Origin of the sequence: Rhodococcus sp. IEGM 1307, from assembly GCF_030056915.1 — a bacterium.
GTDB lineage: Bacteria > Actinomycetota > Actinomycetes > Mycobacteriales > Mycobacteriaceae > Rhodococcus_F > Rhodococcus_F opacus_D.
The window spans coordinates 113,625-171,295 of the sequence record NZ_JASHKW010000017.1 but is presented as its reverse complement, the minus strand read 5'-3'; the positions used below and the strand labels follow the sequence as shown (position 1 = coordinate 171,295).

Here is a 57,671-nt window from a genome sequence, read left to right as displayed (position 1 = left end):
GGTCATCGGTGTGAGTCCGGCATCGGTGGCGAGCGCCTTGCTGTCGGCGAGCGCCTGCGCGACACCGCTGTCGGACGCGGCGGCGTCCTGCTGCAGCGATTCGACCTGCGCCGCCAGCCGGTCGCGGGTCTCGGCGACCTGTTCGGTCTCGGACTGGGCGTTGCGCACGAGGTCGGACAGTCGGGTGGAATCGCCGGCGCGAATCTCGTTGCCGTGCGACACCTGACGGGTGGTGGCCACCAGCAGACCGGCCACGAGACACACCACCAGCACCGCGATCCGCCAGAAGATCGACCTGGTCACCGGTGTTTCCGTCCCCTCGTCCTCGCCGCGCGAATCGCGGCTACGTTAGCGTGTACACACGCAGGTATTTCCGAATCTACCTGCCCACATTCCTGTTGAGCCGCACGAACGAGGACGTCATGCCGAAGTCGAAGGTCCGAAAGAAGACCGATTACACGATCAACCCTGCGAGCCGCACCCCGGTGAAGGTGAAGGCCGGCCCCTCGAGCACCCTGTACGTCTCGGTGATGCTCGGGTTCATGCTGGTCGGCCTGGTGTGGCTGCTCGTCTACTACCTGGCCGCCGACCAGCTCGAGTGGATGAACAACCTCGGTGCCTACAACTTCCTCATCGGATTCGGCTTCATGGTGGTCGGTCTGATCATGACGATGCGCTGGCGTTGACCATCACAATTACACCCATGTCATTCATCCCCAATGTGGACAACCCCTGTGGATAGCCGCAGGTCGAGTGCTGATGTCCGCTGACGAGGCACCGCTGGAGTGGTCGACGCCCCTCGCCGCGGTGATCGCTCTCGCCGCGGGCGGAGTCGCGTTGGGGGTCGCGGGACTTTCCGTGTCGACCGAGCCGGCGGGCCGTGTCCTCGTGTGCTTCGCCGCCCTCGGGCTGCTGCTGACCGCCGCGTCCGCGCTCCGGCAACGCCCGCGCCTCGCCATCGACAAGGAGGGCGGCGGGATCGTGGTGAACCGGCTGAGCGGCCGCCACGGGTATGCCCGCTCGGAGATCGAACGCGCGCGGCTCGTGCGCTATCCCCGGCTGGGCCGCCGGGTGCCGATGCTCGAGATCGACGTCCGCACCGAGGACGGCACCGAACGCCTCCTGATCTTCGGCCGGTGGGATCTCGGCACCAATCCGGAGGACGTGTTCGATGCCCTCGCGGTGCACCGTCTGGTGGGCCGGGGTCAGTAGCCGAAGCTCGCGCGCAGCTGCAGGGTGCGGATCGCGATGACGGCGAGCGGCACCAGCATCACGACGCCGAGGCAGACCCAGCCGACGATGACGGCCTTCTCCCGGTTGTTCCCGACGCCCAGCAGTTGGGGCCCGTAGAGGATTCCCGCGGTGGCCGCGGCTCCGGCGACCAGGCCGCCGAGATGCCCCCACAGTGAGATGCCGGGGATCGTGATGCTGATGATCACGTTGATGGCGATCACCGAGATCACCGGTGCGGGGCTGCGCCGCAGACGCAGGAGGATGACGGCCTGAGCGCCCATCAGTCCGAAGACGGCACCCGACGCACCCGCGGTGACCGCGCCGAGTTGGAACAGCATCACCGCGGCGGAACCGCCGAGCAGCGACGCGAAGTACACGCAGGCGTAGCGGGCACGCCCGAGGACCAGTTCGGTGTCGCGGCCGATCACCCACAGCGCGAACATGTTGACGGCCAGGTGGATGATGCCGAAGTGGAGGAATCCGCTGCCGAGCACGCGGACGATCTGCCCGTCCACGACAGCGGGTGGGAACAGCGCCCAGTCCGCGAAGAGCTTCGACCCGGCCTGGTTCTGCATGATGCTGCGGGCCTGCGCCGCGGTGATCAGGAAGATGCCGACGTTCGCGGCCATCAGGATGTACGTCACAAGCGGTGTCGGACGCTGTGTGGTCACGGCGCCGGCGACGTTACGGACCGGGCGGACATCACGCCGTCCGGCGGCGACGCAGTCGACACACTGGTAGCCGACGGCCGCTTCGCGCAGGCAGTCGGGGCACGCGGGACGACCGCACCGGTTGCACGACAGCGCAGTGGGGCGATCGGGGTGGCGGACGCACCGCGGCTGGGGCGGAGTGCCCTCGTTCGCGGCACCGCCCCAGCCGGGGTTGGTCATGTGCTGCAGTTCCCTACGCGATGGTGACGCTGTTGATCACGACCGGCTCGAGCGGACGGTCCGCGCGATCGGTGGCGGTGGTCGAGATGGCGTCGACGACCTTCTTCGACTCCTCGTCGACGACCTCACCGAAAATGGTGTGGCGACGGTTGAGGTGCGGCGTCGGGCCGGTGGTGATGAAGAACTGCGAACCGTTGGTTCCCGGGCCGGCGTTCGCCATGGCCAGGATGTACGCGCGGTCGAACTGCAGTTCCGGGTGGAACTCGTCGCCGAACTTGTAGCCCGGGCCACCGGCGCCGGTGCCCGTGGGGTCGCCGCCCTGGATCATGAATCCGTCGATGACGCGGTGGAAGACGGCGCCGTCGTAGAACGGTCCGGAGTCGGTGCCACCGGCGTTGGCGGTGCTGTAGTCCTTCGAACCGTCGGCCAGGCCGACGAAGTTCTCGACGGTCTTGGGCGCGTGGTTGCCGAACAGCGCTATCTTGATGTCGCCGCGGTTGGTGTGCAGCGTTGCGGTTGCGGTCTGATGAGGTGAAGTCACACCACCATGTTGCCATTGTGGGGTTCCGTGTGGTTCCGCCGCGGTGACTCGAGTACTTCGGATCGGTTCGTGCTCCCGGTTCTTGTGACAAAGTGGTTACATGACACGAGCGACGGAGTCCCTCACGAATCTGCTTCCGACCCAACGCGCCGAGACCCTGCAGGAGCAGGTCTCCGAACGAGTCGAGACCGCTCTGGCCCACGTCGAGGATTCGGCTTCCCGCGTCAAGGAATCCGAGGCTGTCGATCAGGCGCGGCGCTACGCACGCTCGGCGGCACTCGCCACGGCTCGCGGCGCCGGCCGGCTCAGTCTGTTCCTCGGCCGTCAGGGCGCCTCGCTGGCCAAGAAGGGTTACGAACGCGCCCGGACGGTGCCGGTGAAGAAGGTCGCCAAGGATGTCGTTCGTCCCTTGACCTCGGCCGTGGCGCCGGTCGAGGAGAAGAAGTCGCGAAAGGGCCGTCGCATCGCGATCGTCGTCCTCGTGGGTGCCGCTGTCGCCGGGGGCGCAGTGTTCGTCAAGAGCCGCCGCCGCGAGCAGCCGCGGGTCGCCTCCGCTCCCCCGAACCTGCGCGACCTCGACAACGCGGACATGCAGCAGCCCACGCCGCCCACGGCGACGAAGCCCCTCACCGCAACTGATCCGTCACTCCCCGGCCAGTAGAGGGCGCGGTCTCCGGCATCTGCGAATCCTTTCGTTTCACGGCTTGTACCAGGGGTATCCCGCAGGCAGATGCGCACCAGCGCGAGGATCCGTTCCGAGGAGCAGACATGACCGCCAGACGTATCGTCCACCGCATCGCCGTCGTCACGTTTCCGATCGCCGCCACGGCGGCTCTGCTGACGGCCGGCCCCGCCGGCGCCGACCCGCCGCACCCGTTCGGCGGACCGGCCCTGACCATCGGATGTCCGAACCAGGGCAGCCTGATGTCGTTGACGGCGCTCACCGGACAGTCCGGGCCGGAGGCGTCACCGCCCATCGCCGACGGCGACATCCGTTTCGAGTCACGCCCCGCCGCGCCACCGATCCCGGCGGCCGCGCAGGTCACCGTGGCCTGGGTCAACACCGACAGCGGACGTTCGGGGATCGTGAACCTCGGCGGCGTCTACCCCTTCCTGTCCGCGACGGTGAACACCGGCGTCGGGAACGTGGTGGCGACGGCGTTCGGATCGATCAACTTCGGCAGCAGCCCGATCTGCCAGGCGAACCCGGCCATCGGCACGTTCATTGCGTGAGTTCGGCCGTGTTGCAGCCGAACCGTCGCCGATAGTCGGCGGGTGCGACGCCGACCACCCGGTTGAAGTGGTGGCGCAGAAGCGCGCCGGACCCGAATCCGCTGCGCCTCGAGATCGCCTCGAGGCCGAGGTCGGTGCCCTCGAGTAGCTGCCGCGCGTAGAGGACCCGCTGCGTCGTCAGCCACTTCACCGGGGTGGTGCCCGTCTCGGCCGCGAACTTGCGGGCGAACGTGCGCGTCGACATGGACGAGCGGGCCGCGAGCTCGTCGATTGTGTGCGGCAACTCGAGGTTTTCGCTCATCCACGCCATTGTCTCGCTCAGGCTGTCCGACGTGCACGCGACCACCGGCTGCTCGATGAACTGGCGCTGTCCCCCGTCGCGCTGCGGCGGCACGACCATCCTGCGGGCGATCGTGTTGGCGACGGTGGAACCGAGCTCCCGGCGCACCACGTGCAGGCACGCATCGATGCCGGCCGCGGTGCCCGCACTGGTGACGAGGTTGCCCTCGTCGACGAACAGGACGTCGGGGTCGACGGTCGCGGTCGGGAACCGGGTGGCCAGTTCTTCGACGTACTCCCAGTGGGTGGTGCACTTGCGCCCGTCCAGGAGCCCCGCCTCGCCGAGCAGGAAGACACCCGAGCACAGGCTGAGGACGATGGCACCGGCATCCGCGGCGCCGCGCACCGCGTCGAGCACCTCCACCGGGAAGCCGGACTGCGCCCCCGGCGGCGGCACCACGACGAGATCGGCGTCGCGCAGGGAGTCCAGTCCGTAGTCGGCGGACAGCGTGAGTCCCGGCGTGATCGACGCGAGCGGTTCGCCGGGACGGATCCCGCAGATCCGGAAGTCGAACGGCGGAACCCCGTGTTCGGTGCGGTCGATTCCGAACACTTCACAGACCACCCCGAACTCGAACATCGAGACACGGTCGAGGAGGAGCGTTGCGACCTTGGAGATCATGACCCCAGTCTAAGTGGCGACATCTTGCCGGACCATGTCGAAACGGCCAATCATTCGCGGACCGACCCGCAGATCGACACGAGCGCGCGCGCCAGCGTGGCCTGGTGCAGTGGGTCGAGACGCTGTTCGGCAGTCACCGCGACCGCGGCGTCCACCAGAGCGGGCACGCAGCCCGGACCGGCGAGCACGGCCTCCTGTTCGCGCAGCTGCAGCAGAATATCCGTGTTCTGGCGGTCGATCACCGGACGGACCTGCGTCAGGTCGGGCCGGACGGTCGGCGCCGCGCCGGGTGCGACGCTCCACCAGCCGAAGAGGGCGCGCTGCACCTCCTTGTTGGCCTCGATCTGGTCGCGGAAGATCTGCTGCACCCGCCCCGCACTCAGACCCTCGTCGGCCGCCTGCGAAGCCACCGCACCCAGGACCTGGGCCTCGCGCGCGGGATCGTCGATCGGCGACGACGTGCCCCACTTGGCGGCCGCCACCGCGTCTGCCGTGGCGAGGCGCAGCGAGACCGCCAGGGCGATCGGTTCCAGGGGACGGGTCTGCGCACCCGCGGGCACGGCACCGCCTACCGCCAACATCGCGAGCATCACCGCGGCGACGACCGCGCGGCGGGCGACTGCGGGCCGGACCGGGGCCATGGTGCGAGTGTAGGGCCGGTCAGTCGTCCAGCCCGGCGACTCCGCGTTTCCAGTACCCGGTGAACAGCGAATCCATCCGGTCCCGGCTCCACGCGCGTAGAGGCTTGATGTCATTCGCCTCGCCTGCCGCGAACAGGAAGCAGCGGCAGTCGGGCAGCGCGAGCGACTGCACCGTCGACGCCAGAGCGGACTCACCGCCGTGGCGCACGAGCCACGTCACGTCCACGTTCTCGCGCACGGCCAGCGGGTAGCCGTGCTCGACGTCGTCGTCGGTCTCGATCACAACGTGCGCCGAGACGTCGGCCGGGGACTCGTCGAGCCACCGCGCGACCGCCGGCAGCGCGGTGGAATCGACCGCGAACACGTAGTGGTCGAAGTTGTGGGCGAAGGCCTTGGCGCCGGGCGGTCCGGCGATGGTCACCTCGTCGCCGACCGCGACCGTCGTCGCCCAGGAGGACGCGAGCCCGCCGTCGTGCAGCACGAAGTCCAGGTCGAGTTCGCGGGCCTCGGCGTCGTAGCGGCGGATGGTGTATTTCCGCGTGGTCGGGAGCGGTCGCGGCCAGTCGAGCATCATCGCGTCGTTCACCACGGGCACGCGGCGGGTGCCGTCCGGATCGGGGAACACGATCTTGACGTGATCGTCGGCCTGATAGGTGTGGAACCCGTCGAGTCCGGGGCCGCCGATAGTCAGACGCACCATGCGGGGTGTGACGTACTCGCGTGCCCGGACCGTGACCGTGCGGACTCCGATCGGGTAACCGATTCGTGCGGTTCCCTCACCGTTCCGGTGGTGGGATGCGACGCGGCTGCGCGGCTCGAGGCGTTCACGGGCTCCGGGATCGAGTGCGGTCATGAAGTAAGGGTAACCTCACCCCACTCTGGTCCGCACAGCAGTGTGCCCCGGACTCTTCCGAATCCGGGGCACACCGTTTCTGTATTCGTACTTGTGGAGCCTAGGAGATTCGAACTCCTGACATCTGCCTTGCAAAGGCAGCGCTCTACCAACTGAGCTAAGGCCCCGTTACCTCGTGCCACACCTCGTTGCCGCGGAGCAACTTGGACAGTCCGATCGCCACCAGCACTCCGGCTCCCACAAACAGGAGGACCTTCATGCGAATGACCTTTCACCGGCACCAGGAGTGGGCCTAGGAGGACTTGAACCTCCGACCTCTTCGTTATCAGCGAAGCGCTCTAACCGCCTGAGCTATAGGCCCCTGAAGTCTGGAAACTCATCTCGCGCAGTTCCCTGAACCGAGTCGGAAGATTACCCCACCGGACCGGCAACTACCAAAACCGGTCCGGCGAGACGCTCTTTTCCCAGCTCAGCCCCCGTCGTTTTCCGCGTTCAGTCCCGGTCGGCGAGCGTCACTTCGACGCCCCCGACGAGGTCGGAACACAGGTTGTAGATGAAGGCGCCGATCGTCGCCAGCGCGGTGAACAGCACCATGTTCGCGAGACCGATGACGGCGGCGTATCCGAAGACCTGACCGGCCGTCACGAGCCCGTCAGAGCTCGACTCCGCGACGATATCGGTGAACGCGTTGTTCAGCCGGTCCCACACGCCCATCCCGTCCAGGACGATGTACAGCAGACCGACGGCCACCATCCACACGAAGAACAGCGACACCGAGATGACGGACGAGATCTTCAGCGTCGACCACGGATCGATCTTGCGGACCTGCACCGTCGCCCGAAGCGCCTCGCCCTCCTCGACCCGCTGCGGGGCCACGGCGATCTTCGGCTGCTGACCCGTGGCCGCCGCCCCCGGTAAGGGGTGCTTGGCCTCGGACAGGTCCGGCATGTCCTTGGGGAGCACGTCCCGGTTGATGTGCCGGGTGGGTCCGTCGATCGCGGACGCCTTCGCCTTCGCGGCCTCCCGCTGCGTCACGGCACCGGCCGCGGCTGCGCCGGATACCGCACCGACCGCTGCGGTGGCCGCGGTCGAGGACGGTGTGCGATCGGAACCCTGCTTGGGCGCGGGCTGGCCCTTCGCCGGCGCCGACGGGTTCTGTGCGGGCGCCTTCTGGGTGGGCACGGCCTGGGTGGGCGCACCCGCGTTCTGCGCGCCCTGGGGTCGCTGACCCTGCGCCTGGGGCTGCTGCGTCTTCTGCGTCGGAGCGGTCTGCGGCTTCTGGACGTCCTGGCCGCCGGGAGCCTTCGCTGCCGCGGCACCCGCCGCAGCCGCTGTGCCCGCGCCGTTGGACGCGTTCGGCTGACCCTCTGGGCGCGGAGCCTGCTTGGCACCGGCCCCGCCCTGCACGGGCCGCTTCAGGTTGGTCTGCGGCTCCCGCTGCATTCCGCGCTGCCACGGCGGAGCCTGATTTCCCCGAATGGACTGCGCACCCTCGGTGGGAGCACCACCCGCGGGAGCCCGGTTGCCGGGTGCCTGCTGCGGCGGGCCCTGATGCCCGGGAGCCTGCTGATTCGGAGCGTGACCCTGCTGCGGCGGCACGGACCGTCCCTGCGGGGTCTGCGTCCGCGGACCCTGATGCTGGGGCGTCGACGGAGACCGGGCCGGATCGGCCGGAGCCTGCCGATCCGGTCTCGCGTCGGGAGCGCCGCCCGGCCGGGCAGCCGGCCCCGCCTGAGCGGGACCACGACCGGCGGACGCCTGCGGCCCCTGCGGCGCGGAACCCTGCTGCGGGTTCGGTCGCGCCGACCCGTTCTCGGGAGTGCGGGAGGCCTGCTGCTCGGTTTTCGCCTGATTGGCGGAACCCGGGTTCTGCCGGTCACTGCCTGGCTGGTTGGGAGTGCTCACTAGGACTCCTTAGCTCCTTTGCCGCTGCTCTCGGCGTTGTCGTCGGGTTCGTCGGGTTCGTCGGCATTGCGCGCGATCGCGAGCAGGGTGTCGCCTTCCCCGAGGTTCATCAAACGAACGCCCTTGGTCTGCCGACCGGCCTTGCGGACCTGCTTGGCGGCGGTGCGGATGACGCCACCGCCCGACGTGATCGCGTAGAGCTCGTCGTCGTCGTTCACGATGAGCGCTCCGACCAGGGTGCCACGTTTCTTGTCGTATTGAATCGTGAGTACACCCTTTCCGCCGCGACCCTGGACCGGGTAATCCTCCATACCGGTGCGCTTCGAGTAGCCACCCGACGTCGCCACCAGCAGATAGGTGCCTTCGCGCACGACATTCAGCGACAGCAGTTCGTCGTCGCCGTTGAATCGCATGCCCTGGACACCGGACGTGGCGCGGCCCATCGGACGCAGCGCCTCGTCGGTGGCGGAGAAGCGGATCGACTGTCCCTGCGCGGAGACGAGCAGCAGGTCGTCGTCGGAGGAGCAGAGCACCGCGCCGACCAGTTCGTCCTCGCCGCGCAGGTTGATGGCGACGATGCCGCCGCTGCGGTTCGAGTCGAAGTCGGTGAGCTTGGACTTCTTCACCAGACCGTTGCGGGTGGCGAGAACCAGGTAGGGGGCGTCCTCGTACGTCTTGATCTGGATGACGCTCTGGATGCGCTCGTCGGGCTGGAACGCGAGCAGGTTGGCCACGTGCTGTCCGCGGGCCGTGCGGCTCGCCTCCGGCAGCTCGTACGCCTTGGCCCGGTACACGCGGCCCTTCGTGGTGAAGAACAGCAGCCAGTCGTGTGTGGAGCTGACGAAGAAGTGCGAGACGATGTCGTCCTGCTTCAGCCCGGCGCCCTGCACGCCCTTGCCGCCGCGCTTCTGCGAGCGGTACAGGTCGGTCTTGGTGCGCTTGGCGTAGCCGGTCTCGGTGATCGTGACGACGACGTCCTCGCGGGCGATCAGATCCTCGTCGGCCACGTCGCCGTCGGCGGCGATGATGCGGGTGCGGCGGTCGTCGCCGTGCTTGTCGACGATCTCCTTGAGCTCGTCGCGGACGATCCGGCGCTGACGCTCGGGCTTCTCGAGGATGTCCTTGAGGTCGGCGATCTCCAGCTCGATCTCGGCGAGTTCGTCGATGATCTTCTGACGCTCGAGGGCGGCGAGGCGACGCAGCTGCATCGCGAGGATCGCGTCGGCCTGAATCTCGTCGACGGTGAGGAGCTCGATCAGCCCGGCCCGCGCGATGTCGACGGTCTGCGACGCCCGGATCAGCGCGATGACCTCGTCGAGGGCGTCGAGGGCCTTCACCAGTCCGCGCAGGATGTGAGCGCGTTCCTCGGCCTTGCGGAGCAGGTATTCGGTGCGCCTGCGGATGACCTCGACCTGGTGGGCGACGTACAGCCGGATCATCTGGTCGAGGCGCAGGGTGCGCGGCACGCCGTCGACGATGGACAGCATGTTGCAGCCGAAGCTGGTCTGCAGCTGGGTGTGCTTGTACAGGTTGTTGAGCACGACCTTCGCGACCGCGTCACGCTTGACGGTCACGACGATGCGCATACCCGCGCGGTCCGAGGACTCGTCGTGGATGTCGGAGATGCCGGCGATCTTCGCGTCGCGCACCTGCTCGGCGATCGACGTGATCAGGTTGTCCGGGTTCACCTGGTACGGCAGCTCGGTGATGACGATCGTGGTGCGCCCCTTGGCGTCCTCCTCGATCTCCACCACACCGCGCATGCGGACCGAACCGCGTCCGGTGGTGTAGGCGTCGTGGATGCCCTGGCCGCCGACGATCAGGCCGTGCGTCGGGAAGTCGGGTCCCTTGACGCGTTCCATGACCGCGGTGAGGGTGGACTCCTCGTCGGCTTCCCAGTTCTCGAGCGCCCAGTAGATGGCCTCGGCGACCTCCCGCAGGTTGTGCGGCGGGATGTTGGTGGCCATACCGACGGCGATGCCGCCGGAACCATTGATCAACAGGTTGGGGATACGGCTGGGGAGAACTGACGGTTCCTGTGTACGACCGTCGTAGTTCGGGGTGAAATCGACCGTCTCGTGGTCGATCTCACGCAGCATTTCCATGGCCAGCGGAGTGAGCCGGCACTCGGTGTATCGCATCGCGGCGGCGCCGTCGTTGCCGCGGGAACCGAAGTTGCCCTGGCCGTCGACGAGCGGGTATCGCAGCGACCACGGCTGCGCCATGCGGACGAGCGTGTCGTAGATCGAGGCGTCACCGTGGGGGTGGTAGTTACCCATCGTCTCGGCGACCGGTCGCGCAGACTTCACATAACCGCGATCGGGCCGGTAACCGTTGTCGTACATCGCGTACAGAACGCGGCGGTGCACCGGCTTCAGGCCGTCGCGCACGTCGGGCAGCGCCCGGCCCACGATCACGCTCATCGCGTAATCGATGTAGCTGCTCTGCATCTCCTGCTGAATGTCGACGGGCTCGATGCGGTCGTGCCCCGGTCCCTCCGGCGGCAACGTTGTGTCAGTCATGAGCTCCTTCTTCTACTCGGCTTGACGTCTCCTCGCGGACTCGCGGTCCTGCACGACGTCGCGCAACCACCCGAGTCTATAGGTGCAGGTCAGCTGTGAGGGTGAAGGACTCGGGTGCGCTCATGAATCGGTGCCGCAGGAGTCGTCCGTTCTACTGGAGTTCGAGCTCCCTGCCCTGGGTTTCGGCGGCGAGGGATTCGGCGGCGAGCATGTCGGCCTCGAGTTCGAGCTCGGCGGCGACGCGGTCGGGCGCCATCAGCAGGGCGGTGATCGGGATCGTGACGACGAGCATGCCCAGCACAAAGACGGGGAACAGGATCGAGAACACTTCGAGCCCGTCCGGGCGCGCCACGGACGGGTCGACGGTGACGCTCAGCCCGAACACCCCGGTGTAGTGCATGGCCACCAGTCCGGCCGCCACGATCACCGACGCCACGAGTCGCAGCGTGCGGGACTCGAGGGCCGAGATCGACCACATGATTCCGGCGCCGACGACCAGGCCGATCACGGTCGACGCCGCCGTCAGCACGATGTCGGAGTCCACCGAACCCTGGATCTCGAGGGAGGCGACGATCGCGAGGTCCATTCCAGTGAAGCCGACGCCGAGGAGTACCGCACCGCCGGCGAGGCGGCCGATCTCCACCGATGCGCTCGGCAGCCGGTGTTTCGTGGGCGGCGGGCTGATGATCAGCAACGCCACCGCGGCGGCCGCGACGGGCACCACGAACGAGACCGCGATCCACAGGACGTCGTAGCGCACCACACTGCCGTAGACCTCGAACCCGACCATCGCGATGTAGTGCGGCAGCCAGGCGCCGATGCCGCCGATGGACAGCGCACCCCACGCCAGCCAGAGGTACCGCTGCCTCGGATTCGGCGCGGTCACCGCCTTGCGGGCGCTGGCGATACCGACGAAGACGCCGATGAACGCCGTGACCGCGGCGAGGGCGACGATCCACGTGCCCATGGAGAAGTGCTGCAAGTCGTCCGACATGTTTCGAATCCTCAGTACGCGGCCGTGTGGAGCTTGGTCAGTGCGTATTCGGTGATCGCGACCAGTGCGCGTTTCGCCGATTCCCGGTCACGTGCGTCGATCGGGATGATCGGCACCTCCTCGGAGATCGCGAGGGCCGCACGGATGTCCTCGATGGGGTAGCGCGGGGCGTCGTCGAATTCGTTGATCGCGACGAGGAACGGCAGCTGCCGGGCCTCGAAGAAGTCGACGGCCGCGAAACTCTCGTCCAGCCGGCGGGTGTCGATCAGGACGATCGCACCGATGGCACCGCGGATCAGGTCGTCCCACATGAACCAGAACCGGTGCTGACCGGGGGTTCCGAACAGGTACAGCACCAGGTCGTCGGCCAGGCTGATGCGACCGAAGTCCATGGCGACGGTGGTCGTGCCCTTCTGCGGTGTCGCAGCCAGGTTGTCGACGCCGTCGCTGGCGTTGGTCACGAGCGCCTCGGTGCGCAGCGGGACGATCTCGGAGACCGCCCCGACCAGCGTGGTCTTGCCGACGCCGAACCCGCCGGCGATCACGATCTTGGTCGAGGTCACCCGATTGCGGGGATCAGATTTCGCGAAGTCCACTGAGGACCCTTTCGATGAGTTCACGACGTTCGGAGTCGGTCGAGTCTTCCTTCAGGGTGGCCAGGATCTGCAGATGACCGGCCTCGACCAGGTCGGCGACCAGGACGCGTGCCACCCCGAGGGGGACGCCCACCCGGGCGGCGATCTCGGCTACCGAAGGCGACTGCTGACACAACGCGACGATCGCCGCGTTGACGTCGTCGAGTTCCCACTGCCGGTCCACCGACTGCGGCAGTGCCTGAATCAACGCTTCGAGGGCGAGCTCGACCGCAGGCCGGGTCCGGCCCGACGTCAGCGAGTACGGGCGCACGATGTTCGGGCCCGGCTGCTCCGAGTGGTGGTCGTTCATGGGCATGGGCTGGTCAGAGACCCTGCGGAGTGCGGGCCGTGGCCTGCACCGATGCGCCGACGCGGTCGACCAGGATCGCCATCTCGTAGCCGACCTGCCCGATGTCGCACTCGGCGTCCGTGAGGGTCGCGAGGTGCGAGCCGTCGCCGACGCTCATGAGCAGTAGGTACCCGTGCTGCATCTCGACCACCGACTGCAGCACTCCGCCGCCTTCGAACAACCGGGACACACCGGCCGACAGGCTGGCCAGCCCCGAGGTGACCGCGGCCAGCTGCTCGGCCCGGTCGATGGGGAGATGGGCGCTGGCTGCCATCAGGAGACCGTCCGCGGACACGAGCACGGCGTGGGAGACACCGGGCACGTCACTGGCGAAGTTCGACACCAACCAGTCGAGCGGTCGCGTGACGTCGGATCCATGAGCGGTGTTCATCGGTCTCCTTCAATGCTGTTACGTTCCGCGAGCCTCGTGGCCCTGCCGTTTCGGACGCCCTGCTGGTGACGACTGAGATTCGCGCGAATTGTCTCAGGGTCACGCACCCGGCGCAGTGTCCCCGTATTGTGCGCGCCTTCGACCGTGCCGGGCACCAGCCGGTCGCCGGGACGCCGCTTCGGCAGTCCGATCTCCGGGTCGACCTCGACGGGAGTCTCGCTGATCCGTTCCGCGGCCGACCATCCGGCGTCGCCGGCGGAATGCCAGACGCCGGGTGCGCCTTCGGCGCCGGTCGGATCGGTCAGCCAGTCGGACACCATGTCGGAGAAGATCGGGGTGCCGCCGCCGGGGCGCGGTGTGGCCTCGGACGGTGGCGGATCGATCCGCGACTGGAAGAACGACGCGGTCTTCGCCGAGTTGGTGCGGTAGCGGTGTCGCACCGGTGCCTGGTCGTCGCCGTTCGACGACGGGGGCGCCGGCTGCTCCGCGGTCCGCGCCTCGATGCGGTTCTCGCTGCGGGGTGCGTGCGGTGCGTGCTGCGGCTGCGATTGCGCCGGTGCCGTCTCCGGGGTCGTCGCCTGCGGCCGCCGCACGGGCAGCTTCGGCATCGCCCCGGATCCACGGACGTTGACGGTATCCTGAGACTGCGCGGCCGGTGCCCCGGCCGACGATCCCGCGCCGGCCGCGATGCCACTGGCACCGGGCTGACGTCGGGGCAGGCTCGTGCCCGACACCGTCGTCACCGCACCCGCAGGTGCCGGGCTCGGCGCGGGCGGAGGAGTGGACGGGGTGCGGGTCGGCAGTCCGTTGCGGGTTGCCGGCTGCTGTCCGTTGTCCTTGCGCGGTGCCGGGGCCGCGGGTGCCGGAATGGCGGTCCGGACCGGTGCCGCGGGGATCTTCCGTTGCGGTCCCGTGTCCTGCCGGGCGGCCTGCGACACGATCAGCGCATTCGGGATGTGAATGCTCACGGTCACGCCCGGGTTGCGGGCGGTGTCGAACGTCGACCGCAGGCGCACGGTCAGGCCGTGACGCTTCGCGAGCCGGCTCACGACGAACAGACCCATGTGGCGGGCGGTCTCGGGACCGACCTCACCACCCGATGCCAGCCGCTCGTTGACGGCGCGCATGTCGTCGGCCGGGATACCGATACCGCGGTCCGCGATCTCGAGCAGCACCCCGCCGTCCACGGCGCGAGCGAAACTGAACGTCACGACCGTGTCGGGCGGCGAAGCGCGCAGCGAGTTGTCGACGAGTTCGGCGAGCAGGTGCACGACGTCCGTGACGACGGTGCCGCTGAGCGCGCCCTCGGGGGTCGCACCCATCTGCACACGCTGGTAGTCCTCGACCTCGGAGATCGCGGCACGCAGCACGTCGCCGAGCGGGATCGGCGCCGCCTGCGAACGACGCACGCGGGTGCCGGCCAGAATCAGCAGGTTCTCACCGTTCCGACGCATACGCGCGGCCAGGTGGTCGAGCCGGAACAGGCTCTCGAGTCGCTTCGGATCCTTCTCCTCGAACTCGAGATTCTCGATCAGGCCGAGCTGCTGGTCGACGAGCGACTTGCTTCGGCGCGCGAGCGTTTCGAACATGTCGTTGATCTGCAGGCGCAGTTGTGCCTGCTCCCCGGCGAGCTTGAGTGCCTGCCCGTGGATGTCGTCCACGGCGCGGGCGAGCTGGCCGATCTCCTCGGAGGAGTGCACGGCCACCGGCTCGAACGACAGTGCCCGCGGATCGTCACTGGCCTTGATCTGCTCGATCGCCTCCGGAAGGTCGCGGCGGGCGGCCTTCAGCGCGCCGTACCGCAGGCGGCGGATCGGACCGATCAGCGACCGCGACACGAGGAGCGCGAGGACGAGCGCGGCGAGCAGGGTTCCGAGGACGATCGCCGTGTCACGCAGCGCGGCGGACCGGGTCTCGGCCGCGCGGACCTGCACGGTGGACGCGATGTCCTTCGCCGCTTCGCTGGTCAGCTCCTGGTAGACGTCACGGCTCGCGATGAGCGAGGAGCGCAGCTGCAGGATGGGCAGCATCCCGCCGCGCGCCGCGTCCGCCAAACCCTGGTCGATGAGGGCGTTGCGGTCGTTGATGTTGTTTCGCAGCGTCTCGAGACGGGCATCACCCTTGGGGTAGTACCGGTCGAGGACGTCGAGGAGGCTCGATTCGGCGCCGGCGGCCGCGACGACGGCCGAGGTGGGGATGTCGCCCGTGCGGGCCTTCTCCCGTCCGTCGGGACCGGCGTAGACGTCCTTCACGATCACGAGGCCCATGGCCTGTTCGAACAGACGACGCTGCGCCTGCCACGCGTTGGTCAGCTGGTAGCCCTTGTCGACGACTTCGCTGTCTTCGATGGGACGCACGATGTCGTCCACTTCGCGGATGAAGTCCGCGGCGAACGCGCGCTGGCGTTCCGCGAGGAGGTCGGTGGCGACGCCCGGGGAATCCATCAGATTCAGGAGGGCGCGGCCGTCCGAGACGGTCTGGTTGATGGAACTCGCGACGGCGGGATCCAGTTCGGGGTTCCGAGCCTGTTCGGACACATCGTTCATCAGGGCTTCCGCGTCCTCGCGGTCCTGCTTGGTGAGGGTGCCCGAGGCGTAACCACTGGTCACGGTACCCATCGAGGCCTCGAGGGCCACGATGTCCGGGACGACGACGATCTGGTCGGCCGCCTCGGTGAAGTGGACGGCGTTACTCAGCTCGCCCTGCACACGGAGCCCGCCGAGCACCATGGCGACGGTGACGGGAACTGCGAGAACCGCGGTGACCTTCCACCGCAGGCCCCAGCCCTCGATATCCCAGAACTTTGCCCGGGGCGGCGAATCGTCGCTCATCCCACGCTTCCTTTCCAACCACTCATAGCTTGTCGCTCTGTGCTCGTGACCGCGTCTGCGGCGGGACAGTCGTACCGGTCCGGACGACACGCGTCGACAGAGGAAAGTGATCGATCAGTTGCGCTGTGCGCAGCGCTGCCCGACGCACCGATTTCCGAATGTAACGAGTTCATCACATCCCCATGGGGAACGTTCTTACCACAGAAATTCCCCGATCCTTACTTCCAAGTAACATGCGCACCACCGATCCCAGACGTTGCCGTCGCGGGGGGATCAGCGGACCAGGCTACACAGAATCGCGGTTCACAGTCGAGGACGGATTTCCGCGTCACCCGGTCACGCAACCGGCCCAGACGGGTGCAGCCACCGGGGTCTTCCGACCACCGGTGGCTGCATGACATCCGTAATCTCTTGTGCCGGATACCTAGACGTCGAGGAAGCGGACGTCCTTGGCGTTACGGGTGATGAAGCTTCGCCGGGCCTCGACGTCCTCACCCATGAGAACGCTGAACAGCTCGTCGGCTGCGGCTGCGTCGTCGAGCGTCACCAGACGCAGGACGCGCACCGTCGGATCCATCGTGGTCTCCCACAGTTCCTTGGCGTTCATCTCGCCGAGACCTTTGTAACGCTGGATGCCGTCGTCCTTGTTGATCTTCTTGCCGGACTCGAGGCCGGCCTTGACCAGGACGTCGCGCTCGCGGTCGGAGTACGCGAACTCCGGCTCGCTGCGCTGCCACTTCAACTTGTACAGCGGGGGCTGCGCCAGGTAGACGTGGCCGTGCTCGACGAGGGGCCGCATGAAGCGGAACAGCAGCGTGAGCAGCAGCGTTGCAATGTGCTGGCCGTCGACGTCGGCGTCGGCCATCAGCACGATCTTGTGGTACCGCAGCTTCGCGATGTCGAATTCGTCGTGGATGCCCGTGCCGAACGCGGTGATGATCGACTGGACTTCCGTGTTCTTCAGCACACGGTCGATGCGTGCCTTCTCGACGTTGATGATCTTTCCGCGCAGCGGCAGGATCGCCTGGTACATCGAGTCGCGGCCCGACTTGGCCGAGCCGCCTGCGGAGTCGCCCTCCACGATGTAGATCTCGGACTTGCTCGGATCGTTGGACCGGCAGTCGGCGAGCTTGCCCGGCAGGCCGCCGAGGTCGGTGGCGCTCTTGCGGCGCACCAGTTCGCGGGCCTTGCGGGCGGCGACGCGGGCCTGCGCCGACGACACCGCCTTGTTCACGATGGTCTTCGCGTCGGCCGGGTTCGCTTCGAACCAGTGCGACAGGTGCTCGTTGCTCGCCTTCTGGACGAATGACCGGACCTCGGTGTTACCGAGCTTCGTCTTCGTCTGACCCTCGAACTGCGGTTCACCAACCTTCACGGAGATGATCGCCGCGAGACCCTCACGAATGTCGTCACCCGTGAGCTTCGGGTCCTTCTCCTTGAGGAGCTTCTTGTCGAGCGCGTACTTGTTGACCGTCGCCGTCAGAGCGGAACGGAAGCCCTCTTCGTGGGTGCCGCCCTCGTGCGTGTTGATGGTGTTCGCGAACGTGTGGACCGACTCCGAGTAGCCGGAGTTCCACTGCATCGCGATCTCGAGTTCGTGGCCGGTGCCCTTCGCGGTGAATCCGACGACGGAGTTGTGGATCGGCTGCTTCGTGCGGTTGATGTGCCGCACGTAGTCCTCGAGGCCGCCCGGGTAGTGGTAGACGCGGGTCTTCACCTTGTGCACGGCAGGCGCTTGCGCCTCGGCGGACTCGTCCTCGGCGGTCTTCGGCGCGTCGGCGACCTGGCTGACGACCTCTTCGGTGACCTCGGCGTCGCTGACGCGCTCGTCGGTGAGGGTGATCGTCAGGCCCTTGTTGAGGAAGGCCATCTCCTGGAGGCGGCGCGCGACCGTCTCGAAGCTGTAGACCGTGGTCTCGAAGATGTTCGGGTCGGCCCAGAACGTGACCGTGGTGCCCGTCTCCTTGGTGGCTTCGCCCTTGACGAGTTCGCCCGGCTTCGAGTCGGTGTACGTCTGGTTCCACTGGAAGCCGTCACGCTTGATGTCGACGTCGAGCCGGGTGGACAGCGCGTTGACGACGGAGATACCGACACCGTGCAGACCGCCGGACACGGCGTAGGAGTCGGAGTCGAACTTGCCGCCGGCGTGGAGCTGGGTGAGGACGACCTCGACGGTGGGGACACCGGAGGCGTGCATCCCGACGGGGATGCCTCGACCGTCGTCGACGACCTGGACGCCACCGTCTTCGAGCAGGGTGATCTCGACCTTGGTGGCATGGCCGGCCATGGCCTCGTCGACGGAGTTGTCGACGACTTCCCAGATCAAGTGGTGGAGACCGCGTTCACCGGTGGAACCGATGTACATACCCGGTCGCTTACGAACAGCTTCGAGTCCCTCGAGGACGGTGATGGAAGAAGCGCCGTAGTCCTTGCTGGAGGTGCTTTTGTCTGACTTCTGGGCAGCCACGGGTGGGTAGCTCTCCTTCTCCGTCCAATGCCCGACGCAGGCGCCCACCGCCCTGGTCGGGCACGCGGGAGACGAGAATCGGGAATCTTGCCGCTAGTTACCTCGGCCATCTTACTGGTACGTCAGCGCCAGGAGCGGGCTATGACACCCCTGAGCGCCCCGTAGACGAATTTTCAGGGCGTCTCGGGAGTGAAAACCTAGGCAGAAGCGCTCTCGGACGGGCCGTCGGGGAGATCCACCCACCGCCGGTCCTCGACGTCCAGCACGAACTCCGCGGCGAGTTGCGCGATGTCCTCGGCGTGCGAGATCGGCGACCAGTGCCCGGCGTCGACCTCTCGACGCCGCAGGTCGGGCGCCCATTTCTCGGTGTCCTCGTAGCCGACGGGCCGCACCGCCTTGTCGTTCTTGTTCAGGATCAGCTGGACGGGGACGTCGGTGTACCGCTCGCGCGGCCTCAACAGACTCGTCCGGATGTTGGCGCGGTACAGCTTGAGACCGTTCACCATGTCGTCCGCCAGCGTCGGCGCCGGACGCACCAGCGCGGGGTCGAGGCGGTCGAAGAACCTCAGGAACGCCGGCCAGTGCCGGGAGAACCACAGCCGCAGCGGCAGCGTCGCCAGGCCCGGGATCTGGAACAGCACGGTGTAGCCGGACGCGACGGCCTGCGCGAGCGGCCCGCCGAAGCTGCGGTCCGCGATGCGACGGCGCATCCACTTGCCGAGGTGATCGAGGTTGGGCCCGGAGACCGAGGTGAACGAGGCGATCCGTGCGCGGGCTCCCGGTTCGCAGACCGCCTCCCACGCCTCCACCGATCCCCAGTCGTGGGCCAGCACGTGCACGGGCCGGCCCGGGCTGACGGCGTCGATCACCGCGAACAGGTCGCCGGCCAGGGCGGACAGTCGGTAGTCCTCGACCCGGGTGGGCACGGTGCTCCGGCCTGCGCCGCGGCTGTCGTAGCTGACCACCCGGAACCGTTCCGTCAGGAACGGCACCACCCGGTGCCACAGGTCGTGGGTGTCGGGCCAGCCGTGCACCAGCACGATCGTCTCGCCGTCGGGGTTGCCCTCCTCGAACACGGCGAGTTCGACGGAACCGTTGGTGATCCGCCGGGCGGTACCGGATGTGGATGGAGTCATGGTGGGGTCCTCTGGTCGTGCGGGTTCGGGTACGGGTACGGGTACGACGGTGGGAACTACAGATCGAGGACGAGACGGCCGCTGTCGGCGCGGGACACGCAGATCAGCATCTCGTTCTCCTGCTCGGCGTCGGTGAGCCGCGTCTCGCGGTGATCCGGGGTTCCGGACAGCACCTTCACCCGGCAGGTGCCGCAGAATCCCTGCTGGCACGAGTACCCCACTCCGGGCATCGTCTTCTTGATCACCGTCAGTGCGGATTCGTCGGCGGGGACGGTGAGCACCTCACCGGTGCTGAGAAGCTGCACTTCGAATTCGGTGCCGTCGAGCACCGGCGGTGCCCCGAAGCGTTCGAAATGCAATGCGGTGGCGGGGCTTCCGGGGAACGCGCGGCGTACCGACTCCAGCATCGGTGTCGGTCCGCAGCAGTAGACGGCGCCGCCCGGCGCGGCACGCTCCAGCAACTCCCCGGCGGTCGGCAGACCGAACTCGTCGTCGGGTCGGATGAAAACCCGTGACCGATCGAATGTTTCGATCTCGTCGAGGAAAGGCATCGACTCCCGCGACCGGCCGGAGTACACGAACTGCCAGTCCATTCCGAGGTCGCGCGCCGCCCGGACCATCGCCAGGATCGGCGTGATACCGATTCCGCCGGCGACGAAGAGCGCACTCCCCTCGCCGACGAAGGGAAACCCGTTGCGGGGCCCGCGCACCGTCACCGGGGTGCCCGGTTCGAGCGCGTGCATCTCGAGGGATCCCCCACCGCCCTCGGGGATCCGGCGGACGGCAACACTGTAGCCCGTGCGGTCGGACGGGTCCCCGCACAGCGAGTACTGACGTCGCAGCCCGGACGGCAGGTGGAAGTCGAGGTGCGAACCCGGCTGCCACGCAGGCAGTTCCGCACCGTCCTCGGCTTCGAACCGCAACTGGACGACGTTCTCGTCCCGTGCGACGACGTCGCGTTGGGAGACAACCAGTTTCATCGCCACGTCCGGGTTGTGACCGGCGACGCCCGGGTTGTATTCGTATGCGGTGAGAACGCGGAGGTACTTGGCGGCCACGGCCTCGGTGATCCGCATGGCGCGGTCGGGGCGCGGTCGCCCCTTGATGTCCGGGGGAGCGTCGTAGCGGGGCAGGCCCTGCCCGGTGAGCACCTCCCGCACCTGCGACAGCTTCATCGTTCGGCCGCCTGAGCCGCGGGCGAGGAGGCCAGGTACTTCACGGCCTGCGCCGTCGAACCCTCGTTGCTCGGGTGGTACGAACGCGTGAAGTACGTCGACATCCGCTTGCCGAGTTCCCGGGCCGTCGGGAGGGTGCCGCGCTTGCCTGCCGCGAAGAAATCGGTCAGGTGCGGCTTACGCCGGTGCGCCGACCACTGGGCGAGCTCCGGATCGTTGCGCATGAGGAAACGGGTGCCGCGCACCCACAGCCACACGATCACCGGGGTGACGATCACCTGGGTGCGGATCCGCCGGGACTCACGCTTGTCGAAGTACCGCATGACGTCGTATGCGACGGAGCGGTGCTCCACCTCCTCGGCGCCGTGCCAGCGCAGCAGATCGAGCATCGTCGGATGCATGCCGGAGCGGTCGAGTCCCTCGGCGTTGAGCACCCAGTCGCCGAGGAACGCGGTGATGTGCTCGATCGCGGCGATGACCGCCAGCCGCTCGATCAGGTAGTTCTTCTCGCGCAGACCGGTGAGCGGTCGCGGGCCGAGGATCTTGGAGAACGTCCATTCCATCTGCTCGGTGAAGGGTGTCGGGTCGAGACCCTTCTCCTTCAGGTGCACCAGGACGCCGGTGTGGGCGTTGGCGTGCATCGCCTCCTGGCCGATGAACCCGACGACGTCGTCGCGGAGCTGCTCGTCCTCGATCAGCGGCAGTGCCTCTTTGAACGTCTCGACGAACCACTCCTCGCCCGCGGGCAGGAGGAGGTGCAGGACGTTGAGGACGTGCGTGCTGAACGGGTCGCCCGGGATCCAGTGCATGGGGAGGTTCGACCAGTCGAACTCCACGTTCCTGGCCTGCAACAGGATGTGGTCCGGTTCGGGGATCGCGTTCCGGGGTGCAGTCGGGGCGGACATCTCGTTACTCCTTCGTGCCGGCGGCTGCGCCACGACGGAGGCCTGTGGCACAGTTCACTCGAAAACCTGGAGTAACTGTAACACCGGGTAATAGACAAAACCAGGAACCGAACGTCCGCTCCGGCCTATCCGTACGTGTCCCGGGGCCCACGCCCCCGGATGTGCCGTTCCCCTTTTCGCCAGCTCGGAGCGGTCGGACCGGTGATCCGCAACGACTTCACGACGCCGTCGCCGACGGCCGCGGCGATCTTCGCGAGAATCTGCGACTGCATCATCCGAAGCTGCGTCGCCCAGGCCGTCGACTCCGCGGAGACGCTCAGGATCCCGTCCCGCAGCCCCGTCGGTTCGGCGTGCGCGGCGATGTCCTCACCGACCACCTGCACCCACCGACCGAGGACCGTCCCCTCGGACACCTTGGGCGACCAGCCGCGCTGTTTCGCGATCGCGTTGGTCAGTGCACCGAACGGCTGCGGATCGCGGTCGTCCGGTCCCGGACCCGACCATCCGCGTCGACGCCGGGCGCGCAGGGCCCGGACACCGGTTCCGGATCGGCGGCCCTGACCGACGGATTTTCCGCTCGCCTTCGCCGCGGCACGCGCCTCTTCGAGGGCGCGGCGGGCGAGGTCGATTCCCTTCACCTCCGGTTCGGGGGCCGCAGCCGGTGCGGTGGGTTCGAGATCATCCGTCACTGCGGTCCTCCGGCTCTTCCACGATGTGCGATATCCGTCCTCGGTCGGTGTCGCGGGCCTCCACACCGAATCGGACGGCGTCGAGTTCCTCCGGAACATCTTCCGGCACGGCGGCTGTGATCAGCACCTGTTCCGCGTCCAACGCGACCTTGGCGAGTGCGCGCCGTCGACGACGGTCGAGTTCGGCGAACACGTCGTCGAGCATGAGGACGGGATCGCTGCCGTCCGAGCGCAGCAGGGCGAATCCCGCCAGCCGCAACGAGAGCGCGAACGACCACGACTCACCGTGACTCGCGAATCCCTTCGCCGGGGTGTCGCCGAGGTGCAGTTCGAGATCGTCACGATGCGGTCCGACGAGACACACACCGCGCTCGATTTCCTTGGAGCGCATCACGGACAGCTCCTGAAGGAATCGCTCCTCGAGAAACGCGATGTCACCCGCCTCGGGCACTCGAGCCGGTTCGGTGAACTCCGGTGGCAGCGAGGAGCCCAGACTCGAGCGGTAGCGGATGCTCGCGGGCCTCGATTCCGGCGCCAGCGATTGGTACGACTCGGCCAGGTGGGGAGCGAGATCGTGGACGAGGTGGAGCCGCCCGGCGAGCAGCTCTGCGCCGTGTGCGGCGAGATGACCGTCCCAGACCTCCAGCGTGGCAAGGGCACTCGCGCCGTCTTCGCTCGGCCGGCCGCTGCCGCGGGACACCCGTCGCAACGCGCCGCCCGCGGTCTTGAGCAGCGCCGACCGCTGCCGCAGCACCCGGTCGTAATCGGCGCGCACCGCCGCCATCCGCGGAATACGGGCCGTGAGGAGTTCGTCGAGGTAGCGTCGCCGATCCCCCGGGTCACCGCGGACCAGCAACAGATCCTCCGGCGCGAACAGCACCGTCTGCAGAATCCCGAGAATCTCTCGCGGCCGCCGGGTGGGTGACTGGTTGATTCGTGCCCGGTTGGACCTGCCCTCGTTCAACTCGAGATCGACGGTCAGTTCCCGGCCGGCGTTGACGACGGTCGCCCCGGCGAACGCCTGACCGGTACCCGTCCGGATCAGCGGGGCGTCCGAGCTGACCCGATGAGACGACAGGGTCGACAGGTAGCCGAGCGCCTCGAGCACGTTCGTCTTGCCGTGACCGTTGGGTCCGACGAAGACGGTGCAGCCCGGACGCAGGGTGAGACCGAGAGCGTCCCAGGAACGGAAGTCTCTGAGCGAGAGTGCGCGAACGAACACCTACGTTCCAGAACCGGCTTCTGCCTCGCCTGCCGCGTTCTTCACGGCGTGACCACCGAACTGGTTGCGCAGCGCCGAGACGGCCTTCATCGCGGGGGAATCGTCCTGACGGGACGCGAACCGCGCGAACAACGCGGCCGAGATCACCGGTGCGGGCACGGCATGGTCGATCGCCTCGAGTACGGTCCAACGACCCTCACCGGAATCTTCTGTGTAACCGGAGATCTCGGCGAAATCGGGATCCTCACCCAATGCCTTGACGAGCAGCTCCAGCAGCCACGACCGGACCACTGTGCCCTTGGTCCACGCGCGCAGCACACCGTGGACGTCCGTGACGAGGTCTTCCGCCTCGAGCAGCTCGTAGCCCTCGGCGTACGCCTGCATCAGCCCGTATTCGATGCCGTTGTGGATCATCTTCGCGTAGTGGCCTGCACCGACCGGGCCGGCGTGGACGAAGCCGTCCGCGCGCTCACCCTCGGGGCGCAGAGCGTCGAAGATGGGCAGCGCCCGCTCGACGTCCGCCTCCGATCCGCCGACCATCAGGCCGTAGCCGTTCTCGAGTCCCCAGACCCCGCCGGACACACCGCAGTCGAGGTAGCCGATGCCGCGGGAACCCAGCAGCTCACCGTGGACTTTGTCGTCGGTGTATCTCGAGTTGCCGCCGTCGATCACCAGGTCGCCGGTCTCGAGCACCGACGACAGCTCGGTCACCGTGTCCTGGGTGATCTTTCCCGCCGGAACCATCACCCACACGACTCGGGGAGACTCGAGTCGTGTCGCGAGTTCCGCGAGCGACGCCACATCCGTGACCTCGGGGCGGGGGTCGTAACCGACCACCTCGTGCCCGTGCGCGCGCAACCGCTCGCGCATGTTGAATCCCATCTTTCCGAGCCCGACCAACCCGATCTGCATCGTGATCTCCGTCCACTCGTGAGATTTCGTTCGGCAGTGCTGGTTTCGCTTCCGCGAAACCGTCAGCCCGGGAGACGCACCGGCATCAGCAGGTACGTGTACGCGCTCTCCGGCGCCGCGAAGTTGCCGGAATCGTCGGGCTCGATCTCGTCCTCGGTGGCCGGGCGCAGCACGGCGGGGCGGCTGGGGGTCGTGAAACCGAACAGCACCTGCTCGCTGTGCAGCGAGGACAGTCCGTCGATCAGGTAGCCGGGGTTGAAGGCGATCGTGAGCGGCTCACCCTGGAAGACCGCGTTCAAGCCTTCCTCTGCGCGACCCGCATCGTCGCCACCCGCGGAGAGGAGAAGTCCCTCGGTGGAGAACTGCAGTCGGACCTGCGCGCCGCGCTCGGCGACGAGGGCAACACGCTTGATCGCCTCGACGAGCGGAGCGATTTCGACGGTGGCCAGTGCCGTGTGCTCGGACGGCAGCAGCTGCCGGAACTTCGGGAACTCGGCGTCCAGCAACCGGGTGGTGGTGCGGCGGCCGTCGTTGACGATGCCGAGGAGCCCGTCGTTGCCGACCGCGGAACCCGAACCGAGCGCCAGCTCGACCGGCGAAGTGGCATCTCCTGCAAGCGTTTTCGCCGATTCGGAGAGCGTCTTTGCGGGGATGAGGACGGCCGCGGTGGTGTCGGGGTTCGCCGGCGACCACTCGAGTTCACGGACTGCGAGACGGAACCGGTCGGTGGCGGCGAGCACGATCGCGTTGCGTTCGATCTCGACGCGGATGCCGGTCAGCATCGGCAGGGTGTCGTCCTTGCCCGCCGCGACAGCCACCTGACTGATCGCTTCGGAGAACACGTCGGCGGGAATCGAGCCGGTCTGCTGCGGAAGCTGCGGAAGCTGCGGATAGTCCTCGACCGGCATGGTGGGCAGGGAGAACTTGGCGCTTCCGCACGTGATCAGCACGCGGGTGCCTTCGAGGGTCACGTCGACCGGCTTGTTGGGAAGCGACTTCGTGATGTCGGCGAGAAGCTTGCCGGAGACGAGGACCTGACCGGCGCTTCCGACCTCGGCTGCGACCCTGACCTGGGCCGATACCTCGTAGTCGAATCCGGAAACCGTCAACCCTTGCTCGGTCGCGTCCAGGAGAACACCGCCGAGAACGGGGACAGGAGGCCGCGACGGCAGACTGCGAGCGACCCATGCCACTGAATCAGCGAATTCTTCCCGGGAGACACGAAACTTCAGGCTTCCAAGCTCCATCGCCGGGTTGTTCCTCTCGGTAGGCACGGTTGTTCGCCACGGTCGGGCCGTGACCACAGCACTGCAGTCTTTCACAGAGCGGCGATGCATAACCGTATGCCCTCGAGGACGAAGTTGAAAGCGGAACCGTCGCGTCCTCGAGTCGCCGACCGAGGCCTGTGAACCGACGCTGTCCCCAACCCTGTTTTCAAAGAGGTTTTTATAAGAATTAATGAGAAGTACTATTAGGTCCTGTGGAATCTGTGGACGAAGGCGTGTAGCCGCTGGTCCGTCCGCGTCGTCGTGTGGGGAATTCTCGAGGACAAACTCGAGGACCAATCCGGCACCCATGTGGACTACTCGAGGTTGTTCAAAGTTCTGCACGTTCTGTCCACAGAGATTCCACCTCATCCCCACACTTATCCACAGGTGTGCATGCTTTATCCCAGGTCCCGGCGTCGGCGTGTTGCGTCGGCGTGTCGCGTCGGCGGGGGTTCGCGCAAGCCTCGAGTAGACCCTCGAGCGGTACCTCGAGGACCCGCTCGAGCCAACCCTCGAGGACCGGCTCGAGGAGCCCCTCGAGTTACCCGCGAGACTGCGGTTCCCCCGAAACGACCTGTGCCCCCGGTAGGCGAGCTACCAGGGGCACAGGGGAGGCAGGTGTCGGTGACTACCTCTTGGAGCGCTGCTTGATCCGGGCGGTCAGCTCCTGGACCTGGTCGTAGACCTTCCGCCGCTCCGTCATCTCCTTGCGAATCTTCTTGTCCGCGTACATGACGGTGGTGTGGTCGCGGCCGAAAGTCTGCCCGATCTTCGGCAGGGACAGATCGGTGAGCTCGCGGCACAGGTACATGGAGATCTGGCGGGCGGACGCCAGCGGACGTGCCTTACCGGGGCCACAGAGGTCGTCGATGGACATGTTGAAGTACTCCGCGGTGACCGCCATGATCGTCGCCGCATTGATCTCGAGACTCGACGAGTCCGGCATCAGGTCGCGCAGCACCACCTCGGCGAGCGTGAGGTCCAGGGGTTGCCTGTTCAGGGACGCAAACGCCGTCACACGAATGAGGGCACCCTCGAGTTCCCGGATGTTGCGTTCGATCCGGGAGGCGATCAACTCGAGGACGTCGTCGGGCACCTCGAGCCGGTCCATCCGGGCCTTCTTGCTGAGGATCGCGATGCGGGTCTCGAGTTCGGGTGGCTGAACGTCGGTGATCAGGCCCCATTCGAACCTGGTACGCAGTCGTTCCTCGAGTGTCGCCAGCTGCTTCGGCGGCCGGTCGGACGAGACGACGATCTGCTTGTTCGCGTTGTGCAGGGTGTTGAAGGTGTGGAAGAACTCCTCCTGGATACCTTCCTTGCCCTCGATGAACTGGATGTCGTCGACCAGCAGCACGTCGGTCTCGCGGTAGCGGCGCTTGAACGCCACCTTGCGGTCGTCGCGGAGGCTGTTGATGAAGTCGTTGGTGAATTCCTCGGTGGAGACGTACTTCACCCGCATCCCCGGGAACAGCCGCTGGGCGTAGTGGCCGGCGGCGTGCAGGAGGTGCGTCTTGCCGAGGCCGGACGCTCCCCACACGAACAACGGGTTGTACGCGCGTGCCGGCGCCTCGGCGATGGCGACCGCCGCGGCGTGGGCGAATCGGTTGGACGAGCCGATCACGAACGTGTCGAATGTGTACTTCGCGTTGAGGCTGTTCCCCCCGGTCGCCGACGGTGCCGGGCCGGACGGGGGCTTCGTGAAGTACGACGGCCAGGATTCGTGGACGCTGGCGAGGGCCTCGCGGTCGTCGTCGACTTCCTCGAAGTCCGTCGTGTCGGAGTAGGGCTGATCCTCTCCGGAACCGAACCGGCGCCTGCGGAACGACCCGGAACTGGTGACGGAGGGCTCGAGGTGGCGAGGCGTGTGGAGAGGTTCCGGTTCGGGCCGGTGGTCCCGGCTCGGCGGATCGGATTCGGGCTCGTCGTCGACCGGGGCCGCGATACGCACACCGAGGCCTTCGACCTGCTCACCGAGATGCCGGCCGAGGGCGTGGAGGATCGGTTCACGGAGATCCCGTTCGATCGCCTCCTGCGCGAAGGGCGACGGAACGGACAGGAGCGCGAAGCCCTGTGCGAGCGTCAGCGGTTTGACGAGCGCCAACCACGCCTTCTGTCCCCTCGTCAGCGGCGGCAGATCGCCGCCGGGCGAATCGGATGTGAGGTCTGCGACGACGTCGATCCAGATCCGTGCGAGCGCATTCGGATCGTCGTTCACGTGGTTCCTCCCCAGTGTGTTCGCGGACTCGGCGCCAGCGGTGCCGAGTCGAGTGTCGGTGCCGTCGTCGAGGTGGAATCGGTAACTTCCCCGACCTGAGGATGGACCCCGTACGGACCTACGAATATGCCATCTGAACTGTGTTTCCACACAATTATCCACAGATGTGGACAAAGTGCAGACGCCCCCTGTCGAGACGCCGTTGCATGGAGAGGAGTCCAGATCCAGCGCGCTGACCTGCGCTTATGCATGCGAAACCTGGATGGGCGGGTTCACGGACCCGGGAAGTGAAGGGTGTCAACAACCCTCGTGGCGATCCGAAGCGGCACACCATCTGTGCCCTGTGGATGAATTGTGGTGAATATGCAGATGAGAACGGTGAAGTCGAGAGCCGGGCACTCGATCAGGGTTCATCGGCGAGACCATGCATAGACGCTAGCAACAGTGTCGGCAACCTCACAGCGGTTTGGCACATTGGAAGTTGGGGTGCAAGCATTTGTCGATCCTCGGCGTGTCGGTCAACCGATTCGCGGGGGAATCGCAGGTGAGCGAGTTTGACCTGACCGTGAGTGGTAAGTACTCTCGAACAGTCACCCTGTGGTGAGGTGGCGGTTTCGTGCTGGCTCGAGTCCAGTTTCGAGGTCGTTCCATCCCCACCCTGTGGATGAACACCTGAGTTTTCGCCAATGTTAGATCCATGACGCCGGGAGGCGTCGATGAACTTCGAGGAGTGTTGACCGTGGCCAAGGGCAAGCGGACGTTCCAGCCGAACAACCGACGCCGCGCGCGCGTTCACGGCTTCCGTCTTCGTATGCGGACCCGTGCGGGTCGTGCAATCGTTTCGGCGCGTCGCCGTAAGGGCCGCGAATCTCTCACCGCCTGATCCCGACACTGGGTTCGGGAGCTCGGGGTGTTGCCTGAGCCGCACCGATTGCGTCGTCATTCAGATTTTTCGTTGACTGTGCGACGTGGTCGTCGGATGGGAAGACGCGACCTGGTTGTGCACGCATTCGACCGTGCGCAGGCAGATGAGCTGGTGAGTAGCGGCGGTCCGCGATTCGGACTGGTTGTGAGTAAGGCTGTCGGGCCGGCGGTGATTCGACATCGAGTCGCACGCCGGCTTCGTCATATCTGCATCGACCTCGTGGACGTGGTTCCACGGGGAACCGATGTGGTGATTCGGGCTCTTCCGGGAGCTGCGACTGCAAGTAGCCGGGACCTGGAGAAGCAACTTCGTGCAGGTCTCCTTCGATTGGACCTTCTTGCGCCCGTGAGTACCTCCGCATGAAAAGCGCACTCCACGAGTCGCGCGCCGACACGGCCGAGGCCACCTCCTCGGCCTCTTCCGCGTGGAAGTCGGTCCGTGCGTTACCGGCGCGCACTCTCATTTTCTTCATCGAGCTCTACCGGACGTATGTGTCGCCCCTGAGGATGCCGACCTGCCGGTTCATGCCGACCTGTAGCGAGTATGCGGTGGAATCCCTGCGTACCCACGGGGCGATCAAAGGCCTTTTTTTGACGGTGGTTCGGTTGGCGAAGTGTGCCCCCTGGCACCCTGGTGGGTGGGACCCGGTCCCTGCCCGTCGCGACCGTCATGCGGGTGGCCGTCGTTGCTGTCCGGCGAACGTGGACGAACAGAGGAGTACATAGAGCCGTGCTCGACTTCATTTACTATCCGGTGTCCGGGATCCTGTGGGTCTGGCACAAGATATTCGGTGCCATTCCCTTCCTCGGGCCGGACAGCGGTGTCACCTGGGCACTCTCCGTGGTGTTCCTCGTGTTCACGCTGCGTGCCGTGCTGTACAAGCCGTTCGTGAAGCAGGTTCGCACGACGCGCCAGATGCAGGAACTTCAGCCGCAGATCAAGGCTCTGCAGAAGAAGTACTCCGGCGACCGCCAGCGTCAGGCCGTCGAGATGCAGAAGCTCCAGAAGGAGCACGGGTTCAACCCCATCATGGGCTGCCTCCCGGTTCTCGCGCAGGCTCCGGTCTTCATCGGCCTGTTTCACGTGCTTCGCTCGTTCAACCGCACCGGCACCGGATTCGGGCAGCTCGGCATGTCGGTCGAGGCGAACGCGAACACGCCGAACTACTTCTTCAGCGTCGAGGACGTGCAGTCCTTCCTGAGTGCTCGACTGTTCGGCGCTCCCATCTCGGCCTGGATCACCATGCCGAAGGAACAGCTCGACGCGTTTGCTGCCTACGGCCCGATCCCCACCGTGCTGAACATCGCCGTTGTCGCGGTTCCGCTGATGGTCATCGCCAGCATCGCGACCCACTTCAACTCGCGCGCTTCTGTGGCTCGGCAGAGCCCCGAGGCCGCCGCCAACCCGCAGTCCGCGATCATGAACAAGCTCGCGCTGTGGGTCTTCCCGCTCGGTGTGCTCGTCGGTGGTCCGTTCCTCCCCATCGCGATCCTCCTGTACTGGGTGAGTAACAACATCTGGACGTACGCGCAGCAGCACATCGTCTTCCGTCGCATCGACCAAGAAGAGGAAGAGAAGAAGCAGGCTGCCATCGCACGCCGGGCGGACAACGCTCCGAAGCCCGGTGCACGTCCCGATCTCACCAAGAAAAAGAAGAAGTCCGCGACCGCAACGGACGGTTCTTCCTCAGCGGACGAGCCGGAGATCGTCGAGGGCGTCGTCGAAGACAGCGCCTCCGATCAGGTGAGTGGTGACGGTTCGGCTGCGGGTACGTCGAAGCCGAAGCCCGGTGCCCGCCCCCAGTCCAACCGCGGAAAGTCCCCCAAGCGCAAGCGGCGCTGATTCAGAAAAGAGAACGAGCATGGCTAGTGAGCCTGACATCGCAGTGGACGGAGATGAGACAGACGTGACTGCAACGACGCAGAACCCGGACACCGAGGTGGATTCCGATTCTGACGACTACCTGATCGAGGAAGGGGAAATCGCCGGCGACTACCTGGAGCAGCTGCTCGACGTACTCGACTTCGACGGCGATATCGACCTGGACGTCGAGGGTGACCGTGCTGTTGTCAGCATCGACGGTGGAGACGATCTCACCAAGTTGGTCGGGCGCAAGGGTGAGGTGCTGGACGCACTCCAGGAACTGACTCGCCTCGCCGTGCAGCAGGCGACGGGCGAACGTAGTCGCCTGATGCTCGACATCGCCGGATGGCGTGCCGGCCGCCGCGCCGAACTGACCGAGCTGGGTTCCTCGGCTGCCCGCCGCGTACTCGAGAGCGGTGAACGCGAGGAGCTCGCTCCGATGACGCCGTTCGAGCGCAAGATCGTTCACGACGCGGTCGCGAAGGTCGATGGCGTGTCGAGCGAGAGCGAAGGCGCCGAGCCTTCACGTCGCGTGGTCGTCATCAAGGACTGATCCACAGAGCATCACCAAGGCGGGGCTCCCGGATCCATCTCCGGGAGCCCCGCCTTTTCACTGTCCGTATGTCGCGATCCGTCACTTTGGCTTAGTTTCGTTTCACGTGAAACACGCACCCCTCCCCTCCCCCACCGAGAGGTCGGGTGTTCGCGGCGAGATTTCGTGCGCCACCGTCGCGTGACTGCGCTGTCTCAGGACTTCGTGGACAGTGCGGGCGGGTAACTTCGCCACCGGTCCGCCGACCGTCGCCCCCGATCGTGCCGTCTACCTTCGCCTTGTTCACCTTCCGGATGAGGGTTTCCAGGATGGACCAGGCCACCCGCAGCTCGGTCTCGATCGCGGCGTGCGCGCGAGCGCTTCGACGAGATGACTCTTCCCCGTCTCGGACGTCCCGGAGGCGGCCGAGTCCACCCGGCGATGCGCCCCATCGATCAGCGGCGGGAAGCGGAAATCGCTGACGATATCCCCCGCAAGTAGGTGGGGTCGCCGGCATCGTCTGGAACTCTTTCAACAACCTCGGCGGCCCAGGCCGAGTGGACGCGAGCCCGGGTCTATGGACGGGGGTCAAGATTGGGATGCCGTACCTCGCTCAGTTTTGAGGGGGCCGCCCGCACGTGAATCCGTCGGGGCGCTGTGGGCGAAGCGATCGGCTTACTCTCCTGCCGCCGACGACTGCTGGGATCGTGGAGAAGGGTGCGGGGTCCATCGAAGCTCTTCTCCGCTCATCCGGCGATGGTGAGCGGAACGATCCGCAAGTGTCCGCGATGTCTCGAGACATACCACTCACGCGTCAGTGGTTCGGTGCGATGAGTTTCGATGCTTCTCGAAGTCCACATCATTGAAGCGACCGAAGCGGTGCCGTCGACTGGATGGAGTGAATGATGAGCGAGGACGAACGACAGATCCGGGATCTGATCGACCGTTGGGCTGAGGCTGTGCACAGTGGCGACATGGCCGGGGTTCTCGCGGACCACTCCGACGACATCGTGATGTTCGACGTGCCACCGCCATACGAGGGCGCTCGTGGAATCGATGCGTATCGCGAGACATGGCCGCCGTTCTTCGAATGGCAGTCGCAGGGTGCCAGGTTCGAGATGCTGTCATTGGATGTGACGGCCGGCGAGGATGTTGCGTTCGCCCATGCGCTCCTCCGCTGTGGAATGGAAGCGGAGCTCGCCGACAATCCGGAGAACCGGCTCCGCCTCACAGTGGGGTTGCGAAAGGAAGACGGTCGTTGGCTCGTCGCTCACGAGCACCACTCCTTCCCGGACACCACGGTCTGACCCATCGCGTATGTGGAGTCCACGGGCCGTCCATTTCGGACGTTTTCGAAGGAATTTAGGTTGTAGTTTCACCCACCCAACCACACCCGGGAGTTTCGTCACTGTGATGATTGAAAACTGGGGCTTCGTCGGAGTGAAGCTGCCGAGAGCTAGCGTCGAGTAGGCGTGGATGGCTTCGCCTTAGTTGGGAGGTCGGCCATTCGCTGGACCCTTGCGTCTGCCGAGTTGGGACGGCGGCCGGGTAATGCACGGACGGGGTCGGTTCTGTTCCACGTGAAACACAGGACAGTTGTTCCACGTGAAACCGCCCGCGCCGAATGCGATCAGACGGACCAACGTCCCGGGCGTGCACCGGCGCAGAACAATCTCGGGCCGGGACACGGCCGGCCCCAGATAGACCCCTTGCGATCCGTCGCCTGTTCCACGTGAAACATGCGCGCGTCGATCGCCCCGCTGTTGATCCGCAGAACCAGATGACGCGATGTGCGCGAGATCCATCGCAGAGAGGGTTCACCGGCGAGGCGACGGCGGGACCGCCGAGTCGAACGGGTGCTTCACCGCCAGTGCACACCCAACCCCTCCCCTCCCCCACCGGAAGGGGGTGCGGCTCGACACTGTTCCGGCGTTGCGCGTTCGAGTTAAGGGACATAGTCGTGACGGAGGGCGGATAATAAAGAAGCTGTGTTTGTTGATTTCGCGTTATTCGCGGGAGGATGTTTCACGTGGAACCGAATGGTGGAGAGCCGGCCGAATGGGACGAACAAGCGGCGGCACGCCAGGTGTTCGGTGAACGATTCGATATCGCGGAGCGCTACTACAAGTCGCTGGCGACCGACGGTGTCGAGCGGGGGTTGATCGGGCCCCGGGAGGTTCCGCGACTCTGGGAACGCCATCTCCTCAACTGTGCCGTCGTCGGTGAACTGATCGCCGAGGGTGAGTCGGTCGTCGATGTCGGCAGTGGTGCCGGGTTGCCCGGTATCCCACTCGCGATCGCCCGACCCGATCTCCGGATCACGTTGGTGGAGCCGCTGCTGCGACGGTCGGTGTACCTCGCCGAGTTCGTCGAGTCGAACGGTCTGGACGTGCTGGTGGTCCGGGGCCGGGCCGAGGAGTCGGGTGTGGTGAAGGAAGCCGGCGGCGCAGACGTCGTGACGTCCCGCGCGGTGGCGCCGTTGGAGAAGTTGGCCAAGTGGTCGCTGCCGCTTATCCACGAGCATGGGAGAATGCTCGCATTGAAAGGTTCGAGCGCCGCCGAAGAGATTTCCCGTGATCGCGCTTCCCTGACTCGGTTGGGTGCTGGCAAGCTGGATATCGTGGAATGCGGAGTGGGCCTGCTTCCTGTCCCCACCGTTGTCGTTCGGGCAGAACGTGTACCGAAACGCCGTCAGCGTCGATGACGATGTCCACGGTGACTAGGGAGTGAATATGTCGAGTAACGAGCGATTCCCAATTGAAGGAGTAGTCAATGTCGGGTGGGCCTGAATCCGCCGTTTCACGTGAAACAGTTTCACGTGAAACCGACCATCAATCCGACCAGGCGACGAGCTCCGGGAACGGAGACGACGGATTCACGGCCCCCTACAACGGAATCTCCGTCGAGGAGACTCCGATCGGTGCCGCCGCGCACCGCGCGAGTCAGGTGCTGCACCCCCACTCGGTGAGTCTGCCGAAGCCGCCCGAACGGCGGATCCTCACGATCGCCAATCAGAAGGGCGGCGTCGGCAAGACGACGAGTGCGGTCAACCTCGCCTCCGCCCTCGCGGTTCAGGGACTCACCGTTCTGGTCATCGACCTCGACCCGCAGGGCAACGCCAGCACGGCGTTGGGCGTCGCCCACCACTCCGGTGTGCCGTCCAGCTATGAGCTTCTCCTCGGTGAGGTGACGGCTGCGGAGGCGATCCAGAAGAGTCCGCACAACGACCGGCTGTTCTGCATTCCGGCCACGATCGACCTCGCCGGCGCCGAGATCGAATTGGTCTCCATGGTCGCCCGCGAGGGACGGCTCAAGGGCGCGCTCTCGGAGAAGGCTCTCGGCGAGGTGGATGCCGACTTCATCCTGATCGACTGCCCGCCCTCGCTCGGACTGCTCACGGTGAACGCGATGGTCGCGGCCAAGGAAGTTCTGATCCCGATCCAGTGCGAGTACTACGCCCTCGAGGGTGTGGGACAGCTGCTGCGGAATATCGAACTGGTGCAGGCACATCTCAACCCGGATCTCCACGTGTCGACGGTCCTTCTCACGATGTACGACGGGCGCACCAAGTTGGCCGACCAGGTGGCCGAAGAGGTCCGCACCCACTTCGGTGACGCCGTCCTCCGTGCCGTCATTCCCCGCAGCGTGAAGGTGTCCGAAGCGCCCGGGTACGGCATGACCGTGCTCGATTACGACCCCGGCTCGCGGGGTGCCATGAGTTACCTCGACGCGGGACGTGAACTCGCAGCACGCACCGCACACATCACGAAGCAGGAGCAGCGATGAGTCAGACGCGTAAGGGTGGACTTGGCCGTGGACTGGCCGCGCTCATTCCTACGGGACCGACCACGACGGGACCGGGGCTGGGCAACGCCGCCGCGGACGTCGTGATCGGCACGGACCGACGCACCGTACTGACCGCTCCCGCGCCGAACTCGTCGGACTCTGCGACGGACGAGAAGACCGCTCCCGCGTCCACGGGAAACAATGGAGGGAGCAACGGCGCCGACGGCGAATCCGGGAACGGTGCTCAACCCCTCCCCTCCCCCACCGGGGCGGTGTACCGGGAGATCGCCCCCGACCTGATCGAGCGGAACCCCAAGCAGCCGCGTCAGGTGTTCGACGACGACGCTCTCGCCGAACTCGTCCACTCGATCCGTGAGTTCGGGTTGATGCAGCCGATCGTGGTGCGTCCGCTCGACGACGGCAAGTTCCAGCTCGTCATGGGCGAGCGTCGGTGGCGTGCCAGCCAGGAAGCCGAGCTGGAGACGATCCCGGCGATCGTTCGCGAGACCGGCGACGACGCCATGCTTCGCGACGCGCTCCTGGAGAACATCCACCGCGTGCAGCTGAACCCGCTCGAAGAGGCTGCGGCGTACCAGCAGTTGCTCGAAGAGTTCGAGGTGACCCACGAGGAACTGGCGGCGAAGATCGGTCGCTCGCGTCCCGTGGTGACGAACATGATCCGACTGTTGAAATTGCCGATTCCCGTGCAACGCCGCGTCGCGGCGGGTGTGCTGTCGGCCGGGCACGCTCGCGCCCTGTTGTCGCTCGAGGCCGGAGCCGACGCGCAGGAGGTGATGGCGGCACGCATCGTCGCGGAGGGCATGTCTGTTCGCGCGACGGAGGAGGCGGTGACGCTCGCCAACCGCAGCGACGACCAGGCGGCGCAGCCCGCCCAGCGCCGCAAGCCGATCCAGATGCCGGGCCTGCAGGACGTCGCCGAGCGGCTGTCGGATTCGTTCGACACGAGGGTCACGGTCAGCCTCGGCAAGCGCAAGGGCAAGATTGTGGTCGAGTTCGGTTCGGTGGACGATCTTCAGAGGATCGTTGGGATGATGGAGGCACAGAAGGCCGATTCATGAGCGCCTGAGAGAGGTAGAAGTACCCGCGGGTGATCCGTCACTGTGACAGTGGCCGCTGACGGACCGACTCCAGCAGAACTATCGGGGGCGAAAAACGTTGAATACCAGAGGATGTCGAATGATCTGCGGTAGTGACATATGGAGGCTGAGCTAGCCAGTGTCGACTCACGTCACATCGCTCACTCTCGACGGCTTGGACAAGCTCTCCGCCCACGCTCGTCGCTGTGTCTTCTGGGAAATGGATCCCGCGGCGATCCACAGTTCGCGCGGATTCTGCGATCAGGAGTTCGAGAAGGAAGCCTGGCTCTCCATGGTCATGCTCGAATGGGGATCGTGCGGACAGGTGGCCGTCATGGACGGCAAGCCGGTCGGCAGCGCCCTCTACGCTCCCCCGCGGACCGTGCCGCGCGCGCAGCTTCTCCCGACCGCTCCGGTCGGTGCCGACGCCGTCCTCCTCACCAGCCTTCGGCTCGAGCCGGCCGGTGAAGAACAGAATCTGGGAACCACGTTGATCCAAGCCGTGGTGGCCGATCTGGTGCGCCGCGGTGTTCGCGCGCTCGAGGCGTTCGGTATCCGCAACACCGACGGAACCGGGCCGATCGACACACACGGGATGGCGTCAGCCACAGCGGCCCGCGAGTGCTCCCCCGAGGAGTGCATGATCCCCGCCGAATTCCTCGAGGACAACGGCTTCGAAATCGTCGCGCCCCATCATCGGTTCCCGCGCCTACGGCTCGAGCTGAATCGGGATCACGGGTGGAAGGAAGACGTCGAGGCTGCCCTGGAGCGTCTCATCCACACCGCGACGGTGAGCATGGTCGACATCGGGGAGCGCACACCCGTCGGTGCGCACTGAGCGTTCGGGAACGAGACGTCAGGAACGTTCGGAGGAAGACAGCTCTTCGGCGAGCAACTCGGCGAACGTGAACGTTCCGGTCGGCTGATCGTCCTGACCGAGCAGGTACAGACGCTTCACGGAGATGAGGATTGCTTCGGCGATGGCGTCGCGCGCCCGCGGGTTGGAGAGCACCGCGGCGTCGAGGTCGTTGGTGAGGTACCCGAGGTCGATCTGCACGGTCGGCATGTTCGTCAGGCGCAGCAGGTCCCAGGTGCGACCGTGGGTCCGGCAGTCCTGCAACGGCGTGCGCGCCACGATCTCCCGCTGAATGAATCCGGTGAGAACCTGACCGATCATCGACGTAGAACCGTGCGAGTTGCCGAAGTGGAAGCTCGCGACACCGTTGGCGGACGGGCTGGTGTTGCCATCGCAGCGCAGCGAGATCATCAGGTCGGCATCGAAGGCGTTCGACGTGGATGCGCGTTCGATGTCCGTGGGATTGGCGTGGTGCGGGCGGGACAGGAACGTCTCCATGCCCGTGGCGGCCATGCGGCCCTCGAGGCGGCTGGCGAGGTCCCACAGGATGTCGGACTCCGAGATCGTGCCATACGCGGACCGGACGATGGTGCCGTAGGTGTCGCCGCCGAGGCCCGGATCGATGACGATCCGCTTGCCGCTCAGCTGGGGTCCCGAGCTGCGAACCATTTCCTCTTCGCTCATCGCGTGCGGTGAACCACCGGTGACGCGGGTGCCGAGCAACTCGAGCGACCGCAGGGTTGCCGGACCGCAGATGCCGTCGGCGGCGATCCCGATCTCCCGCTGGAACGAGGACAGCGAATCGTGGGTCTGCGGTCCGAAGAAGCCGTCGACGCGCCCGACGTAGAAGCCGAGATCCTGCAGGCGGGTCTGCAGGGTGGCGACATCGTCGCCGTAGAGCGGTGCGGACAGCTGGTAGATCAGCGTGCGCGCGCCCAGGCGGTACGACGCCTCTTTCATGGACCGGTAGGTGGCAGGACCCACGATTCCGTCGACGAGAAGCCCACGCTGCTGCTGGAAGGCCCGTACGGCGCTGTCCAGGTGATGATCGAACACGGCGTCGGGGGCGATCCAGTGCGAACCGTTGGTGCCTTCGCGCCGGGTGTCCGCGATGCCGTTGTGCAGGAAACCGAGACCGGCCAGAGTGCCCCGAATCTCAGCAACGGCCGGACCATGGTCGCCGTGACGGAGTCGGTGCATGTTTCAGGGCCTCTCAGTCCGAATCAACGAGTACATACGAGTCTCGGTACAAACAAAACGATCGATGTGTTCCGGTCGGTCTAGCTGATGCGACTGGAGCACATCGATCGATTGTCTCAGAGATTCCCACAAAATCGGGAATCGTGCCGGGTGTTCGGGTGTCGATCAGAGAACGTCGGCGAGCTCTTTCAGCAGCGCAGCCTTGCCCTTGGTGCCGACGATCGTGTTGATCGGCTTTCCGTCCTTGAACAGGATCAGCGTGGGAATCGACATGACCTGGAAGTCGCGGGCAGCGCCCGGGTTCGCGTCGATGTCGAGCTTCGCGATGGTCAGCTTGTCGCTGTGCTCACCGGCGATCTCCTCCAGGACGGGGGCGATCATCTTGCACGGGCCGCACCAGGTGGCCCAGAAGTCGACGAGGACAGGCTTGTCACTGGAAATGACGTCTTGCTGGAACGAATCATCGGTGATGGTGACGGTATTCGACACGGGGATTTCCCTTACTCGAGGTGGGTGTGTGTGGGTGAGGTCAGGCGTCGACCGGCGAGCCGGCGGCGGCGACAGTGTTGGCGGTGATGTCGCCGCGCTCTGCCAGCCAGCGCTCGGCATCCATCGCCGCGGAGCAACCGGTGCCGGCGGCGGTGACCGCCTGCTGGTAGATGTGATCGACCAGGTCGCCGGCGGCGAAGACACCGTCCACGGAGGTGGCGGTGGTCGGCGTCTTGACGATCACGTAGCCGGCGTCGTCGAGGTCGACCTGTCCCTTGACGAGCTCGCTGCGCGGGTCGTGACCGATGGCGACGAACATGCCGGTGACGTCCAGCGTGGAGGTCTCACCGGTGACGGTGTCGCGGATCACGAGGCCGGTGACGCTGTTCTCGCCCAGCACCTCGACGGGCGCCGCGTTGGTCACGAACCGGATCTTCGCGTTCGCCTTGGCGCGCTCGAGCATGATGCGGGACGCACGGAACTCCTCGCGGCGGTGCACCACGGTGACGCTGCGGGCGAAGCGGGTGAGGAAGGTGGCCTCCTCCATGGCGGAGTCGCCGCCGCCGACCACGACGATGTCCTGATCCTTGAAGAAGAATCCGTCGCACGTGGCGCAGGCGCTGACGCCGCGGCCGAGCAACTTCTCTTCACCCGGAATCCCCAGGTAACGGGCTGCGGCGCCCATTGCCAGCACCACCGCGTGCGCCTGGTAGGTCTCGCCGTTGACGACGACCTTCTTGATCGGGCCCGTGAGGTCGAGTTCCTCGACGTCCTCGGTGCGGATGTCGGTGCCGAAGCGCTTGGCCTGCTCCCGCATCTGATCCATCAGGTCGGGTCCCATGATTCCCTCACGGAATCCGGGGAAGTTCTCGACCTCGGTGGTGGTCATGAGGGCGCCACCGAACTGGGTCCCCTCGAACTGCAGCGGTTCGAGTTCCGCGCGCGCCGCGTAGACGGCAGCGGTGTATCCGGCAGGTCCCGAACCAACGATGATGAGTTCATGAACCGTCGATGGAGTGGTCATGCGGGCCTTCCAGTAGTGAGGGGTGCTCAGTCGTATGGATCAACACAAGACTAAAGGGTGTTGTTCCCCGACTGCAGGTGATACCGGTCGCTCCCCCCGCAGGCGCCCTGATCAGCGCAGAGTCTCCCGGATGACGCAGCGGGTGCCCGTGTAGATGGTGGGCATGCATTTGTTGCAGTGGATGCAGAGTCCCTCGGCCACGTGCCGGTCGCGGAACTTGTTGACGAGGTCCGGGTCGCGGAGCAGGGCGCGCGCCATCGCGACGAACTCGAACCCGTCGCCGAGTGCGTTCTCGATGGTGTCGAGCCTGTTGATGCCGCCGAGGAGGATCAGCGGCATCGACAGGGCCTCGCGGAACTGCCGGGCCATCGGGAGGAAGAACGCTTCCTCGAACGGGTACGTCGGAAAGATGCGCGGCCCGTAGACCTTCAGACCCCAGCCCACCAGCTTGGGCTGTGAGGCAACGAATTCCGCCATCGGGACTTCGCCGCGGAAGAAGTACATCCCGTTGAGCAACGAGCTGCCCCCGGTGAGCTGCAGTGCGTCGAGATGCCCGTCGGCTTCGAGGAGCTGCGCGATGCGGAGACTGTCGTCGAGCCACAGCCCTTTCGGGACACCGTCCGTCATATTGAATTTGGCCGTGACGGCCACCGAGTCGCCGACGGCGTGGCGCACCCGCTCGACCACCCGTCGGGGGAACGCCGCCCGCCGCTCCAGGCTGCCCCCGTACTCGTCGGTCCGCTTGTTGAGGTTGGGGCTCATGAACGAGCTGAGAAGGTAGTTGTGCCCGAGGTGGACCTCGATCGCGTCGAATCCGGCCTCGACGGCATTCCGGGCCGCGTCCTCGAAGTCGCGGGTGACCTGGTCGAGTTCTTCTCGGGTGGCACCCTTCACCAGACCCATGGCGGGCGGGCTGAGGCGGGTGGACGGCGCGAGGGTCTTGGTGCGGTTGGACAGTGTGTTCGCGACCAGACCGGCATGACCGATCTGCGCCGCGACCAACCCGCCTTCGGCGTGAACGGCGTCGGTGAGTCGGCGTAGGTCGGGGACGCGGGCGCGGTCGAGAACGAGGGTGTTCGCGTGGACGCGTCCGCCGGGTGAGACGGCGCAGTACGCGACGGTCGTCAGTGCGGCGCCACCGCGAGCAACCTCGGCGTGGAAGTCGACGAGCTGGTCGGTGACCCGGCCGCGGGGCATGACGCCCTCGAACGTGGCTGCCTTCACGATGCGGTTGCGCAACGTCAGGGGACCCAGGCGGGCCGGCTCCCAGATCCCGGGCCGGGGTGGTGGAACGGTCATGGTGGTCTGCCTTCGAGGGTGGTGGTGGGAGGGCGTTTAGGCGAAGGTCGCGGCCAGCGCCGCGCGGGCAGGCCGCCAGGTGAGCCCGAGCTCGTCGCGGGTTCGCGAGTCGTCGGTCGGGGTCGCCGAGGTGAGCAGCCACGCTGCCTCGTAGCTGAGCCCCGCGCTGAGGGGCGTGAACCTGCCGACCACGTCGGCGATCCGTCCGAGCGCGCGAAAGGTGCTGCCCGACAACGGGATGCGTCGGAGGCGACGGCCCGAGGAGTGTTCGAGGACGTCGATGAGGTGGTTGAATTCGACGAGTTCGCCGCCGCAGACGTATCGCCGGGGTCCGCGGCCGGGGTGCATCGCGGCGGTGTGGACCGCGGCCACGTCGCGCACGTCGATCATCTGCATGCCGCCGTCGAATCGGGGCGCCACCCCGCCGCTGACGATCGCGCCCCATCCCTGTTCGGTGACGCCCTTGGTGGATCCGAGCCCGGGACCGACGACGCTCGTCGGGTAAGTGATGACCACGGGGGCGCCCGCGTCCTGGAGTGCGCGGGCGATGCGGTCGGCGGCCGCTTTGGTGCGGCCGTACGCGCTACGGCCAGACGCCGTCGGACTGTCCGGTCCGATGACGGCGTCGGGTGACGGAAACAGGGCACTGAAACTCGCGACGTGGATGATCGGGTCGAGTCCGAGGAAGGCCGCCCGGGTGAGGATCGCGGCGGTGGCCTGCGTGTTGATCTCCCACATCAGCTGTTCGCGACGATCGTCGGTGCCCACTACCCCGGCGGCGTGGAGTAGCGCGTCGCAGCCGTCGAGGAGGCGTGCGACCACTTGGGCGTCGCGGATGTCGCCGACCACCTGCTCGATCCGCGCGGCGTCGTCCCCGGCTGCCACGAGCAGGGTGTCGGGAGATTCGGCGGGCGGCACCAGCAGTCGAACCGTGTGGCCGGCGGCGAGGAGCGCCAGCGTGGTGTGGGCGCCGACGTATCCGGTGCCGCCGGTGACCGCGATCTTCATGTGTTCGTCCGTTTCAATTACGGTGCCACTGGACTCGTAATAGGTACGATATAGCGCGGAAGGCACTTCTGTCCCACAATTCGAACCAATGAATGCAACTGGAACCGGCCGCCCCCGCGACCCGCGGATCGACACCGACGTCCTCGCGGTCACCCGGGCGATGCTCGTGGAATCGGGCTGGGATCAACTGAGCATGCGGGCCATCGCGACGCGGTCCGGGGTGAGCAGGGCCTCCATCACCCGACGATGGCCATCGAAGGCGCATCTGGTTCTCGACGCCATCCTCGGTGCGACACCCGACCTGACACCGTTCGAGGGCACCGACCGCGAAGGCTGGATCCGCTGGGTGGTGACCGGCAGTGCCGAATTGTTCTCGCGACCGGAGGTGCGAGCGGCCACGCCGGGTCTGCTGGCAGCGATCCGCGACCACGACGACCTCCGTACCGCGCTGTGGCGGGGATTCAGCGGGCCGAGTACTCAGCTGTTCGAGAGCGAGGTGGACCCGGCCGGGTCGAGCACCGCGACGGCCGTGCTGGTGCTCGCTGCCGGCGCCGCGCTGTTCACCAGCCTGATCGCCGTCGAGGACGACACTCCGGAACTGCGTGGGAAGATCCTCGAGCTACTCCTGCCGGTCGCCCGTTCGGAGCGGGAACGATCGTGAGGATCAACCGATCTCGGTGACGGCGATCGTCGCCGGATCTCCCGCGCCGCACTCACCGCCGACCACCAGGGCCGTGATCTGCGGCGGACGCGGCGCGGCCACCAGCAGTAGTACCCCGGGAACACCGTCGAGGCGAACCTCGCCGGAACCGAGCAGGGGGCGGGACGGTTCGATACCGTTGGCGCGCAGGCATTCCGACAGTTGTGCGGGATCCTCGAGTGGTCCGAGCTGCCGCGAACCGATCACGGTGAGGAGGCGTCCTGAGTCGAGACCGGTGCCCAGATCGAGAACGGCTGGTGCCGGCGAGGTTTCGGAACTGGGCAGGGCGACGACCGGGGTCTCGGGTTCCTGCCTGTCCGGCGTGACGACCGCGACTGCCACCACGACCGCTGCCGCCGCCGCGAACGTCCCCGCGGCCGCGGCAGCCCACTTCCGTCGCCGGGTGAGTGGGACCACGGTGGCCTCGGCAGGTGTGTCCCGCTCCGCGGCGAGAGCACGGTTGATGCGGTCGGCGACGTCGGCGGGAATCGGGGTCGAGACGGAATGATCGCGTCCGAGCGCGCCCAACTGATCAGTGACCCGGTCGAGGGCGTCGATCACGGCCATCGCCTGCGGGTCGTTCCGGACGAGCGGCCACAGGCGATCGCTCACCGAGTCCGGCAGCACCCCGGCGTGCAGATCGGCCAGTAGGTCCTCGGAGTACGGCGGTGCGGGCAGCGCGGCATCGGACGGATCGGGTTCACGGTCGGCCATGGCACCTCCTCACCGAGTCGTTGTGGTCCGGGACGACAGGACAGTTCCCCGCTCCTACTACGTTTTGACGCCCCGGAGTCATGATCGGTTCCCCTCCACCCGAAAATATTCGAGAGAGGCGGCCAGCTTCTTCCGGCCGCGGGCGCAGCGGCTCTTCACGGTGCCTTCCGGAACCCCGAGAAGCGCGGCCGCCTCACTCGTCGAACGGCCCTCGAGGTCGACGGCCACGATCGCGGTCCGCTGATCCGGTGGGAGCTGCGCCAGTGCGCGCTCGACCACCATGCTGAGCTCCACCTCGGAAACGTAGTCGCGGGTATCGCTCGGTTCGTCGTCCTCGTCCGCGGACAGGGACACCGCCGGACGAGCCTTGTTCCGGCGGATGCGGTCGAGGCAGGCGTTGACCACGATCGTATGCAGCCAGCTCCGGACCGCGGCGTCCCGGCGGAACGAGCCCGCGTTACGGTGCGCGGACAGCAGCGCCTCCTGCAGGGCGTCCGCCGCGTCCTCGGTGGTGTAGCTGGTGCGTTTGGCGACGTGCCACAGGTGGTCGTAGTGCCGCGAGAGCAGTGTCTCGAAGGCGTGCCGATCGCCGGCGACGTGCGCAGCCAACAGGTCGACGTCCGAGGGCTCACCCTCGGAATCCCCCCGGAAGATTCGCACCGGCGGATGTTAGCTCAGGTCGCCGATCCGCGAGCACCGGGTGCCGACTACGTCGCGGCGTTGAAACCGATGTCGGCGATGGACGATTGGTTCTTGCCACCGGAATTAGTCAGGCCGGTGATCCACACCAGGACGTTCTTGGTGGGTCCCTCCGACTTCACCGGGATCTCGGTGACACCGTTGCCGAGGACCTTCGAACCGAGCACCTGCGTCTGGTCGAGGGTCGGGTTCTCCGACGGGGCGCTGCGAATCTCGACGTTGGTGCCCGGTGTCGGCGAGTTGATCCACACGCTCGACAGTGTCGCCGGATCGTCCAGCGTGACCATCAGGCCCACACCGTTCTTCAGCGCGGGGAACGGCTGGAAGTACGAGTCGGTGCTCCACACGGTGGACGTGTTGCCGTCGACGGCCAGCCGGGCGTTCGCGGCCGAGTCGGGGGTGCCCTGCGGCGAGAACACCGTCGCCCCCGAGGGGCTGACCGGCGCGACGTTCGCCGCCGGGGCGGGCGCGGGGGCGGGGGACTCGGGGTTGGGCGGGGCCTCGGCCGACGTGGTGAGCCCGAAGTCCTGTTCGGTGAGCGGCGCGTCGGAACTACTGCCCGTGAGGAACGTCGCGAGCCAGAAGCCCAGGAGCGCCAGCACGATGATCGTGACGACCGCGAGGCCCACGAGCGCCGCGATCATCCGGTTGGACTTCTTCTTCTCCGCCTCCAGTGCTTCCGGGTCGGCGAGAGCGTGACCGGTCGTGCCGGGGGCCCGCTGCCCGAGCCGCAGCACGGGGATGAATTCGGTCTTGTCGTTGACGACGGACGCCTGGTCGAGAATGTGCTGCACGGTGGCCGCCGTGCGGATTCCCCCGTTCGGCTCGAGTGAGCGCAGCGCCACCGCGGAAATCTCGAACGGGACCTCCGGGCGGATCACCCGCGGTCCGATGGGCTGCCCGCTCGAGTCGCGGTCGGCCAGTCGCATACCGCCGACGCTGCCCGGACGGTGCGAACCCGACGGGTCACCCGCGGGAGCGGACGGGTCGCCCAGCGGCCAGCGGGCGGTGATGAGGGCGTAGAGCATGGCGCCCAGTCCGCGCACGTCGGTACTCGAGTCGGAGTCGGCGAGCGTGGCCGGGAACGCCAGCACGGCATCGCCGTTGATGCTGATACGGACGCGGTCGGGGTGGTCGATGGACAGTGCCCCACCGGCCCGGTGCGCGGTCTCGGCGGCCGCGGCGAGTGCGCGGATGGCACTGGCGGCGCCGATCGGAGACGGCTTGGTGTCGGCCATCTCCCGCAGCGAGCGTCCCGGGGTCCACTCGGCGACGACGATGCCGCCGGAGCTACCGCGGACCACGTCCAGCACGCGGGCGAGACCGGGCGAGTTGATCCGGCCCAGTCGCAGGGTGCGCGACAGAATGGCTTGCGGGCCTTCGGGACCGGCCGAGGTGGAGCGTTGTTCGGCGTCCACGAACGTCAGCGCCACCTCGCGGTCGAGCTTGACGTCGAGTGCCTGCCAGAACTGCAGTCCCCGCGAACCGCCGTGCGGTGTCAGCAGGCGGTACCGACCGCCCGCGACGGACGCGCCGGGAATGAGCTTGGGGCCACGGGGAGTACGACGCGGGCCTGCGCCGGGCTCACGTCCGGGTGCGGGGGTGATCGGGATCACTCCGGTGTCGTAACTGAGATCCCGTGCGGGGGCCGCGCCCATGTGACGTGTGTCTCCGCGCGATTCGCCGGAGTCTTTGGTGGGAGTCTTCGGCGCAGCCTTCGTCTGCGCATCCGCAGGATCTCCGGTCTCCTTGCTCTGCCCCGTTTTCGGAGTGTCTGCGGAGCCCGCGGACGTGTCTGCGTCCTTCTTCTGCGGTGCGGCGGCGCCGGCCTGCTTGCCGGACTTCGCGGAGTCGGTGGAGGCCGACTCGGACGAGATCCGGGTGGTCGGGGCGTCGACGCCGTTGGGGGCGGCGGCCGAATCGCGTTCGGACGCTTGCACCGTAGAACCTCCGGCTCTCTTGCTGCCGGCCACGTCGTCGTCGCTCACCCTCACTCCTTCATTCTCGAATGCCCAACTCCGACCAGTACCGGGCGGCGATCCGACCCGCTCGTGTCCAGGGTACGGGAGTCCACCGGGTCGTTCGATACCACGCGGCTGTCCCCCGAAGTCGTGCGGTGTGGCGCGGACCACGGGAATCAGTTCTGTTTCGGCTTCTGCGAGCGGGTCAGCCTCCGGTTCCGGTGCGGCGCCGCGACCGCGCAGGGCGCGAACCTTGCGGGCGACGGCGACGGTGATGGACACGATTTCGGGGATCTTCGCGAACCAGAGGATCACGAAGGTGACGACGAGCATGAGGACGCCGCTGATCATGACCCGGACCATCGAGCCCGGACCGCCGAACAAACTGGTGAGCCGGTCGAGCCCGAGGAGGCGGTCGGCGCCGAGCATGACGAGCGCACCCGCCATCGACGCGAGCACCACCACCCACACCGTCTTGCCGACGTTCGCCATCTGCAGGTTGCCGAGACTGCGGTGCAGCAGCCAGCCCCCGACGAGCGCGCCGGTGATGTAGCCGAGGCCGTTGGCCACGCCGAGCAGGATGACCACCTGGTCGTCGCTGGAGGCGATCATCGGGGTGAGCGCCGACAGCGCGATCTTCACCGCGGTGATGCCCAGGACGATCCACGTCGGGGTCCAGGCCTGCTCGCGGGCGTAGAACACGCGGAGCTGGATCAGTACCAGGGAATAGGGAATGAGCGTGAACGCGGACCAGCTGACGGCCTGGCCGAGGCGTTCGGCATCACCGGTCCCGAAGTTGCCGTACCCGTAGAGCGCCTGGCCGATCTCGGGGCCGGCGAACGTGAGGAACGTGATGATCGGGATGAGGGAGATCATCGTCAGGCGGGTGGCGACGGACAGGTCGTCGACCACGGCGGGGGTGTCGTCGGCGGCGGCGTTGCGGCTGAGTCGCGGCATGATCGCCGTCAGCACCGTCACGCCGAGCACGCCGTACGGCAGCTGCAGCAGGAGCCACGCGTTGTTGTAGATCGCGGGACCCGACGCGTCCGCGTGTGACGAGATGCGGGTGGCGACGATCATGCCCGCCTGGCTGATCAGCACGTACAGGATGATCGCGACGGCCATCCCGCCGAACTGCTTGAGCCGGTCGTCGAGGCCCCACAGCGGTTTCAGCGAGATGCCCTCGCGCCGGATCGCGGGCACCAGGCTCATCGCCTGCACCACGACACCCAGCGTGACGCCCACACCGAGGACCAGCAGTTTCGGGTCGCTCATCCGCACCGGATCGAGGGTGATCTCCCCCGGTGTCGCGTAGTAGATCACCAGCACGGTGAGCATCACGACGTTGTTCAGCACCGGAGCCCAGGCACCGGGTTTGAACACCTGCCGGGTGTTGAGGATGGCCGTGAGCAGCGCTGACAGTCCGTAGAACAGGATCGCGGGCAGGAGGAGATAGGACAGAGCTGTGGTGAGGGACGTGTTCACCTTGCCGTCGGCCGACAGGAAGACGTGGGTGGTGAGTACGGGTGCGGCGGCGGTCGCCAGCAACGCCGCTGTGCCGAGCAGCACACACGTGGCGGTGAACAGGCGTCGCACGAACGCCGCACCCTGATCCGGGTCCTCACGTTCGGCGCGCACCAGGACGGGCACCACGATCGCGGTGAGCACCGCTCCCAGCACGAGCTCGGAGATCATGTTCGGGATCTGGCTGGCGACCGTGAACGAGCTGGCCACCGACCCACCCAGCAGCGTCAGGACGAGGAGCTGCTTGGCGAATCCGGTGATGCGGCTGACGAGCGTCGCCACCGCGATCGAACCGGTGGACGCCAGCAGTCGCGAGTTGCTCTGCTTCTGCGGCGCGGTCGAGGGCCCGGAATCCCGGACCGGAGGCGGCGAGGGGTCGACACGGATGGCCGCGAACTGCACCGTCGGTGCCTCGTCCGGCCGGATTTCCCGAGCCCAGTGGTCCCGCTCCCACGGGGCGACCCGGGGATGGGAGCGATCGGGAAGCCTCTGGCCCCTACTGGGCAAGTTCCCGGTCATGAACGTTCGTACCCTTCGTCAGCTGGATCCGGCTGGCCGCGGAATCGATGCCACAGCCGACGGCCGGCGAGGAACAGCAGCAGAGCACCCGCGCATGCTGTCAGTATCGCCAACGCCTGCCCGTACGCGTTGGACCGTACCGTCACGCTGGTCGGCTCTCCCAGTTGCTGTCCATCGGCGGTGGTCAGAGAGAATTGGACGACGAGCTTGCGGGAGTCGTTGGCCTCGGTGGGAACGGTGAGGGTGCGACTGCCCCGCGGGGGCAGCGTGGTGGGGCCGATGTCGGTGATGGTCATCCCCGACGGCGCATCCACCTGGAGACGGACGGTGATCCCGACCGGCAGGTCGTTCCTGGCCACCAGCAGCAGCGGGCTCTGTTCCGACGCCAGCGTGTAGACGCCGCCCGGCGACACGACGGTGACTGCCCCGAACAGGTCGTCCATGGTTTCGGCCACCTCGTCGGCGCGCACGTCGGACGCCTCTTCCGCGGACCGCCGTTCGTCGTCGCGGCGATGCGCGAGGCTCATCGAGCGCAGCAGGTCCTCGCGCAGCGGTGCGGTGAAGCGTTCCGGGGTGAGCGGGGCCTGCGGGTCGTCGACCAGCGCGGCGTTCAGTGCCTCGATGCGGGGTGTCTGCGTGCCGGCGGCGTCGCGGATATGGGCGGGGACGCCGTCCTCGGCGGCCTGATCCGGGTACTCCAGGGTCGCGACCTCGGGTGATCCGGGCTGTCGTCCCAGCATCGCGGGCAGCGGCCGGGGCGTCGCCAGGCCCGAGCGCATCAGCGAGGAGACCGTGGACAGCAGTGTCTTCGCGTCCTCGGCGCCCGCCGTCCAGAGCTGCGGCGGCACCACCATCAGCGAACGCGGGGTGCCGGCAGCCCGTGCGGCCTCGGGTTCGAGGGCAGACCACGACACCGCACCGAGCGCGTCCTGCAGCCGGGCGGTCTGCGAATCGTCCGAGAGGTCGTACCGCGCGCGCTGCGGGGTGTACGAGGGGGTCTGCGGTGTCGTCCCCATGGCCGCGAGCGCCGTGCCGACCGAGGGATCGAACAGCAGCGCGTCGACGCTTCCGGTGGCCGCGGGCGTCTCGGTGGCCGCCGGGGTCGTCTCCCCGTTCGCGGGAACGGGCGCGGGGGGCGGTGTGGCCTCGATGACGTGGGCGCTGTCGCGGGGTGTCGTCGTGTCGACGGAATTGGCGGCCACGAGCGTGGTGGTCGCCTCGTCTCCGCGGAGCATCTGCGCCGTCGCGTCGTCGAGCACCCCGGCGTCGCTCCATACGAAATTGCGCAGCGACGTGACACCCAGAGCGTTGTCGACGATGTCCGCGGGGGCTTCGACGGCCGTCGCGGTCAGGTCCGGGTTCGCGACCTCGGTGATCGCGGACAGGTCGGCCTGCGCGAACGGCACCGACGTGGTGCACATGGACGCGGCCAGCGACCGGGCGCGGTCGAGCCACGCCGACGCGGCATCCTTACCGGTGCCCTCGTGCGCGGAACCGGTGGGATCGGACGGGTCGTCCACCACCAGATATCCGCGCGTCATGTTCTCGACGGTGATCAGCAGGTCCGGGTCGACGGCCAGGCACAGACTGTCCCGGAGCGTGTGGTCGCGGTCGACGCTCTCCCGGGTGGCGAACTCCACCGCGCCCAGCAGTTCGTCGAGGCGGCCGCCGTCCGCGAGCGACGTCGCGAGGTCGTCGTCGACGAGACGGACCGGTTCGGTGACGGAGCCGGGCACCCCCGCCGCGAGCCGGGGCCGGTCCGCGAGCGGCCACAGCATGGTGACCGCGACGGGACTGGAGATGTCCGGGGGCACGGCCGGCGTGCCGGGGACCCCGAACACGGGGAGCAGGAAACGGGCGTCGTCGAGACGCGCCGCCCCGCCGTACTCGGGGGTGCCGTTCACGTTCACCATCAGCGGATACACGCCGGGTTCGGTGATGTCGAGGGAGATGTCGGTGTCGGACCGCAGCGGCAGCGACAGCGTGAACTGCTTGCTCTGCCCCTCGTCGAGGCGGCCCGCGACCGTGTCGAACATGCCGACCGTGTCGTACCGCGACTGATCGAGGGTCAGAGACGTACGGAGGCCCTCGCTGCTCGCGACGGCGGGGGCGCGCTGCAACCGCACGCTGACGTCGCGGACCGTGCGGTCGCCGACGTTCTTCACCGAGCCCGTGACGGTGACGAACGGGTCGCTGGTGGTGGTGACCGTGGACGGCGTGACGTTGTCGATGTGCAGTTCGAGAAACTCGGGGTCCTCGTCGACCGTCTGGGTCCCGGCGCTCTCGGGCGGCACCGGGTCCTGGGCCGCCGCCACCACGGTGCTGGTGGGAGCCAGAACGACCGCGAGTGCGGTCAACGTCACGGCACCGACCCGACGCAAAGCCATCCTCATCCGGCGTCTGGCCCCTTCTGGAGCTTCAGGTCGGGGGCGGTCGGGGTGGTAGTCATCTTGGAGATCAAGTCACCGGCGATTTCTGCGAGTTTCCGTTCGTCTGCGTAGGCCAGGCGTGATCCCAGCTCGGCGAGCGGCACCCACGCTACCTCGGTGACTTCCACGTCTTCGTCCGACAGTTCCCCACCGAGGCATCTCAGCAGATAGTGGTGGACGGTCTTGTGGACCCGTCGGCCCTCGGTGACGAACCAGTAGTCGATGCTGCCGAGCGACGCGAGGACGGTGCCCTGGATGCCGGTCTCTTCCTCGACCTCACGCATCGCGGTCTGTTCGGCGGTCTCGCCCTGCTCGATGTGTCCCTTGGGCAGCGACCACAGCAGCCGCCCGCGTCGGTCGGTGCGTCCGATCAGCGCGGCGCACAGATTCTCCCGCGGTCCGCCGAGACCGTTGACGACGAGCCCGCCCGCCGAGGTTTCGCGAACCGTCCTCATGTGGGGTTTCGCGGGTTTGCCGACGGCGCCGCGCCGCCGCGAGTTGCGGCGACTCCTGTTCGCACGTTCGGCAGCAGACACCCCATCGATAGTAGTTGGCTTTGCCGTCTCCACCGGAACGCCGCACCCGAACCGAGACGCTTCGTGACACACCTGTGGTGAACCGAACGGCGAGGTGACAGCGTGTATGCGTATCTCGCTATTTGCGCACCTCGGTAAGCTTCCTGGACGTGACTGCCCCTTCTCTCGACGACGAGCGCCGTACGCGACTGCTTGCCGGCGCCGCGGTGACGCTGCGCGAGCTGTCCGAAGTCCTGACGCCGCTCGGTGAGAGGTTCGCTGCCGCCGGTCACGAGTTGTACCTGGTGGGGGGCAGTGTCCGGGACGCGATCCTGGGCCGCCTCGGCACCGACCTCGACTTCACCACCGACGCTCACCCGGAGCGGGTGCAGAAGCTGCTGTCCGGCTGGGCCGACAACCAGTGGGACACGGGCATCGAGTTCGGGACGATCAGCGCCGCCAAGGCGGGCCAGCAGATCGAGATCACGACGTATCGCGCCGACGCCTACGACCGGGTGTCGCGCAATCCGGTCGTCCAGTTCGGGACGAAGCTCGAGGACGATCTGGTTCGGCGCGATTTCACGGTCAACGCGATGGCCGTGCGGATCGGTGCGGACGGATCGCAGGACTTCGTCGACCCCCTGGGCGGCATGAACGCCCTGCTGGCCGGGGTGCTGGACACGCCGTCGGCGCCGGAGAACTCCTTCAACGACGACCCGCTGCGCATGTTGCGGGCCGCCCGGTTCGTGTCTCAGCTGGGGTTCACGCTCCACGAGCGCGTGCATCAGGCCATCGTCGACATGGCGCCGCAGATCGAGCGGATCACGGCCGAACGCGTGCGGGCCGAACTCGACAAGCTGATCCTCGGCGAATTCCCGATCGACGGTATGAACGTGATGTGCGAGACGGGTCTCGCCGACTTCGTGCTGCCCGAGGTGCCGCAGATGAAGCTCGAGATCGACGAGCACCACCAGCACAAGGACGTGTACTGGCACTCGCTGACCGTGCTGAAGCAGGCCGTCGACCTCGAGGACGGCGACCCCGACCTGGTGTTGCGGTGGGCGGCGCTGCTGCACGACATCGGTAAACCGGACACGAAGCGCAACGAGCCGGGCGGTGGTGTGAGCTTCCACCACCACGAGGTGGTCGGCGCGAAGATGGTCCGCAAGCGGATGCGGGCGCTGAAGTATTCGAAGCAGATGATCGACGACGTCTCGCAGCTGGTGTTCCTCCACCTGCGGTTCCACGGCTACGGCAAGGGTCAGTGGACCGATTCCGCTGTGCGCCGGTATGTGACCGATGCCGGCCCGCTGCTGCCGCGGCTGCACAAGCTGGTCCGCGCCGATTGCACCACCCGCAACAAGCGGCGGGCGGCCGCCCTGCAGGCGACATACGACGACATCGAGGAGCGGATCGCCCGGCTCGCCGAGCAGGAAGACCTCGCGCGGGTGCGCCCCGACCTCGACGGCAACGCGATCATGGAGTTGCTCGGCATTCCGGCGGGCCCCGACGTCGGGAAGGCGTGGAAGTACCTCAAGGAGCTCCGGCTCGATCGCGGCCCCCTCAGTCGCGACGAGGCCGAGGCCGAACTGCTGTCGTGGTGGGCCACGCAGCAGGGCTGACCGAGCGTCGATCCGCTCGGTTCTCCTTACTCCGCTTTCGGGCGGCCACTCACCTGAAGTGACGACAGTCACACGACCTGGTTGTTTCTGCCTCGACATCACCACCGTGCCCGGGCCCGGGTGCGAGAGACGTCACCGAACGCTCACGGGGGTTAATCCCGACGAAACACGGTTCACGGCAGCATTGATACAGGTCGTGAGCCGGGTGGACAGGCTGCGACCGTGCAGGTGAGGAGCTAGTCGATGCAGCAGCAGAAAGCCGGGACTTCCACAGTGAAGACCGCCTGCTCGTACTGCGGTGTCGGCTGCGGCATGGTGCTCGAAGTCGGGATCGATCCCGAGACCAATGCACGCCGCGTGCTCAAGGCGTCCGGCGACAAGGACCATCCCACCAACTTCGGGCGGCTGTGCACCAAGGGTGCGACGAGCGCCGAGATGCTGGTGGCCGGTGGCCGGATGGAAACCGGGTACGTCCGCGACGAGCGCGGGGAAGCACCCACCTCGATCGAGGTCGGCGCCGCCATCAGCGAGACCGCGCGCCGGCTGAGGGAACAACTCGACGAGCACGGACCGGACGCCCTGTCCTTCTACGTCTCCGGTCAGATGTCCATCGAGGCGCAGTACCTGATCACCAAGCTCGCGAAGGGCTTCGTCGGCACCAACCAGATCGAGTCCAACTCGCGGTTGTGCATGGCCAGTGCGGGCACCGGTTACAAGCAGTCGCTGGGTGCGGACGGCCCGCCCGGGTCGTACCAGGACTTCGACAAGGCCGACGTGTTCTTCGTGATCGGCGCCAACATGGCGGATTGTCACCCCATCCTGTTCCTGCGGATGATGGACCGCGTCAAGGCCGGCGCCAAGCTGATCGTGGTCGACCCGCGCCGCAATGCGACGGCCGACAAGTCGAACCTGTTCATGCAGATCGCGCCGGGCACCGACCTCGCACTGCTCAACGGCCTGCTGCACCTGCTCGTGACGAACGGGCACACCGATCCCGAGTTCATCGCCGAGTTCACCGAGGGCTGGGAGGTGATGCCGGAGTTCCTCGAGGAGTACACCCCCGAGAAGGTCGCGGAGATCACCGGCATCCCCGAATCCGACATCCGTCAGGCCGCCCAGTGGATCGGTGAGGCCGAGAACTGGATGAGCTGCTGGACGATGGGGCTCAACCAGAGCACGCACGGCACGTGGAACACCAACGCGATCTGCAACTTGCACCTGGCCACCGGTGCGATCTGCCGTCCGGGCAGCGGCCCGTTCTCCCTCACCGGTCAGCCCAATGCGATGGGTGGCCGCGAGATGGGGTACATGGGTCCCGGCCTGCCGGGGCAGCGGTCGGTGCTCGCCGCCGACGACCGGGCGTTCATCGAGGATCTGTGGGAGCTGCCGGAGGGGAGTATCCGCACGGAGGTCGGCACCGGAACCGTCGACATGTTCGAGCGGATGGTGGCGGGTGACATCAAGGCCTGCTGGATCATCTGCACCAATCCCGTTGCCACCGTGGCGAACCGGCGGACGGTGATCGAGGGTCTCGAGGCCGCCGAGCTCGTGATCACGCAGGACGTCTTCCTCGACACCGAGACCAACGGTTACGCCGACATCCTGTTGCCCGGGGCGCTCTGGGCGGAGTCGGATTCGGTGATGATCAACTCCGAGCGCAACCTCACCCTGTTGCAGCAGGCCGTAGATCCGGTGGGTCAGGCACTGCCCGACTGGCAGATCATCGCCCGCGTCGCGTGCGAGATGGGATACGCGGACGCGTTCACCTACGACTCCTCGGAGGACGTGTTCGAGGAGATCAAACGCACCTGGAATCCCAAGACCGGCTACGACCTTCGCGGCATCACCTACGACCGTCTGCGGGACACACCGGTGCAGTGGCCGAGCCCGCCCGGCAACCGCACCGATCGCAACCCCCTCCGCTACGTCAACGACGGCGTGAGCCAGAACCTGCTGTCGGCTCCCGACGGTTCACTCCCCCGCCTGGCGTTCGCCACCGCGAGCGGCAAGGCCGCGTTCTTCCCACGCCCGCACATGCTGCCCGCCGAGATGCCCGACGACGACTACCCCTTCGTCCTCAACACCGGTCGCCTGCAGCACCAGTGGCACACGATGACGAAGACGGGCAAGGTGGCCAAGCTCAACAAGCTGAACTCCGGCCCGTTCGTCGAGATCAATCCCGCTGATGCGCAGAAGCTTTCGATCGCCGACGGCGACAAGGTGGAGGTGGCGTCCCGGCGCGGTCGCGCGGTCCTTCCCGCCGTCGTCAGCGACCGCGTCCTCGCCGGCGGGTGTTTCGCCCCGTTCCACTGGAACGATTCCTTCGGCGAGTACCTCAGCATCAACGCCGTCACCAACGACGCCGTCGATCCCGTGTCCTTCCAGCCGGAGTTCAAGGCGTGCGCCGTCTCCCTGACCCGGGTGGCCCCGGTGTCGACGCCGGAGGTCCCGGAATCCGGCGGGGCGCTCACGCTCGCGCAGGGTTCGCCCGCCGCGGAGATGAGCCGCATCCTGGGCCTGGACGACTCCGCCTCCCCCACCTTCGACGAACACGAACGCATGTACCTCGCCGGGCTGCTGTCGGGGCTGCAGTCCACCGAGATCCAGGGTGTTCCGGTCCTTCCGCGAAGCGCACCGATCTCCGGGTCCAAGCGAGTGTGGCTGGACGGTCTGATGGCGGGGCTGTTCTCCCGTTCCGACGTTCCGCACCGCGTCGTGGTGCCGGACGCGAACACTGAATCGGTTCAGCACCCCGTGGTGGTGGTGTGGGCGTCGCAGACGGGCAACGCCGAGGAGTTCGCCGCTGAATGTGCCGAACAACTCGAAGCGGCCGGGCACGGCACCCGCCTGATGAGCATGGACGACTACGACGTCGCGGGCCTCGCCGACGTCCGCGACCTCCTGATCATCACCAGCACGTTCGGGGACGGCGACGCCCCCGACAACGGCAGCAGCTTCTGGTCCGCGCTCAGCAGCGACGAGGCCCCGAAGCTGTCGCAGACCCGTTACGCCGTGCTGGCTTTCGGCGATTCCAACTACGACGACTTCTGCGGGCACGGCAAGCGGATCGACGCCCGGCTGGAGCAGCTGGAGGCGAAGCGTCTCACCGAGCGGGTCGACTGCGAACCCGACTACGAGGAGCAGGCACGTCAGTGGCTGACCCAGGTCCAGAAGCTGGTCCGGGAGCGTGCGGCGGCCGACGGTGCGACCGTGGTGGCGTCCGCACCCGCGCCTGCCCGGCCCGCGGCGAAGAAGGCGGCGACGTTCACGCGGAAGACGCCGTTGATCACGCGGCTGACGAAGAATATTCCGCTCAGCGCGGCCGGATCGTCGAAGGACGTGCGGCAGTTCGGTTTCGAAGTGAGCGATCCGGAGTTCACCTATGAGGCGGGCGACGCTCTCGGTGTCTGGCCGACCAACAGCGACGCCGTCGTCGACGAGTGGCTGAAGGTCACCCGGTCGATCCCGGACACGCCCGTCACGTTACCGGACCTGCCGGAGATGACGCTGCGCGAGGCGCTGCGCACGAAGCTCGAGATCACGAAGGTGACCCCCGAGCTGCTGCGGTTCGTGCAGAGCCGCACCCAGGACACCGAGCTGGCGCGGCTGCTGCGCCCGCAGAACAAGATCGCGCTCCAGCAGTGGCTGTGGGGGCGGCAGTCGATGGACGTGCTGGCGGAGTACGGGGTCGACGCCGACGCCGACGAGTGGCTGAGCGTTCTCAAGCGCCTGCAGCCGCGGTTGTACTCGATCTCGTCGAGCCCCAAGGTCGATCCGGGTGAGGTGCAGCTGACCGTCTCCGCGGTGCGCTACAACCACGAGGGCAAGAACCGCTCCGGGGTCTGCTCGACGTTCCTCGCCGATCACTGCGACGAGGCCGACGTGCCGATCTTCGTGCAGAAGTCGGCGCACTTTCGTCCCCCGCAGGCCGCCGATGCACCGATGATCATGGTCGGTCCCGGCACCGGCATCGCTCCGTTCCGCGGATTCCTGCACGAACGCCGGGAATTGGGTCACACGGGCAAGAACTGGATGTTCTTCGGTGAGCAGCACGAGGCTACCGACTTCTACTACCGCGAGGAGATGGAAGCTATGCACCGCGACGGATTTCTCACCCACCTCGATGCGGCGTTCTCCCGGGACCAGCGGCAGAAGATCTATGTGCAGGACCGCATTCGCGAGCACGGCGCCAAGCTGTGGGGCTGGATGCAGGAGGGTGCGTCCCTGTACGTCTGCGGCGACGCCAGCCGCATGGCGAAGGACGTCGACGAGACGGTCCGTGAGGTCGTCCGCACGCATGGGCGCCTGGACGAAGAGGACACCGAGCTGTACATGAAGCAGCTCGCGACCGACAAGCGCTACGTGCGCGACGTGTACTGATCCGCATCTGCGGAGAGGCGCACTTGATCAGTCCGTATTTGCCGACATAGGATGTCGGTCATGACGCATGCGCGGACAATTCTCGGATGACGGGTATCCGGATACGACAGGCAGCAGAACTGCTCGGCGTCAGCGACGACACGGTCCGGCGGTGGATCGACAACGGCAGTCTCGCGGCGGAGAAGGACGAGTCGGGCCGCAAGGTCGTCGACGGCCCCGCGCTCGCCGAGTTCGCGCGCGCCAACGCCTCGAAGTCGCCCGATCTGCTCGGATCGGACTCCTCGGCGCGTAACCGATTCACCGGCATCGTGACCGCGGTGGTGATGGACAAGGTGATGGCCCAGGTCGAGATGCAGTGCGGGCCTTTCCGCGTCGTATCCCTGATGAGCAGCGAAGCCGTCCGCGACCTCGGGCTCGAGCCCGGCAAGGTCGCGGTAGCCGTCGTCAAGTCGACCACGGTGATCGTCGAAACACCGGGAGGAGTTTCATGAGGATGTCCTGGCGGCGGGCCACGACGGGGGCTGCTGCGGCCGCACTCGGTCTCGGTCTTCTCACCGGTTG

At 67.0% G+C, this 57,671-nt stretch carries 51 protein-coding genes and 2 tRNA genes (2 of these 53 cut by a window edge); 19 read left to right on the top strand and 34 right to left on the bottom strand.

Annotated elements, in window-relative coordinates; all coding sequences use genetic code 11:
• Positions 1-303, bottom strand: the beginning of a protein-coding gene (locus QM841_RS29175; protein ID WP_283334702.1) for a DUF881 domain-containing protein. Its footprint begins 399 nt before the window's first position; 303 of the gene's 702 nt are visible here — the first part of the coding sequence; its start codon is at positions 301-303; its stop codon lies beyond the left edge, outside the window.
• 119 nt (positions 304-422) lie between these two features.
• Here QM841_RS29175 and crgA point away from each other — a divergent pair, with 119 nt between their 5' ends.
• Positions 423-686: a cell division protein CrgA gene (gene crgA / locus QM841_RS29170; protein WP_005249082.1), complete on the top strand. Its 264-nt coding sequence runs from the start codon at positions 423-425 to the stop codon at positions 684-686.
• A 67-nt stretch (positions 687-753) separates the two neighbouring features.
• Positions 754-1,212: a PH domain-containing protein gene (locus QM841_RS29165; protein ID WP_283334701.1), complete on the top strand. Its 459-nt coding sequence runs from the start codon at positions 754-756 to the stop codon at positions 1,210-1,212.
• On the opposite strand, the gene QM841_RS29160 is transcribed toward QM841_RS29165, so the two are convergent.
• Complete coding sequence (locus QM841_RS29160) at positions 1,206-2,123, bottom strand: rhomboid family intramembrane serine protease (RefSeq protein WP_283334700.1); 918 nt, start codon at positions 2,121-2,123, stop codon at positions 1,206-1,208. The two genes, QM841_RS29165 and QM841_RS29160, sit on opposite strands and share 7 nt — an antisense overlap.
• A gap of 13 nt (positions 2,124-2,136) precedes the next feature.
• On the bottom strand, positions 2,137-2,664 hold the full coding sequence (locus QM841_RS29155) for a peptidylprolyl isomerase (protein WP_025431550.1): 528 nt from the start codon (positions 2,662-2,664) through the stop codon (positions 2,137-2,139).
• A 100-nt stretch (positions 2,665-2,764) separates the two neighbouring features.
• On the opposite strand from QM841_RS29155, the gene QM841_RS29150 reads away from it, so the two are divergent.
• Complete coding sequence (locus tag QM841_RS29150; protein WP_283334699.1) at positions 2,765-3,325, top strand: hypothetical protein; 561 nt, start codon at positions 2,765-2,767, stop codon at positions 3,323-3,325.
• A 107-nt stretch (positions 3,326-3,432) separates the two neighbouring features.
• Positions 3,433-3,897 carry a hypothetical protein gene (locus QM841_RS29145; RefSeq protein ID WP_283334698.1) on the top strand — a complete coding sequence of 155 codons (465 nt, stop codon included), beginning with the start codon at positions 3,433-3,435 and terminating at the stop codon, positions 3,895-3,897.
• On the opposite strand, the gene QM841_RS29140 is transcribed toward QM841_RS29145, so the two are convergent.
• The 21 genes from QM841_RS29140 to dnaA form a co-directional block, all read right to left on the bottom strand.
• Positions 3,887-4,858 carry a helix-turn-helix domain-containing protein gene (locus QM841_RS29140; protein ID WP_283334697.1) on the bottom strand — a complete coding sequence of 324 codons (972 nt, stop codon included), beginning with the start codon at positions 4,856-4,858 and terminating at the stop codon, positions 3,887-3,889. The genes QM841_RS29145 and QM841_RS29140 overlap by 11 nt on opposite strands.
• A gap of 50 nt (positions 4,859-4,908) precedes the next feature.
• Positions 4,909-5,499: a chorismate mutase gene (locus tag QM841_RS29135; protein ID WP_283334696.1), complete on the bottom strand. Its 591-nt coding sequence runs from the start codon at positions 5,497-5,499 to the stop codon at positions 4,909-4,911.
• Between the two features lie 19 nt (positions 5,500-5,518).
• A complete protein-coding gene (locus QM841_RS29130) occupies positions 5,519-6,352 on the bottom strand; it encodes a siderophore-interacting protein (RefSeq protein ID WP_283334695.1) in 834 nt (277 codons plus the stop codon).
• A 94-nt stretch (positions 6,353-6,446) separates the two neighbouring features.
• Positions 6,447-6,519, bottom strand: a tRNA-Ala gene (locus QM841_RS29125).
• 120 nt (positions 6,520-6,639) lie between these two features.
• Positions 6,640-6,713: transfer RNA gene (locus tag QM841_RS29120), tRNA-Ile, on the bottom strand.
• Positions 6,714-6,844: 131 nt separating this feature from the next.
• On the bottom strand, positions 6,845-8,257 hold the full coding sequence (locus tag QM841_RS29115; protein ID WP_283334694.1) for a DUF3566 domain-containing protein: 1,413 nt from the start codon (positions 8,255-8,257) through the stop codon (positions 6,845-6,847).
• A complete protein-coding gene (gene gyrA / locus QM841_RS29110) occupies positions 8,257-10,779 on the bottom strand; it encodes a DNA gyrase subunit A (protein WP_280783070.1) in 2,523 nt (840 codons plus the stop codon). The genes QM841_RS29115 and gyrA overlap by 1 nt, the downstream gene beginning before the upstream one ends.
• A gap of 151 nt (positions 10,780-10,930) precedes the next feature.
• Positions 10,931-11,773, bottom strand: coding sequence for an MHYT domain-containing protein (locus QM841_RS29105; RefSeq protein WP_283334693.1), 843 nt, complete (start codon positions 11,771-11,773; stop codon positions 10,931-10,933).
• Between the two features lie 11 nt (positions 11,774-11,784).
• A complete protein-coding gene (locus QM841_RS29100) occupies positions 11,785-12,369 on the bottom strand; it encodes a GTP-binding protein (protein ID WP_283334692.1) in 585 nt (194 codons plus the stop codon).
• Complete coding sequence (locus tag QM841_RS29095; RefSeq protein WP_005249095.1) at positions 12,350-12,724, bottom strand: DUF742 domain-containing protein; 375 nt, start codon at positions 12,722-12,724, stop codon at positions 12,350-12,352. The genes QM841_RS29100 and QM841_RS29095 overlap by 20 nt, the downstream gene beginning before the upstream one ends.
• Positions 12,725-12,731: 7 nt before the next feature.
• Complete coding sequence (locus QM841_RS29090; RefSeq protein WP_005249096.1) at positions 12,732-13,148, bottom strand: roadblock/LC7 domain-containing protein; 417 nt, start codon at positions 13,146-13,148, stop codon at positions 12,732-12,734.
• Positions 13,145-15,979 carry a sensor histidine kinase gene (locus tag QM841_RS29085; RefSeq protein ID WP_283334691.1) on the bottom strand — a complete coding sequence of 945 codons (2,835 nt, stop codon included), beginning with the start codon at positions 15,977-15,979 and terminating at the stop codon, positions 13,145-13,147. The genes QM841_RS29090 and QM841_RS29085 overlap by 4 nt, the downstream gene beginning before the upstream one ends.
• Before the next feature lie 424 nt (positions 15,980-16,403).
• A complete protein-coding gene (gyrB, locus tag QM841_RS29080) occupies positions 16,404-18,446 on the bottom strand; it encodes a DNA topoisomerase (ATP-hydrolyzing) subunit B (protein ID WP_105416942.1) in 2,043 nt (680 codons plus the stop codon).
• A gap of 197 nt (positions 18,447-18,643) precedes the next feature.
• A complete protein-coding gene (locus tag QM841_RS29075; RefSeq protein ID WP_283334690.1) occupies positions 18,644-19,582 on the bottom strand; it encodes an alpha/beta fold hydrolase in 939 nt (312 codons plus the stop codon).
• A gap of 56 nt (positions 19,583-19,638) precedes the next feature.
• Positions 19,639-20,757: a PDR/VanB family oxidoreductase gene (locus tag QM841_RS29070; RefSeq protein ID WP_105416938.1), complete on the bottom strand. Its 1,119-nt coding sequence runs from the start codon at positions 20,755-20,757 to the stop codon at positions 19,639-19,641.
• Complete coding sequence (locus tag QM841_RS29065) at positions 20,754-21,662, bottom strand: metal-dependent hydrolase (protein WP_283334689.1); 909 nt, start codon at positions 21,660-21,662, stop codon at positions 20,754-20,756. Before QM841_RS29065 ends, QM841_RS29070 begins: the two co-directional genes overlap by 4 nt.
• Positions 21,663-21,787: 125 nt before the next feature.
• Positions 21,788-22,351: a DUF721 family protein gene (locus QM841_RS29060; RefSeq protein ID WP_005249104.1), complete on the bottom strand. Its 564-nt coding sequence runs from the start codon at positions 22,349-22,351 to the stop codon at positions 21,788-21,790.
• On the bottom strand, positions 22,341-23,573 hold the full coding sequence (recF, locus tag QM841_RS29055) for a DNA replication/repair protein RecF (protein ID WP_283334688.1): 1,233 nt from the start codon (positions 23,571-23,573) through the stop codon (positions 22,341-22,343). The genes QM841_RS29060 and recF overlap by 11 nt, the downstream gene beginning before the upstream one ends.
• Complete coding sequence (gnd, locus tag QM841_RS29050; RefSeq protein WP_283334687.1) at positions 23,574-24,485, bottom strand: phosphogluconate dehydrogenase (NAD(+)-dependent, decarboxylating); 912 nt, start codon at positions 24,483-24,485, stop codon at positions 23,574-23,576.
• A gap of 62 nt (positions 24,486-24,547) precedes the next feature.
• Positions 24,548-25,732 carry a DNA polymerase III subunit beta gene (dnaN, locus tag QM841_RS29045; protein ID WP_005249107.1) on the bottom strand — a complete coding sequence of 395 codons (1,185 nt, stop codon included), beginning with the start codon at positions 25,730-25,732 and terminating at the stop codon, positions 24,548-24,550.
• Positions 25,733-26,381: 649 nt separating this feature from the next.
• Positions 26,382-27,968, bottom strand: coding sequence for a chromosomal replication initiator protein DnaA (dnaA, locus tag QM841_RS29040; protein ID WP_011596259.1), 1,587 nt, complete (start codon positions 27,966-27,968; stop codon positions 26,382-26,384).
• A 739-nt stretch (positions 27,969-28,707) separates the two neighbouring features.
• Here dnaA and rpmH point away from each other — a divergent pair.
• The 10 genes from rpmH to QM841_RS28990 all read left to right on the top strand — a co-directional run bounded on the left by rpmH (position 28,708) and on the right by QM841_RS28990 (position 37,009).
• The gene (rpmH, locus tag QM841_RS29035) at positions 28,708-28,851 is read left to right on the top strand and encodes a 50S ribosomal protein L34 (RefSeq protein ID WP_005263481.1); all 144 of its coding nucleotides are present in this window, start codon (positions 28,708-28,710) and stop codon (positions 28,849-28,851) included.
• Positions 28,852-28,878: 27 nt separating this feature from the next.
• Positions 28,879-29,256, top strand: coding sequence for a ribonuclease P protein component (gene rnpA / locus QM841_RS29030; protein WP_280783060.1), 378 nt, complete (start codon positions 28,879-28,881; stop codon positions 29,254-29,256).
• Positions 29,253-29,618 carry a membrane protein insertion efficiency factor YidD gene (gene yidD, locus QM841_RS29025; RefSeq protein WP_280783059.1) on the top strand — a complete coding sequence of 122 codons (366 nt, stop codon included), beginning with the start codon at positions 29,253-29,255 and terminating at the stop codon, positions 29,616-29,618. Before rnpA ends, yidD begins: the two co-directional genes overlap by 4 nt.
• Positions 29,619-29,622: 4 nt before the next feature.
• On the top strand, positions 29,623-30,735 hold the full coding sequence (gene yidC, locus QM841_RS29020; RefSeq protein WP_280783058.1) for a membrane protein insertase YidC: 1,113 nt from the start codon (positions 29,623-29,625) through the stop codon (positions 30,733-30,735).
• 19 nt (positions 30,736-30,754) lie between these two features.
• Positions 30,755-31,309 (top strand): Jag family protein, encoded by a 555-nt coding sequence (locus tag QM841_RS29015; protein ID WP_005249113.1) that lies wholly within the window; start codon positions 30,755-30,757, stop codon positions 31,307-31,309.
• A gap of 881 nt (positions 31,310-32,190) precedes the next feature.
• A complete protein-coding gene (locus QM841_RS29010; protein WP_283334686.1) occupies positions 32,191-32,595 on the top strand; it encodes a nuclear transport factor 2 family protein in 405 nt (134 codons plus the stop codon).
• Positions 32,596-33,308: 713 nt separating this feature from the next.
• Positions 33,309-33,992, top strand: coding sequence for a 16S rRNA (guanine(527)-N(7))-methyltransferase RsmG (gene rsmG, locus QM841_RS29005; protein WP_005249117.1), 684 nt, complete (start codon positions 33,309-33,311; stop codon positions 33,990-33,992).
• Between the two features lie 68 nt (positions 33,993-34,060).
• On the top strand, positions 34,061-35,074 hold the full coding sequence (locus QM841_RS29000; protein ID WP_005560835.1) for a ParA family protein: 1,014 nt from the start codon (positions 34,061-34,063) through the stop codon (positions 35,072-35,074).
• Complete coding sequence (locus QM841_RS28995; RefSeq protein WP_283334685.1) at positions 35,071-36,153, top strand: ParB/RepB/Spo0J family partition protein; 1,083 nt, start codon at positions 35,071-35,073, stop codon at positions 36,151-36,153. Before QM841_RS29000 ends, QM841_RS28995 begins: the two co-directional genes overlap by 4 nt.
• A 157-nt stretch (positions 36,154-36,310) precedes the next feature.
• Positions 36,311-37,009, top strand: coding sequence for a GNAT family N-acetyltransferase (locus QM841_RS28990; protein ID WP_280783056.1), 699 nt, complete (start codon positions 36,311-36,313; stop codon positions 37,007-37,009).
• 18 nt (positions 37,010-37,027) lie between these two features.
• Here the strand turns inward: QM841_RS28990 and QM841_RS28985 are convergent, their stop codons facing one another.
• The 5 genes from QM841_RS28985 to QM841_RS28965 all read right to left on the bottom strand — a co-directional run bounded on the left by QM841_RS28985 (position 37,028) and on the right by QM841_RS28965 (position 42,047).
• Positions 37,028-38,227, bottom strand: a complete 1,200-nt coding sequence (locus tag QM841_RS28985) for an N-acetylmuramoyl-L-alanine amidase (RefSeq protein WP_005560831.1) — start codon at positions 38,225-38,227, stop codon at positions 37,028-37,030.
• Positions 38,228-38,392: 165 nt separating this feature from the next.
• Positions 38,393-38,716, bottom strand: coding sequence for a thioredoxin (gene trxA / locus QM841_RS28980; protein WP_005249122.1), 324 nt, complete (start codon positions 38,714-38,716; stop codon positions 38,393-38,395).
• Between the two features lie 40 nt (positions 38,717-38,756).
• The gene (gene trxB, locus QM841_RS28975; protein WP_280783055.1) at positions 38,757-39,740 is read right to left on the bottom strand and encodes a thioredoxin-disulfide reductase; all 984 of its coding nucleotides are present in this window, start codon (positions 39,738-39,740) and stop codon (positions 38,757-38,759) included.
• A 111-nt stretch (positions 39,741-39,851) separates the two neighbouring features.
• A complete protein-coding gene (gene nox / locus QM841_RS28970) occupies positions 39,852-41,039 on the bottom strand; it encodes a 4,4'-dithiodibutanoate disulfide reductase (RefSeq protein WP_280783054.1) in 1,188 nt (395 codons plus the stop codon).
• 36 nt (positions 41,040-41,075) lie between these two features.
• Positions 41,076-42,047 carry an NAD-dependent epimerase/dehydratase family protein gene (locus QM841_RS28965; protein WP_005560827.1) on the bottom strand — a complete coding sequence of 324 codons (972 nt, stop codon included), beginning with the start codon at positions 42,045-42,047 and terminating at the stop codon, positions 41,076-41,078.
• 88 nt (positions 42,048-42,135) lie between these two features.
• On the opposite strand from QM841_RS28965, the gene QM841_RS28960 reads away from it, so the two are divergent.
• A complete protein-coding gene (locus tag QM841_RS28960; protein ID WP_280783052.1) occupies positions 42,136-42,708 on the top strand; it encodes a TetR/AcrR family transcriptional regulator in 573 nt (190 codons plus the stop codon).
• Positions 42,709-42,711: 3 nt separating this feature from the next.
• Here QM841_RS28960 and QM841_RS28955 read toward each other — a convergent pair whose 3' ends face one another.
• The 5 genes from QM841_RS28955 to QM841_RS28935 all read right to left on the bottom strand — a co-directional run bounded on the left by QM841_RS28955 (position 42,712) and on the right by QM841_RS28935 (position 51,129).
• Entirely contained in the window at positions 42,712-43,461 is a 750-nt protein-coding gene (locus QM841_RS28955) for an RsmA family anti-sigma factor (protein ID WP_280783051.1), read from the bottom strand.
• A gap of 78 nt (positions 43,462-43,539) precedes the next feature.
• Positions 43,540-44,121, bottom strand: coding sequence for an RNA polymerase sigma factor SigM (sigM, locus tag QM841_RS28950; protein ID WP_283334684.1), 582 nt, complete (start codon positions 44,119-44,121; stop codon positions 43,540-43,542).
• Between the two features lie 47 nt (positions 44,122-44,168).
• A complete protein-coding gene (gene murJ, locus QM841_RS28945) occupies positions 44,169-48,047 on the bottom strand; it encodes a murein biosynthesis integral membrane protein MurJ (RefSeq protein ID WP_283334738.1) in 3,879 nt (1,292 codons plus the stop codon).
• Between the two features lie 113 nt (positions 48,048-48,160).
• Positions 48,161-50,551, bottom strand: a complete 2,391-nt coding sequence (locus tag QM841_RS28940) for a DUF6049 family protein (RefSeq protein WP_283334683.1) — start codon at positions 50,549-50,551, stop codon at positions 48,161-48,163.
• Between the two features lie 2 nt (positions 50,552-50,553).
• Positions 50,554-51,129 carry an NUDIX hydrolase gene (locus QM841_RS28935; RefSeq protein ID WP_005572816.1) on the bottom strand — a complete coding sequence of 192 codons (576 nt, stop codon included), beginning with the start codon at positions 51,127-51,129 and terminating at the stop codon, positions 50,554-50,556.
• Positions 51,130-51,278: 149 nt separating this feature from the next.
• Between QM841_RS28935 and QM841_RS28930 the strand changes: the two genes are divergently transcribed.
• The 4 genes from QM841_RS28930 to modA all read left to right on the top strand — a co-directional run.
• Positions 51,279-52,730 (top strand): CCA tRNA nucleotidyltransferase, encoded by a 1,452-nt coding sequence (locus QM841_RS28930; protein WP_283334682.1) that lies wholly within the window; start codon positions 51,279-51,281, stop codon positions 52,728-52,730.
• Positions 52,731-52,973: 243 nt separating this feature from the next.
• Positions 52,974-57,110 carry a bifunctional nitrate reductase/sulfite reductase flavoprotein subunit alpha gene (locus QM841_RS28925; RefSeq protein ID WP_283334681.1) on the top strand — a complete coding sequence of 1,379 codons (4,137 nt, stop codon included), beginning with the start codon at positions 52,974-52,976 and terminating at the stop codon, positions 57,108-57,110.
• Between the two features lie 86 nt (positions 57,111-57,196).
• Entirely contained in the window at positions 57,197-57,601 is a 405-nt protein-coding gene (locus QM841_RS28920) for a TOBE domain-containing protein (RefSeq protein WP_280783047.1), read from the top strand.
• Positions 57,598-57,671, top strand: partial view of a molybdate ABC transporter substrate-binding protein gene (gene modA, locus QM841_RS28915; protein WP_283334680.1) — the 5' portion only. 736 nt of this gene lie beyond the right edge of the window; only the first 74 of its 810 coding nucleotides appear in the window; it begins with the start codon at positions 57,598-57,600; the stop codon falls past the right edge of the window. Before QM841_RS28920 ends, modA begins: the two co-directional genes overlap by 4 nt.

Coding starts and splice junctions, on each gene's coding strand:
- crgA (WP_005249082.1), top strand. CDS start 423: ATGCCGAAGTCGAAGGTCCGAAAGAAGACCGATTACACGATCAACCCT.
- QM841_RS29160 (WP_283334700.1), bottom strand. CDS start 2,123: ATGACCAACCCCGGCTGGGGCGGTGCCGCGAACGAGGGCACTCCGCCC.
- QM841_RS29150 (WP_283334699.1), top strand. CDS start 2,765: ATGACACGAGCGACGGAGTCCCTCACGAATCTGCTTCCGACCCAACGC.
- QM841_RS29145 (WP_283334698.1), top strand. CDS start 3,433: ATGACCGCCAGACGTATCGTCCACCGCATCGCCGTCGTCACGTTTCCG.
- QM841_RS29140 (WP_283334697.1), bottom strand. CDS start 4,858: ATGATCTCCAAGGTCGCAACGCTCCTCCTCGACCGTGTCTCGATGTTC.
- QM841_RS29135 (WP_283334696.1), bottom strand. CDS start 5,499: ATGGCCCCGGTCCGGCCCGCAGTCGCCCGCCGCGCGGTCGTCGCCGCG.
- QM841_RS29130 (WP_283334695.1), bottom strand. CDS start 6,352: ATGACCGCACTCGATCCCGGAGCCCGTGAACGCCTCGAGCCGCGCAGC.
- gyrA (WP_280783070.1), bottom strand. CDS start 10,779: ATGACTGACACAACGTTGCCGCCGGAGGGACCGGGGCACGACCGCATC.
- QM841_RS29105 (WP_283334693.1), bottom strand. CDS start 11,773: ATGTCGGACGACTTGCAGCACTTCTCCATGGGCACGTGGATCGTCGCC.
- QM841_RS29095 (WP_005249095.1), bottom strand. CDS start 12,724: ATGCCCATGAACGACCACCACTCGGAGCAGCCGGGCCCGAACATCGTG.
- QM841_RS29090 (WP_005249096.1), bottom strand. CDS start 13,148: ATGAACACCGCTCATGGATCCGACGTCACGCGACCGCTCGACTGGTTG.
- QM841_RS29085 (WP_283334691.1), bottom strand. CDS start 15,979: ATGAGCGACGATTCGCCGCCCCGGGCAAAGTTCTGGGATATCGAGGGC.
- QM841_RS29075 (WP_283334690.1), bottom strand. CDS start 19,582: ATGACTCCATCCACATCCGGTACCGCCCGGCGGATCACCAACGGTTCC.
- QM841_RS29070 (WP_105416938.1), bottom strand. CDS start 20,757: ATGAAGCTGTCGCAGGTGCGGGAGGTGCTCACCGGGCAGGGCCTGCCC.
- QM841_RS29065 (WP_283334689.1), bottom strand. CDS start 21,662: ATGTCCGCCCCGACTGCACCCCGGAACGCGATCCCCGAACCGGACCAC.
- gnd (WP_283334687.1), bottom strand. CDS start 24,485: ATGCAGATCGGGTTGGTCGGGCTCGGAAAGATGGGATTCAACATGCGC.
- dnaN (WP_005249107.1), bottom strand. CDS start 25,732: ATGGAGCTTGGAAGCCTGAAGTTTCGTGTCTCCCGGGAAGAATTCGCT.
- yidD (WP_280783059.1), top strand. CDS start 29,253: ATGAAAAGCGCACTCCACGAGTCGCGCGCCGACACGGCCGAGGCCACC.
- QM841_RS29015 (WP_005249113.1), top strand. CDS start 30,755: ATGGCTAGTGAGCCTGACATCGCAGTGGACGGAGATGAGACAGACGTG.
- QM841_RS29010 (WP_283334686.1), top strand. CDS start 32,191: ATGATGAGCGAGGACGAACGACAGATCCGGGATCTGATCGACCGTTGG.
- rsmG (WP_005249117.1), top strand. CDS start 33,309: ATGTTTCACGTGGAACCGAATGGTGGAGAGCCGGCCGAATGGGACGAA.
- QM841_RS29000 (WP_005560835.1), top strand. CDS start 34,061: ATGTCGGGTGGGCCTGAATCCGCCGTTTCACGTGAAACAGTTTCACGT.
- QM841_RS28995 (WP_283334685.1), top strand. CDS start 35,071: ATGAGTCAGACGCGTAAGGGTGGACTTGGCCGTGGACTGGCCGCGCTC.
- QM841_RS28985 (WP_005560831.1), bottom strand. CDS start 38,227: ATGCACCGACTCCGTCACGGCGACCATGGTCCGGCCGTTGCTGAGATT.
- trxB (WP_280783055.1), bottom strand. CDS start 39,740: ATGACCACTCCATCGACGGTTCATGAACTCATCATCGTTGGTTCGGGA.
- nox (WP_280783054.1), bottom strand. CDS start 41,039: ATGACCGTTCCACCACCCCGGCCCGGGATCTGGGAGCCGGCCCGCCTG.
- QM841_RS28965 (WP_005560827.1), bottom strand. CDS start 42,047: ATGAAGATCGCGGTCACCGGCGGCACCGGATACGTCGGCGCCCACACC.
- QM841_RS28960 (WP_280783052.1), top strand. CDS start 42,136: ATGAATGCAACTGGAACCGGCCGCCCCCGCGACCCGCGGATCGACACC.
- QM841_RS28955 (WP_280783051.1), bottom strand. CDS start 43,461: ATGGCCGACCGTGAACCCGATCCGTCCGATGCCGCGCTGCCCGCACCG.
- QM841_RS28940 (WP_283334683.1), bottom strand. CDS start 50,551: ATGGCTTTGCGTCGGGTCGGTGCCGTGACGTTGACCGCACTCGCGGTC.
- QM841_RS28925 (WP_283334681.1), top strand. CDS start 52,974: ATGCAGCAGCAGAAAGCCGGGACTTCCACAGTGAAGACCGCCTGCTCG.
- QM841_RS28920 (WP_280783047.1), top strand. CDS start 57,197: ATGACGGGTATCCGGATACGACAGGCAGCAGAACTGCTCGGCGTCAGC.